This window comes from Parafrigoribacterium humi (assembly GCF_040227205.1).
In the GTDB taxonomy this organism is placed as follows: Bacteria; Actinomycetota; Actinomycetes; order Actinomycetales; family Microbacteriaceae; genus Parafrigoribacterium_A; species Parafrigoribacterium_A humi.
This window is the reverse complement of the sequence record NZ_JBELOA010000002.1, coordinates 394071-451741: the sequence shown is the minus strand read 5'-3', so window position 1 is coordinate 451741 and position 57671 is coordinate 394071. Positions and strand designations below refer to the sequence as shown.

At 65.8% G+C, this 57671-nt stretch carries 48 protein-coding genes and 1 tRNA gene (2 of these 49 cut by a window edge); 6 read left to right on the top strand and 43 right to left on the bottom strand.

All coding sequences use genetic code 11. The features are described from left to right. The 8 genes from uvrC to polA form a co-directional block, all read right to left on the bottom strand. Positions 1–1477 carry the 5' portion of an excinuclease ABC subunit UvrC gene (uvrC, locus tag ABUA28_RS06420; RefSeq protein ID WP_349903163.1) on the bottom strand. It extends 401 nt beyond the left edge of the window, so only the first 1477 of its 1878 coding nucleotides appear in the window; its start codon is at positions 1475–1477; the stop codon falls past the left edge of the window. A 2-nt stretch (positions 1478–1479) separates the two neighbouring features. Next, the gene (uvrA, locus tag ABUA28_RS06415; RefSeq protein ID WP_349903162.1) at positions 1480–4392 is read right to left on the bottom strand and encodes an excinuclease ABC subunit UvrA; all 2913 of its coding nucleotides are present in this window, start codon (positions 4390–4392) and stop codon (positions 1480–1482) included. Positions 4393–4451: 59 nt separating this feature from the next. Next, complete coding sequence (gene uvrB, locus ABUA28_RS06410) at positions 4452–6548, bottom strand: excinuclease ABC subunit UvrB (protein WP_349903160.1); 2097 nt, start codon at positions 6546–6548, stop codon at positions 4452–4454. Positions 6549–6568: 20 nt separating this feature from the next. Next, on the bottom strand, positions 6569–7168 hold the full coding sequence (coaE, locus tag ABUA28_RS06405) for a dephospho-CoA kinase (RefSeq protein ID WP_349903159.1): 600 nt from the start codon (positions 7166–7168) through the stop codon (positions 6569–6571). Between the two features lie 98 nt (positions 7169–7266). Then, positions 7267–8712 (bottom strand): 30S ribosomal protein S1, encoded by a 1446-nt coding sequence (gene rpsA, locus ABUA28_RS06400; protein WP_349903158.1) that lies wholly within the window; start codon positions 8710–8712, stop codon positions 7267–7269. Between the two features lie 159 nt (positions 8713–8871). Next, the gene (locus ABUA28_RS06395) at positions 8872–10545 is read right to left on the bottom strand and encodes a DUF885 domain-containing protein (protein ID WP_349903294.1); all 1674 of its coding nucleotides are present in this window, start codon (positions 10543–10545) and stop codon (positions 8872–8874) included. Between the two features lie 76 nt (positions 10546–10621). Further along, a complete protein-coding gene (locus ABUA28_RS06390; protein ID WP_349903156.1) occupies positions 10622–10891 on the bottom strand; it encodes an HPr family phosphocarrier protein in 270 nt (89 codons plus the stop codon). A 62-nt stretch (positions 10892–10953) separates the two neighbouring features. Beyond that, positions 10954–13635: a DNA polymerase I gene (gene polA / locus ABUA28_RS06385; RefSeq protein WP_349903154.1), complete on the bottom strand. Its 2682-nt coding sequence runs from the start codon at positions 13633–13635 to the stop codon at positions 10954–10956. Between the two features lie 57 nt (positions 13636–13692). Between polA and ABUA28_RS06380 the strand changes: the two genes are divergently transcribed. Further along, on the top strand, positions 13693–14118 hold the full coding sequence (locus ABUA28_RS06380; protein ID WP_349903153.1) for a PaaI family thioesterase: 426 nt from the start codon (positions 13693–13695) through the stop codon (positions 14116–14118). A 4-nt stretch (positions 14119–14122) separates the two neighbouring features. Here the strand turns inward: ABUA28_RS06380 and ABUA28_RS06375 are convergent, their stop codons facing one another. Together ABUA28_RS06375 and ABUA28_RS06370 are read right to left on the bottom strand one after the other, a co-directional pair. Then, complete coding sequence (locus tag ABUA28_RS06375) at positions 14123–15154, bottom strand: isopenicillin N synthase family dioxygenase (RefSeq protein ID WP_349903293.1); 1032 nt, start codon at positions 15152–15154, stop codon at positions 14123–14125. A 74-nt stretch (positions 15155–15228) separates the two neighbouring features. Beyond that, positions 15229–15834 carry an ANTAR domain-containing response regulator gene (locus tag ABUA28_RS06370; RefSeq protein WP_349903151.1) on the bottom strand — a complete coding sequence of 202 codons (606 nt, stop codon included), beginning with the start codon at positions 15832–15834 and terminating at the stop codon, positions 15229–15231. A 39-nt stretch (positions 15835–15873) separates the two neighbouring features. Here ABUA28_RS06370 and ABUA28_RS06365 point away from each other — a divergent pair. After that, positions 15874–15956: transfer RNA gene (locus tag ABUA28_RS06365), tRNA-Leu, on the top strand. A 13-nt stretch (positions 15957–15969) separates the two neighbouring features. On the opposite strand, the gene ABUA28_RS06360 is transcribed toward ABUA28_RS06365, so the two are convergent. The 5 genes from ABUA28_RS06360 to ABUA28_RS06340 are packed head-to-tail and all read right to left on the bottom strand — an operon-like array spanning position 15970 to position 20680. Further along, on the bottom strand, positions 15970–17199 hold the full coding sequence (locus ABUA28_RS06360) for an NAD(P)/FAD-dependent oxidoreductase (RefSeq protein WP_349903150.1): 1230 nt from the start codon (positions 17197–17199) through the stop codon (positions 15970–15972). A 9-nt stretch (positions 17200–17208) separates the two neighbouring features. After that, positions 17209–17400 carry a ferredoxin gene (locus ABUA28_RS06355; RefSeq protein ID WP_349903148.1) on the bottom strand — a complete coding sequence of 64 codons (192 nt, stop codon included), beginning with the start codon at positions 17398–17400 and terminating at the stop codon, positions 17209–17211. After that, a complete protein-coding gene (locus ABUA28_RS06350) occupies positions 17397–18290 on the bottom strand; it encodes a fumarylacetoacetate hydrolase family protein (RefSeq protein ID WP_349903147.1) in 894 nt (297 codons plus the stop codon). The genes ABUA28_RS06355 and ABUA28_RS06350 overlap by 4 nt, the downstream gene beginning before the upstream one ends. Next, complete coding sequence (locus ABUA28_RS06345) at positions 18283–19194, bottom strand: DODA-type extradiol aromatic ring-opening family dioxygenase (protein WP_349903146.1); 912 nt, start codon at positions 19192–19194, stop codon at positions 18283–18285. The genes ABUA28_RS06350 and ABUA28_RS06345 overlap by 8 nt, the downstream gene beginning before the upstream one ends. Next, positions 19187–20680, bottom strand: coding sequence for an aldehyde dehydrogenase (locus tag ABUA28_RS06340; protein WP_349903145.1), 1494 nt, complete (start codon positions 20678–20680; stop codon positions 19187–19189). The genes ABUA28_RS06345 and ABUA28_RS06340 overlap by 8 nt, the downstream gene beginning before the upstream one ends. Before the next feature lie 151 nt (positions 20681–20831). Between ABUA28_RS06340 and ABUA28_RS06335 the strand changes: the two genes are divergently transcribed. Then, a complete protein-coding gene (locus ABUA28_RS06335; protein WP_349903144.1) occupies positions 20832–21539 on the top strand; it encodes a gamma-glutamyl-gamma-aminobutyrate hydrolase family protein in 708 nt (235 codons plus the stop codon). Between the two features lie 12 nt (positions 21540–21551). On the opposite strand, the gene ABUA28_RS06330 is transcribed toward ABUA28_RS06335, so the two are convergent. Continuing rightward, positions 21552–22046: a MarR family winged helix-turn-helix transcriptional regulator gene (locus ABUA28_RS06330; protein WP_349903143.1), complete on the bottom strand. Its 495-nt coding sequence runs from the start codon at positions 22044–22046 to the stop codon at positions 21552–21554. A gap of 150 nt (positions 22047–22196) precedes the next feature. Between ABUA28_RS06330 and ABUA28_RS06325 the strand changes: the two genes are divergently transcribed. Next, positions 22197–23444: a cytochrome P450 gene (locus ABUA28_RS06325; RefSeq protein WP_349903141.1), complete on the top strand. Its 1248-nt coding sequence runs from the start codon at positions 22197–22199 to the stop codon at positions 23442–23444. Here ABUA28_RS06325 and ABUA28_RS06320 read toward each other — a convergent pair. Continuing rightward, positions 23438–24157 carry a type 1 glutamine amidotransferase gene (locus tag ABUA28_RS06320; RefSeq protein WP_349903139.1) on the bottom strand — a complete coding sequence of 240 codons (720 nt, stop codon included), beginning with the start codon at positions 24155–24157 and terminating at the stop codon, positions 23438–23440. The two genes, ABUA28_RS06325 and ABUA28_RS06320, sit on opposite strands and share 7 nt — an antisense overlap. 133 nt (positions 24158–24290) lie before the next feature. Here ABUA28_RS06320 and ABUA28_RS06315 point away from each other — a divergent pair, with 133 nt between their 5' ends. Further along, on the top strand, positions 24291–25640 hold the full coding sequence (locus ABUA28_RS06315) for a glutamine synthetase family protein (protein ID WP_349903138.1): 1350 nt from the start codon (positions 24291–24293) through the stop codon (positions 25638–25640). A 34-nt stretch (positions 25641–25674) separates the two neighbouring features. Here the strand turns inward: ABUA28_RS06315 and ABUA28_RS06310 are convergent, their stop codons facing one another. After that, positions 25675–26484: an acetoacetate decarboxylase family protein gene (locus tag ABUA28_RS06310; RefSeq protein ID WP_349903136.1), complete on the bottom strand. Its 810-nt coding sequence runs from the start codon at positions 26482–26484 to the stop codon at positions 25675–25677. Positions 26485–26645: 161 nt separating this feature from the next. Between ABUA28_RS06310 and ABUA28_RS06305 the strand changes: the two genes are divergently transcribed. Next, entirely contained in the window at positions 26646–28133 is a 1488-nt protein-coding gene (locus ABUA28_RS06305) for an APC family permease (RefSeq protein WP_349903135.1), read from the top strand. A 65-nt stretch (positions 28134–28198) separates the two neighbouring features. Here the strand turns inward: ABUA28_RS06305 and pyk are convergent, their stop codons facing one another. The 25 genes from pyk to carA all read right to left on the bottom strand — a co-directional run. Then, complete coding sequence (pyk, locus tag ABUA28_RS06300; protein WP_349903133.1) at positions 28199–29644, bottom strand: pyruvate kinase; 1446 nt, start codon at positions 29642–29644, stop codon at positions 28199–28201. Between the two features lie 56 nt (positions 29645–29700). Further along, a complete protein-coding gene (locus ABUA28_RS06295; protein WP_349903132.1) occupies positions 29701–31155 on the bottom strand; it encodes a glutamate synthase subunit beta in 1455 nt (484 codons plus the stop codon). Further along, positions 31148–35725 carry a glutamate synthase large subunit gene (gene gltB / locus ABUA28_RS06290; protein WP_349903130.1) on the bottom strand — a complete coding sequence of 1526 codons (4578 nt, stop codon included), beginning with the start codon at positions 35723–35725 and terminating at the stop codon, positions 31148–31150. The genes ABUA28_RS06295 and gltB overlap by 8 nt, the downstream gene beginning before the upstream one ends. Positions 35726–36007: 282 nt before the next feature. Further along, entirely contained in the window at positions 36008–36796 is a 789-nt protein-coding gene (gene trpA / locus ABUA28_RS06285) for a tryptophan synthase subunit alpha (protein ID WP_349903129.1), read from the bottom strand. After that, complete coding sequence (trpB, locus tag ABUA28_RS06280) at positions 36793–37995, bottom strand: tryptophan synthase subunit beta (protein WP_349903127.1); 1203 nt, start codon at positions 37993–37995, stop codon at positions 36793–36795. The genes trpA and trpB overlap by 4 nt, the downstream gene beginning before the upstream one ends. Next, positions 37995–38768 carry an indole-3-glycerol phosphate synthase TrpC gene (trpC, locus tag ABUA28_RS06275; RefSeq protein ID WP_349903126.1) on the bottom strand — a complete coding sequence of 258 codons (774 nt, stop codon included), beginning with the start codon at positions 38766–38768 and terminating at the stop codon, positions 37995–37997. The genes trpB and trpC overlap by 1 nt, the downstream gene beginning before the upstream one ends. A 4-nt stretch (positions 38769–38772) precedes the next feature. After that, on the bottom strand, positions 38773–39003 hold the full coding sequence (locus ABUA28_RS06270; RefSeq protein WP_349903124.1) for a DUF6704 family protein: 231 nt from the start codon (positions 39001–39003) through the stop codon (positions 38773–38775). Positions 39004–39035: 32 nt separating this feature from the next. Continuing rightward, complete coding sequence (locus ABUA28_RS06265) at positions 39036–39626, bottom strand: Trp biosynthesis-associated membrane protein (protein ID WP_349903123.1); 591 nt, start codon at positions 39624–39626, stop codon at positions 39036–39038. 2 nt (positions 39627–39628) lie between these two features. Then, a complete protein-coding gene (locus tag ABUA28_RS06260; RefSeq protein ID WP_349903122.1) occupies positions 39629–41146 on the bottom strand; it encodes an anthranilate synthase component I in 1518 nt (505 codons plus the stop codon). After that, on the bottom strand, positions 41139–41519 hold the full coding sequence (gene hisI / locus ABUA28_RS06255) for a phosphoribosyl-AMP cyclohydrolase (RefSeq protein ID WP_349903120.1): 381 nt from the start codon (positions 41517–41519) through the stop codon (positions 41139–41141). The genes ABUA28_RS06260 and hisI overlap by 8 nt, the downstream gene beginning before the upstream one ends. A 5-nt stretch (positions 41520–41524) precedes the next feature. Beyond that, positions 41525–42277 carry an imidazole glycerol phosphate synthase subunit HisF gene (gene hisF / locus ABUA28_RS06250; protein WP_349903118.1) on the bottom strand — a complete coding sequence of 251 codons (753 nt, stop codon included), beginning with the start codon at positions 42275–42277 and terminating at the stop codon, positions 41525–41527. Position 42278: 1 nt separating this feature from the next. Beyond that, a complete protein-coding gene (gene hisG / locus ABUA28_RS06245; RefSeq protein WP_349903117.1) occupies positions 42279–43118 on the bottom strand; it encodes an ATP phosphoribosyltransferase in 840 nt (279 codons plus the stop codon). 54 nt (positions 43119–43172) lie between these two features. Further along, entirely contained in the window at positions 43173–43436 is a 264-nt protein-coding gene (locus ABUA28_RS06240; protein ID WP_349903115.1) for a phosphoribosyl-ATP diphosphatase, read from the bottom strand. A 26-nt stretch (positions 43437–43462) separates the two neighbouring features. After that, positions 43463–43837, bottom strand: coding sequence for an FKBP-type peptidyl-prolyl cis-trans isomerase (locus ABUA28_RS06235; protein WP_349903113.1), 375 nt, complete (start codon positions 43835–43837; stop codon positions 43463–43465). Positions 43838–43841: 4 nt separating this feature from the next. Beyond that, complete coding sequence (rpe, locus tag ABUA28_RS06230; protein ID WP_349903111.1) at positions 43842–44513, bottom strand: ribulose-phosphate 3-epimerase; 672 nt, start codon at positions 44511–44513, stop codon at positions 43842–43844. Positions 44514–44517: 4 nt separating this feature from the next. Then, positions 44518–45957, bottom strand: a complete 1440-nt coding sequence (locus ABUA28_RS06225) for an RsmB/NOP family class I SAM-dependent RNA methyltransferase (RefSeq protein ID WP_349903110.1) — start codon at positions 45955–45957, stop codon at positions 44518–44520. After that, positions 45954–46883: a methionyl-tRNA formyltransferase gene (fmt, locus tag ABUA28_RS06220; protein WP_349903108.1), complete on the bottom strand. Its 930-nt coding sequence runs from the start codon at positions 46881–46883 to the stop codon at positions 45954–45956. Before fmt ends, ABUA28_RS06225 begins: the two co-directional genes overlap by 4 nt. A gap of 35 nt (positions 46884–46918) precedes the next feature. Then, entirely contained in the window at positions 46919–48904 is a 1986-nt protein-coding gene (locus tag ABUA28_RS06215; protein WP_349903106.1) for a primosomal protein N' family DNA-binding protein, read from the bottom strand. Between the two features lie 5 nt (positions 48905–48909). After that, a complete protein-coding gene (metK, locus tag ABUA28_RS06210; RefSeq protein ID WP_349903104.1) occupies positions 48910–50106 on the bottom strand; it encodes a methionine adenosyltransferase in 1197 nt (398 codons plus the stop codon). 34 nt (positions 50107–50140) lie between these two features. Further along, positions 50141–51349, bottom strand: a complete 1209-nt coding sequence (gene coaBC / locus ABUA28_RS06205) for a bifunctional phosphopantothenoylcysteine decarboxylase/phosphopantothenate--cysteine ligase CoaBC (protein WP_349903102.1) — start codon at positions 51347–51349, stop codon at positions 50141–50143. A gap of 41 nt (positions 51350–51390) precedes the next feature. Next, a complete protein-coding gene (gene rpoZ / locus ABUA28_RS06200) occupies positions 51391–51657 on the bottom strand; it encodes a DNA-directed RNA polymerase subunit omega (RefSeq protein WP_349903101.1) in 267 nt (88 codons plus the stop codon). Next, complete coding sequence (gmk, locus tag ABUA28_RS06195) at positions 51650–52663, bottom strand: guanylate kinase (RefSeq protein ID WP_349903099.1); 1014 nt, start codon at positions 52661–52663, stop codon at positions 51650–51652. Before gmk ends, rpoZ begins: the two co-directional genes overlap by 8 nt. Beyond that, a complete protein-coding gene (gene pyrF / locus ABUA28_RS06190) occupies positions 52651–53520 on the bottom strand; it encodes an orotidine-5'-phosphate decarboxylase (protein ID WP_349903097.1) in 870 nt (289 codons plus the stop codon). Before pyrF ends, gmk begins: the two co-directional genes overlap by 13 nt. Further along, a complete protein-coding gene (carB, locus tag ABUA28_RS06185; protein ID WP_349903096.1) occupies positions 53517–56822 on the bottom strand; it encodes a carbamoyl-phosphate synthase large subunit in 3306 nt (1101 codons plus the stop codon). The genes pyrF and carB overlap by 4 nt, the downstream gene beginning before the upstream one ends. Then, positions 56822–57671, bottom strand: the 3' portion of a protein-coding gene (carA, locus tag ABUA28_RS06180; RefSeq protein ID WP_349903094.1) for a glutamine-hydrolyzing carbamoyl-phosphate synthase small subunit. 329 nt of this gene lie beyond the right edge of the window; the window shows 850 of its 1179 coding nt (coding positions 330–1179); its start codon lies off the right edge, out of view; the stop codon is at positions 56822–56824. The genes carB and carA overlap by 1 nt, the downstream gene beginning before the upstream one ends.

Sequence of the window (57671 nt, the reverse complement as noted above, 5' to 3'; positions counted from 1 at the left end):
CGTCGACGATGAGGAGGTTCGGGCGGTACGCGAATCTCCTGGGCGCGGAGCCGTCGTTGTCATCAGGCCTCATCTCGTCGTCGAGGTGAGCGAGACGCCTGGAGATGGTCTGGTAGATCGATTCGGTGTCATCGGTGGAATCCGGGATGCTGAATCGACGGTACTGGTCCTTGCGCGGCAGGCCGTCCTCGAACACGACCATCGACGCGACGATGTTGGTGCCGCTCAGGTGGGAGGCGTCGTAGCACTCCATCCGCAGCGGCGCCTCGTCCATGCCGAGCGCCTCCTGGATGTCTGCAAGCGCCTGGGAGCGGGCCACGAAGTCGCCACTGCGCCTGGTCTTGTAGAGCACGAGGGCGTTATGGGCGTTGGTCGCGACGGTGTGCGCGAGCGCGGCGACATCCCCTCTTTTCGCGACACGCAGTGACACCTTGCTCGCGCGACCGCGCTTCTCCGAGCGCACCTCGCCGAGCCAGAGCTCGAGTTCTGCGGCATCCGCGGGAAGCTCTGGCACGATGATGCGACGTGGTGGAGCCGCCTCGTCGCCGTCGTAGGCGTTGTGCAGCACGGTCTCCACGAGCTCGGAGAGTTCGAGATCGAGCTCCTTGTCGACGACCCAGCCGCGTACACCGCGGATGCGGCCGCCTCGGACGATGAACTGCTGGACCGCCGCGGCGAGTTCGTCGTGGGCGATGCCGAAGATATCGGCGTCGACCTCGTCGCGGAGCACGACGGCGCTCTTGGAGAGCACGGTTTGCAGGGCGGACAGCTGGTCGCGGAGTTTTGCCGCTCGTTCGTACTCCTGCGCCTCCGAGGCGCGGCTCATCTCTCTGGACAGGGTGTCGACGTACTTCGAGTCGTTCCCCGCCATGAACGAGGCGAAGTCGAGAGCGATCGACCTGTGCTCTTCTTTGGTCACCCTGCCGACGCAGGGGGCCGCACACTTGCCGATGTCGCCGAGGAGGCACGGTCGCCCCGTCTGGACCGCGCGTTTGTAGGTCGCATCGGAACAGCTGCGCATCGGGAACGCCTTGAGCATGAGGTCGACGGTCTCTCTGATCGCCCACACCTTTGTGTACGGACCGAAGTACCGCGCGCCCTTCAGGTCGCGCTTTCGCGTGACGATCACCCGGGGCACCGGCTCGCCGAGCGTGATGGCGAGATAGGGGTAGGACTTGTCGTCCTTGAACTGCACGTTGAACGGCGGGTCGAATTCCTTGATCCAGGTGAACTCGAGCTGGAGCGCCTCGAACTCCGTGCCGACGACGGTCCACTCGACCGAGTTCGCGCTCAGCACCATTCGCCTGGTGCGCTCGTGCAGGCTCGCGAGAGGAGCGAAGTAGTTGCTCAGGCGGGCCCTGAGGTTCTTCGCCTTACCGACGTAGAGCACGCGACGGCTCGCATCCCTGAAGCGATAGACGCCCGGCTCCGTGGGAATCTCTCCCGCCTTGGGGCGGTAACTGACGGTGTCTGCCATGGCTAGCCCGTTGCGCGGAGTTCTGTGCTGCCGACCCCTGTGCCGGCGACTCCCGTGCCCAGGATCTCCGCGAGGAAGCGCCCGGTGTGGCTCTTCTTCACCCTCGAGAGTTGCTCCGGAGTGCCGGAGAAGAGCACCTCTCCCCCGCCTGCGCCGCCCTCTGGCCCCAGGTCGATCAGCCAGTCCGCAGACTTGATCACGTCGAGGTTGTGCTCGATCACGATGACGGTGTTGCCCTTGTCGACCAGCCCGTTCAGCACCATCAGCAGCTTGCGCACGTCTTCGAAGTGCAGTCCGGTCGTCGGTTCGTCGAGCACGTAGATGCTGCGACCCATCGAGCGCTTCTGCAGCTCCGTTGCGAGCTTCACGCGCTGCGCCTCTCCCCCGGAGAGGGTCGTCGCGCTCTGGCCGAGTCGCACATATCCGAGCCCGACATCGACGAGAGTCTTGAGATAGCGACTGATCGCGCTGATCGCCTCGAAGAACTCCGCCGCCTCGCTGATCGGCATGTCGAGTACCTCGGCGATGTTCTTGCCCTTGTAGCGCACGGCGAGGGTGTCCCGGTTGTACCGGGCGCCCCCGCACACCTCGCAGGCGACGTAGACATCCGGGAGGAAGTTCATCTCGATCTTGATGGTTCCGTCGCCCGCGCAGTTCTCGCAGCGACCGCCCTTGACGTTGAAGCTGAAGCGGCCGGGAAGATATCCACGAGCCTTGGCATCCGTCGTCTCGGCGAACAGTGAGCGGATCTTGTCGAAGACACCGGTATAGGTCGCCGGGTTGGATCGCGGGGTGCGACCGATCGGGTTCTGGTCGACGTGGATGACCTTGTCGAGGTTGTCGAGGCCCGTCACCCTCGTGTGCTTGCCCGGGATCTGGCGTGCGCCGTTGAGCTCGTTGGCGAGCACCCGGTAGAGGATGTCGTTGACGAGCGATGACTTGCCCGATCCGCTGACCCCGGTGACGCCGATGAAGGTGCCGAGAGGGAAGCCGACGGTGACGTTCTTGAGGTTGTTGGCGCGGGCGCCCTCGACCGTGACGGTGCGCTTCTTGTCCACCGGTCGCCTGGATGCCGGAGTCGGGATCGACCTGCGCCCCGCGAGGTAGTCCCCCGTGATCGACGCCGTGTTCTCGACCAAATCGTCATAGGAGCCGGAGTGCACGACCGTGCCTCCGTGCTCGCCCGCTCCGGGGCCGATGTCCACGACCCAGTCGGCCATGCGTATGGTGTCTTCGTCGTGTTCGACGACGATGAGGGTGTTGCCGAGGTTCTTGAGCTTGACGAGCGTGTCGATGAGACGCAGGTTGTCGCGCTGGTGGAGCCCGATGCTGGGCTCGTCGAGCACGTACAGCACGCCCGTGAGCCCCGAGCCGATCTGCGTCGCGAGACGGATGCGCTGCGCCTCTCCTCCGGAGAGCGATCCGGCAGAGCGCCCCAGATTGAGATAGTTGAGCCCGACCTCGATGAGGAACTCGAGCCGCGCGCGAATCTCGCGCAGCACCTGCGCGGCAATCTTCGCCTCCCGCTCAGACAGCTCCATCGTCTGCATGAACTCGTAGGCATCCGCGAGACTGAGCTCCGTGACCTCGGCGATGTTGCTGCCGTGCACGGTCACCGCGAGAACCTCCGGCTTGAGTCTTCGCCCGTCACAGACGGGGCAGTTGACCTCGCGGAGATAGCTCGCATAGCGCTGCCGCGCGGAGTCGGTCTCCGCCTCGAGGTACTTCCTCTCGATGTAGGGGATGACGCCCTCGAAGCCCGTCGAATACTTCATCTCCCGCCCGAAGCGGTTCTTCCACTTGACCGTGACCTTGAAGTTGTTGCCACGGAGCACGGCGTCGCGGATCTCCTCGGGCAACTCCGTCCACGGGGTCGACAGCGAGAAGTCGAGGTCGCTCGCGAGGCCCTCGAGCAGTCGCTGGAAGTAGTTGAACAGCCCCTTGCCCGACTGGGTCCAGGGCAGGATCACGCCGTCGGCCAGGCTCAGTGCGGGGTCGCCGAGGAGCAGTTCGGAGTCCACGGACATCCGTGTACCGAGTCCGGAGCACTCCGGGCAGGCTCCGAACGGCGCGTTGAAGGAGAAGGTGCGGGGCTCGATCTCGGTCAGCTGCACCGGGTGCCCGTTTGGACAGGAGAGCTTCTCGGAGAAGTTGCGCCAGGCCGCGTCGCCCTCGAGGTCGACGTAGTTGATGGCGACGACGCCATCCGTGAGCCTCAGCGCCGTCTCGAGCGAATCCGTGAGCCGGGTCAGGATGTCATCGCCCGCCACGAGCCGGTCGACCACGACCGAGATGTCGTGCTTGTACTGCTTCTTCAGGGTCGGCGGGTCGGTGAGCTGCACCTGTTTCCCGTCGACGATGGCGCGGGAGTACCCGCTCGCGGCGAGCTCGTGGAAGAGATCGACGAACTCCCCCTTCTTCTGGGAGACCACCGGACTCACGACCTGGTACCGTGTGCCTGCTTCGAGAGTCATGAGCTGGTCGGCGATCTGCTGCACGCTCTGGCGCGAGATCGGCTCGCCACACTCTGCGCAGTGCGGGATACCGATCCTGGCCCAGAGCAGGCGCATGTAGTCGTAGATCTCGGTGATCGTGCCCACCGTCGACCGGGGATTCCGGTTGGTGGACTTCTGGTCGATGGAGACGGCGGGACTCAGCCCGTCGATGAAATCGACGTCAGGCCGGTCGACCTGGCCGAGGAACTGGCGAGCGTAGGCCGAGAGTGATTCAACGTAGCGGCGCTGGCCTTCAGCGAAGATCGTGTCGAAGGCGAGCGACGACTTTCCGGAGCCAGACAGGCCCGTGAAGACCACGAGAGAATCACGCGGAATCTCGAGGTCGACGTTGCGGAGGTTGTGAACTCTCGCGCCGTGCACGCTGAGCTTTGACGAGGACTTCACGGGCGAGATAGACACTCTATAGATTCTATCCAAGCCACTGACATTGCTGCTGGTGGCGGAGCGCCGCGCGGCACTCAGGACAGGTGTCCCGCGGCCGCCATCTGTCTGAGTTCCTTCTTCAGATCGGACACTTCGTCGCGCAACCGGGCCGCGAGCTCGAATTTGAGCTCTCCGGCGGCCTGCAGCATCTGTTCGTTCAGGTCGCGGATGATCGACTCGAGGTCGTTCGCCCCGTTCGCCGCGAGTCCCTCGTGGCGGAGGTTCGGCGTCGGTGACAGCTTCTGGCTGGTCCTGCTCTTGCGGTCCCGGCTGTGACCGTCTCGGTCGGCGAGGAACTGGGCCGTGTCCGCGTCCTCCCGGGCGAGCGCGTCCGTGATATCGGCGATCTTCTTGCGCAGCGGCTGGGGGTCCACGCCGTGCGCGACGTTGTAGGCGACCTGCTTCTCACGCCTGCGGTTCGTCTCGTCGATGGCGATCCTCATCGAATCGGTGAGGACATCCGCGTACATGTGCACGGCGCCTGACACGTTCCTGGCCGCGCGACCGATGGTCTGGATGAGCGAGGTCGAGGAGCGCAGGAAACCCTCCTTGTCGGCGTCCAGAATCGCGACGAGGGAGACCTCGGGCAGGTCGAGGCCCTCCCGCAGCAGGTTGATGCCCACGAGCACGTCGTAGACGCCCTGCCGGAGCTCCGTCAGCAGCTCGACCCTGCGCAGAGTGTCGACGTCGGAGTGCAGGTACCGTACCCGCACGCCGGCCTCGCCAAGGAATTCGGTGAGCTCCTCCGCCATCTTCTTGGTGAGGGTGGTGACCAGCACGCGCTCGTTCTTCTCGGTGCGCGCGCGGATCTCCTCGAGCAGGTCGTCGATCTGTCCTTTGGTGGGCTTGACGACGATCTCCGGGTCGATCAGACCGGTCGGACGAATGATCTGCTCGACCACGCTGTCGGTGATGCCGAGCTCATACTTGCCCGGTGTCGCGGACAGGTAGACCTTCTGTCCAACGCGCTCGAGGAACTCGGAGAATTTGAGCGGCCGGTTGTCGAGGGCACTCGGGAGCCGGAAGCCGTGCTCGACGAGGGTGCGCTTGCGCGAGGCATCCCCCTCGTACATCGCTCCGATCTGCGGAACGGTGACGTGGGACTCGTCGATCACGACGAGGAAGTCCTCGGGGAAGTAGTCGATGAGGCAGTGCGGCGCCTCCCCCGGCTGGCGCTGGTCGATGTGCCTAGAGTAGTTCTCGATGCCGCTGCAGAAGCCGATCTGCTCCATCATCTCGAGGTCGAAGGTCGTGCGCATCCGCAGCCGCTGTGCCTCGAGCAGCTTCCCCTCGCGCTCCAGTTGTTCGAGCCGCTCCGCGAGTTCGATCTTGATGGTCTTGATCGCGGCCTGCATGCGCTCGGGCCCCGCGACGTAGTGGGAGCCGGGAAACACGGATACGGCGTCCAGCGTCTTCACCACGTCCCCCGTGAGCGGATGAAGGCTGTAGAGAGCCTCGATCTCGTCACCGAACATTTCGATCCGGATCGCGAGCTCCTCGTACATCGGGATGATCTCGATGGTGTCTCCGCGCACCCTGAAGTTGCCGCGGGAGAAGTCGATGTCGTTGCGCTGGTACTGCATGGAGACGAACTTGCGGATGAGCGCCTCGCGATCGATCTTCATGCCCACCTGGAGGGCGATCATCGCGTCGAGGTATTCCTCTGAACTGCCCAGACCGTAGATGCAGGAGACGGTCGAGACGACCACGACATCCCTGCGACTGAGTAGCGAGTTCGTGGTGGAGTGTCGAAGTCGCTCGACCTCGGCGTTGATCGACGAGTCCTTCTCGATGAAGGTATCGGTCTGCGGAACGTATGCTTCCGGCTGGTAGTAGTCGTAGTAGGAGACGAAGTATTCGACGGCGTTGTTGGGCATGAGTTCGCGGAACTCGTTGGCCAGCTGGGCCGCGAGGGTCTTGTTGTGCGCGAGCACGAGGGTGGGGCGCTGCACCTTTTCGATGAGCCAGGCCGTTGTCGCGGACTTGCCGGTGCCCGTCGCGCCGAGGAGCACGACATCCGTCTCGCCCGCGTTGATCCTTCCGGCGAGCTCGTCGATTGCCGCCGGTTGGTCGCCGCTGGGCGTGTAGTCGCTGATCACCTCGAATGGGCGAACAGAACGTGTGGGTTGCATCCTTCGAGTCTAGGTTCGACCTACGACACGCGCTCCCAGAGTGCATCCACCTGGGCGAGGGTGTCCTCCAGGGTGCCGTTGTTGTCGATCACGACGTCGGCGATCGCGAGCCGATCCGTATCGCTCGCCTGCGACTCGATACGACGGTGTGCCTCGTCGTGGTCCAGACCCCGCAGTTCCACGAGGCGGCGCAGCCGGGTCGCGGCGTCGGCGTGCACGACAGCGACGAGGTCGAAGCTCAGGTCGCGGTTCGTACCGGCCTCGACGAGCAGTGGAACGTCGTAGACGATGACGGCGTCGGGATTCTGCTGCTCCGCCTCGGCGATGAGCCCCCGAACACGGTGCCAGATCTTGGGGTGGGTTATCGAGTTGAGCCTTTCCCTGGCCTCCGGATCGCGGAAGATGACGGCACCGAGGGCGGCACGATCAAGTGAGCCGTCGGGGCGCAGCACATGGGTGCCGAACTCGGACGCGATCTCGGCGAGGGCGGGTGTGCCCGGTTCGACGACCTCCCTGGCCAGCACATCCGCGTCGATGACGACCGCGCCGAGGGCTGACAGTCGTTCGCTGACCGTGGACTTGCCCGAGGCGATCCCCCCGGTGAGCGCTATGAGATACACGGGAGTCCGTTGAGCTGCACGCCACCATGCTACCGGCGGTGGTGATGGCACACGAAAGCGGCCGGGTCCGCGAGGACCCGGCCGCTATCGACAGGTGATCAGGAGTTGCTGGAGAGCTTCTCGCGAAGCGCCGCAAGCGACTCGTCGTCGGCGAGGGTTCCCGCCGAGCCGGACTCGCTCGAGAACGAGGAGCCGGACGATGCGACGTCCGTGATGGTCTCGTTCGCGGCAGCCGCGACCTGCTTCTTGTGGGCCTCCCAGCGGGCCTGGGCTGCAGCGTAGTCCTGCTCCCACTTCTCGCGCTGGGTCTCGAAGCCCTCTTTCCACTCGTTGGTCTCGGGGTCGAAGCCGTCAGGGTACTTGTAGTTGCCCTGCTCGTCGTACTCCGTGAGCATTCCGTAGAGCGCCGGGTCGAACTCGGTGCCCTCGGGGTCGACACCCTCGTTGGCCTGCTTGAGGCTCAGCGAGATGCGGCGACGCTCGAGGTCGATGTCGATGACCTTGACGAAGACCTCTTCGCCGACCGACACGACCTGCTCGGCGAGCTCGACGTGCTTGCCCGAGAGCTCGGAGATGTGAACCAGGCCCTCGATGCCGTCTGCGACGCGAACGAACGCGCCGAACGGGACGAGCTTCGTGACCTTTCCGGGTGCAACCTGGCCGATGGCGTGAGTGCGCGCGAAGACCTGCCACGGGTCCTCCTGGGTGGCCTTGAGCGACAGCGACACGCGCTCGCGCTCGAGGTCGACCTCGAGGATCTCGACGGTGACCTCCTGGCCAACCTCGACGACCTCGGAAGCGTGCTCGATGTGCTTCCAGGACAGCTCGGAGACGTGAACCAGGCCGTCGACGCCGCCGAGGTCGACGAAGGCGCCGAAGTTGACGATCGAGGAGACGACGCCCTTGCGAACCTGGCCCTTGGCGAGGTTGTTGAGGAAGGTGGTGCGGCTCTCGGACTGCGTCTGCTCGAGCAGGGCGCGGCGAGAGAGCACGACGTTGTTGCGGTTCTTGTCGAGCTCGAGGATCTTGGCCTCGATCTCCTGGCCGAGGTACGGCGTGAGGTCGCGGACGCGCCGGAGCTCGATGAGAGAGGCGGGAAGGAATCCGCGAAGGCCGATGTCGACGATGAGGCCGCCCTTGACGACCTCGATGACGGTGCCGGTCACGACTCCGTCATCATCCTTGATCTTCTCGACGTCGCCCCACGCGCGCTCGTACTGCGCGCGCTTCTTCGACAGGATGAGGCGGCCTTCTTTGTCTTCCTTCTGCAGGACGAGCGCCTCGACGCTGTCGCCGACCTGGACGACCTCCGTCGGGTCGACATCGTGCTTGATGGAGAGTTCGCGGGAGGGGATGACGCCCTCCGTCTTGTAACCGACATCGAGGAGGACCTCGTCACGATCGATCTTGACGACGACACCCTCGATAAGGTCTCCGTCGTTGAAAAACTTCAGTGTCTTCTCGACCGCGGCCAGAAAATCTTCAGCAGATCCAATGTCGTTGATGGCGACCTGCTTGGGGCCGACGGTCGTTGCGGTTGTCATGTAGTAGTTGCTCCAGGATGGAAGATGCCCCTCGGGGCACAATCGGGCCACTGTCGAGATGGTTCGTTTGTGTTGTCGCCAGCGGCAGGCGGATAAATCATCGCAGACTGCGACTCTCTAGCTTATCGTGCCAGTGCGCCGGGGGCCAAGCCGGGAAGGTCAATCGGACAGGAGAGCCGCGCGGAGGGTGTCGAGTCCGACTCCCCCGAGTCCCAAGGCCTTCTTATGGAAGGCGCGGATGTCGAAGTCCGCTCCCTCGCGTCGCCGGTATTCGTCGCGGAGCTGTTCCCAGATCCGCTGCCCGACCTTGTACGACGGTGCCTGTCCGGGCCAGCCGAGATAGCGATTGACCTCGAAGCGCACGAACGGCTCGTTCATGTTGACGTTGTGGGAGAGGAACTCGAACGCGAAGTCGCCCGTCCACGGCCCGGTTCCGTCTGGCCGCGTCTTCTCGAGATGCACGCCGATGTCGAGGACGACGCGGGCCGCGCGCATCCGCTGTCCGTCGAGCATCCCGAGGCGGTCCGCAGGGTCGTCGAGGTATCCGAGCTCCTCCATGAGGCGTTCAGCGTAGAGCGCCCAGCCCTCGCCGTGCCCGGAGGTCCAGGACTGTCGGCGCCAGGAGTTCAGCGAGTCCTTGTTGTAGGTGGCCTGTCCGACCTGGAGATGATGGCCGGGAACACCCTCGTGATACACCGTCGTGAGCTCACGCCAGGTATCGAACTCGGTGACGCCCTCCGGCACGCTCCACCACATGCGCCCCGGGCGTGAAAAGTCGTCGGTCGGTCCGGTGTAGTAGATGCCGCCCTCCTGGGTCGGAGCGATCATGCATTCGAGACGCCGAAGTTCGGCAGGAATGTCGAACTGGGTTCCCGCGAGCTCGTCGATGGCGCGGTCGCTGGTCTCCTGCATCCAGGCCTTCAGGGCGTCGGTGCCGTGAAGTTTTCGCGTGGAGTCCTGGTCCAGGAACTCGATCGCCTCCTTCACGGATGCGCCCGGCTTGATCTCCCTCGCGATGGACTCCTGCTCCGCCACCATCCTCGCGAGTTCGGCGATACCCCACTCGTAGGTCTCGTCGAGGTCGACGGTCGCGCCGAGGAAGTCGCGGGAAGCGATCTCGTACAGCTCTCTCCCGACGGCGTCTTTTTCGGGCGCGTGCGGTGCGAGTTCCGTGTCGAGGAATTCGGCGAGTGCGCCATATGCCGCGGCAGCCTTCGCGGCCCCGGTTGCGAGATCGTTCTTCAGTGACTCCGGAAGCTCTCCGCTCTCCGGCGCAGCGCCGGCGGCGAACTCGAAGAAGAATCCGTTCGCGGGCACTTGTTTTCGTGCCTGGGCGATGATCTCCCGCACCTGTCGGATGGCCGGGACGTTGTGTGCGTCGATGCCTGAGCGCAGGGTCTCGATGTACCCGTTCATCGCGGCAGGGAGGTTGCGCATTCGCGTGGAGATGGCGTTCCAGTCCTCCTCCGTCGCGGTGGGGACGAGGTCGAAGATGTCACGCAGGCCCTGCGCGGGCGATGCGATGACGTTGAGGTCTCGCTGGTCGAAGCCCGCCTCATGCTTGTCGATCGCCAGTTGCAGTACTCGGCTGAGGTCCATCTTGGTGACGCGGTCGACATCGTCGGCGGCCTCGGCTTCGGTGATGCGCTTCAGCGTCTTCCTGGTCTCGGCGATGGCGCGTTCCGCACCCGCGGGCGAATAGTCGGCGTACTCACCCTCGCGGCCGGGCCTGCCGAGGTACACGTGGTACTCCGGAAACAACTCCAGCTCTGTGTCGACCCACTCCTCCGCGATCGCGTCGATGGCGGTGTGTTCTCGATTCCCCTGTGTCATCATTCGAGGTGTCATCATTCGAGCCTACGCGTGAGGCGTCGGACGATCGAGTCCGCAACCTCCCAGGGAACGATAGCTAGTCGGCGTCGAGATCGGTGGCGAGCAGTGAGGCGAGTGAGTCGAGGGCCTCTTCAGCGCCGTTCCCGTCCGCACTCAGCGTGACCTCGTCGCCGTGCGCGATACCGAGGGACAGCACCCCGAGGATGCTCGCAGCATTTACCGAGGTGCCGTCGCCACGCGTGAGCGTCACGGCCACACCCGTGGCGGCCGCAGCCTGGCTGAACAGCGCCGCGGGCCGAGCGTGCAGCCCGACGGCGGACTTCACCGTTGCTCTTCGTTCTGACATCGTGCTCTCCCCTGCTGTCGATCTGTCCGAATCGTTCGGTTGGTCCGGTGCGCACCGCGTGTCTAGTGCGCGGCCTCATCCCAATTCTTGCCCGTACCGACCTGCACATCGAGCGGAACCTTCAATTGCCTCGTGTCGGCCGCGTGTCCCATCCGCGCGGTGACGAGGCTCGTCATCGTCTCGAGCTCGCCCTCCGCCACCTCGAAGACCAGTTCGTCGTGCACCTGCAGGAGCATCCTCGACCCCAGCTTCTTCTCCTGGATGTCGTCCGCGATATCGAGCATGGCGATCTTGAGGATGTCGGCGGCCGAGCCCTGGATCGGCGCGTTGAGAGCCGCGCGTTCCGCGTTGTCGCGCAGCACACGGTTGGAGGAGTTGAGGTCGCCGAACGGGCGCCGCCGTCCGAAGATCGTCTCGGTGTAGCCGTCCTTTCGCGCCTGCTCGACGACGCCGCGCAGGTAGTCGCGCACCGCGCCGAAGCGCTCGAAGTAGTCGGCCATGAGCTGCTTTGCCTCTGAGGTGTCGATGCGCAGCTGCTTGGAGAGGCCGAATGCGCTCAGACCGTAGGCGAGTCCGTACGACATCGCCTTGACCTTGCTTCTCATCGTCGGCGTCACCTCGGACGGTTCGACCCCGAAGATGCGCGAGCCGACGAAGCGGTGCAGGTCTTCCCCGGAGTTGAACGCCTCGATGAGCCCGGCGTCACCGGAGAGGTGTGCCATGATCCGCATCTCGATCTGGGAGTAGTCGGCCGTGAGGAGGGTCGTGAACTTCGGGCCGCTCTCGAACGCCGAGCGGATCTCGCGCCCGACCTCGGTACGAACCGGGATGTTCTGCAGGTTCGGATCGACGGAAGAGATGCGGCCGGTGCTCGTGCCCGTCTGGTCGTAGGTGGTGTGCACGCGGTGATCGGGCCCCACGGCTTTGGCGAGGGTCTCGACGATCTGTCCCAGCTTGGTCGCGTCGCGATGCTGCAGCAGGAGATCGAGGAAGGGATGAGGGCTGCGATCCTGCAGGTCCGCGAGCGATGCCGCGTCAGTCGAGTACCCGGTCTTGTTCGCGCGCGTCTTCGGCATCCCCAGTTCGTCGAACAGCACCTGCTGCAACTGCTTGGGCGACCCGAGGTTCACCTCGTGCCCGAGCTCCGCGTACGCGCTGGCGGCAAGACCGGCCGCCTTCTCTCCCAGTTCGGATGACAGGCGCGAGAGTATCTGCGCGTTGACGGTGATGCCGGTGAGCTCCATGGTTGCGAGGATCGGCAGCAGCGGCAGTTCTATCTCATCAAGCACCGACCTGGAGCCCGGCTCGAGCCGCTCCGCCAGATACTCCGCGAGTTGGAGGACGTACCAGGCCTCGGTCGCAGAGCTCAGCGCCTCCGTATCCGGCACGAGCTGATTCGGATCGGGCTGCGGGATGCGTTCGCCGAGCAGGTCGTACACCTGCGTCGCGAGATCCCTGGAGTGCGCACCCGGTTTGATCAGCCAGGCCGCGAGAGTGACATCGAAGGCAATGCCCCTCAGCTCGATTCCTGCCCTGTGCAGCGCCTTGTACTGCGGTTTGGAGTCGAACAGGTATTTGGGCGCATCGCTCGCGAGCCAGGTCTCGAGCGCGCGATAGTCCGGGCGCCCGGGTGCCCAGGGAACGTAGGCGGAGTCCGTCGCAGAGGCGAGACCGAACCCCGCAATGCCCTCCGGGCCGACATCGAGCTGCAGGCCGAGCGGGAGTGTGCCGTCCTTCGTCGCCTGAGCGATCCAGAATCCCAGTTCCTCGTCGACGAGCGTTCTCACGGCCGGGACGACGGTCCCTGACTGCGCCGCACCTTCACCATCCGTGGCGGCTGCAGACGCTCCGTCGCCGCCAGCGATCTTGAGCAGCCTGGTGAGGAGGGTGCGGAACTGGAGCCTGTCGAAGACGTCGCGCACGGCGGTCTCGTCGATTGGGCGGCGTTCGAGATCCGCGGGGCCGACGGGGAGGTCAACGTCGGTGAGCAGGTGGTTGAGCTTGCGATTGCGGACCGCGTTGTCCTTCTGCTCGCGCAGCTTCTCCCCGACAACACCCTTGATCTCGTCAGCGTGAGCGAGGATCTGGTCCAGTCCTCCGTACTGGTTGATCCATTTGACCGCGGTCTTCTCGCCGACCTTGTCTATGCCGATGAGATTGTCGCTCGTCTCGCCGACGAGGGCGGCGACATCCGGGTACTGGTGCGGCTCGATGCCGTAGCGCTCGACCACGGCATCCCTGTCGTAGCGTTTGAGCTCTGAGACACCGCGGGCGTTGGGGTACAGCAGCGTGACGTCGTCGTTGATCATCTGGATCGCGTCGCGGTCACCAGAGACCACGAGCACGCGGTACCCCTCGGCCGCGCCGCGCGTCGCCAGGGTCGCGAGGATGTCGTCGGCCTCGTAGTCCTCCTTGGTCACGGTGACGATGTTCATGGCGTGCAGCGCTTCTTCGAGCAACGGGATCTGCCCGATGAACTCCGGCGGAGTCTCGCCGCGGGTGCCCTTGTACTCGGGATACTCGCGCGTGCGGAAGGAATATCTCGAGATGTCGAAGGCCACGGCGAGGTGCGTGGGCTTCTCGCTCTGCAGCAGGCTGATGAGCATCGCGATGAAGCCGTGGATCGCGTTGGTGTGTTGACCGTCGCGGGTCTGGAAACTGTCTACCGGGAGGGCGTAGAAGGCGCGGAACGCCAGCGAATGGCCATCGATAATCAGAAGGGTAGGCTTTTCGTTGTCCGTCACGCAGCCAGCCTAGCCGCGGCCGCCGACAGACCCTCCAGTGCCGTGTAAAGGACGCCGATGACGATTTTTCCCGAGAACCTCGATCCGACTCTTGTCGAGCGGCTGGTGTCTTCGGGCGGAGGCGAACTCACGCGCAGGCTCGGAATCGAATTCCGGGAGTTGTCGGCAGAGTATTCCGTCGGGACGATGCCGGTCGAGGGCAACAGACAGGTGATCGGCATCCTCCACGGTGGTGCTCACGTCGTGCTCGGTGAGTCCCTCGGCTCGATCTCGGCGGCGATCCACGCGGGGCCAGGGCGCATCGCCATGGGCATCGAGATCAATGCGAGTCACACGCGCTCGATCTCATCCGGGGTCGTCACGGGAACCTGCACGGCACTCAACCTCGGGCGCACCCTCACGACTCACGAGATCGTCATTCGCGACGAGGAGGGCCGCAGGCTGTCCACCGTGCGGATCACGAACATGCTCCGCGATCGCTGAGCTCTCAGCTCGCGGCAACGGTCTCGGCGTCGGCCAGATCGGAGTGGTGGATGGCCGCAACGTTCGGGTGTGCCCGCAGGCGATAGCGAAGCGCGTTGTCGCCATAGGTCTCGAGGATCGGACTGTTCGTCGGGTCGACGGTCAGGCCGCGAGCCTCTGCTTTCAGTTCCGCGCTCAACTCGAGGTGCGGCATCGAGGTGTCGAGTGCAGGGTTGAAGAAGAACGGGATCGAGACGCGGTCATCGCCCCGACGCGGTGACACCACGCGATGCAGCGTCGCCTTGAGGTAGCCCTGCGTCGCAAGCTCCAGCATTTCGCCGATGTTGACGACGAATGCGCCGTCGATCGCGGGCGCATCGATCCACTCGCCTTCGTGCTCGACCTGAAGTCCACCCTTGCCCGGCTCCACCAACAGCAGCGTGAGCACGCCTCCGTCCCGGTGTGCTCCGACGCCCTGCGCCGGCTCGATCCCGGTGGTTCCGGGGTAGCGGACAATCTTCAGGAGCGGGAACGGCCGCACAGCGAACGCCTCATCGAACACACCGATCGGGGCTCCGAGTGCCTGTGCCCACGCGCGCATGAGTCGCAGGGACAGGTCGCCGAGTTTGTCCATCCAGCGGGAGACGACATCCTGCAGCTCGGGAAGTGCGGTCGGCCAGAGGTTCGGTCCCTCCAGTCGCCAGTATGGCGCCACGCCTTCGCCCTCTACGACGAGGTCACGCTCGGCGCCGATGTCGATCTGTTCACGCCAGTCGATGTCGCCGTGCGTGCGCTCTCCGCCCACGCGGGTGTAGCCGCGAAACTGCGCACTGTGAATGTTCTCGATGGCGAGTTTGTCGCTCTCTGGCAATGCGAAGAACCTCCGCGACACCGCGAGGATCTCGTCGATCAGGTGCTGCTCGACACCGTGGCCGACGAGGTAGAAGAACCCGACGTCGTGCGTGATGGCTCGTAACTTTTCGAGGAATCTCTGGGCCGACTCGGCTCCACGGTCGAGTTCGGAAAGGTCAAGGAGGGGAAGCGAAGCAAGCACGATGCAAGCTTTCCACGTGCGGCGAGCGGCCCGTGCTTTGTTACAGCGACGGTCGACGGACCGAGGAGGCGGCGGGGCTACTTCTTGGCGGAGAGCTGTTCGATGATCGCCTGGGCGACATCGTGCATGGTGAGGCGGCGGTCCATGGATGCCTTCTGGATCCAGCGGAAGGCCTCGGGCTCGGTGAGGCCCATCTTCTCGTTCAGCAGCCCCTTGGCGCGGTCGACGAGCTTGCGGGTCTCGAACCGCTCGACGAGGTCGGTGACCTCCGCTTCGAGCGTGATGATCTGGGCGTAGCGAGCGAGTGCGATCTCGATCGCGGGCAGGAGATCGTTCGGGGTGAATGGCTTGACGACGTACGCCAGCGCTCCGGCCTCGGTTGCGCGCTCGACGAGTTCCTTCTGGCTGAAGGCGGTGAGCAGGACAACCGGCGCGATGTGGTTCTTGGTCAGACGTTCGGCAGCTGAGATCCCGTCAAGGAGAGGCATCTTGACGTCCATGATGACCAGATCCGGACGCAGTTCTGTCGCGAGTGCGACGGCCGCTTCTCCGTCTCCCGCCTCACCAACGACCTCGAAGCCGTTGTCGCGGAGTGTCTCGACTATGTCCAGGCGAATCAGTGACTCGTCTTCTGCCACAACGACGCGGCGGGGAACTTGTGTGGGGGTTTCCTGGTCAGTCACGAGCTAAAGCCTACGGTATTCTGACAATCGTTACTGTGCGCCGGTGTGGCGGAATGGCAGACGCGGAGCACTCAAAATGCTTTGCTCGCAAGGGCGTGTGGGTTCGAGTCCCACCACCGGCACAGCGGATTTACGCTATTCGAGGCCTCCTGCGGCGATCAATTGTCGGTACGGCATCAGCGCGGCCTGCATCCCCAGGCCGACGACCCCGATCATCCGCCCGCCCCGGTAGTACCCGAGAACGCAGGCTCCGGTCAGCTCGCCCTCGAGCAGTCGAGTCTCGTCGGCGAGTGATGGCAGGCCGTACGCGCGCAGGTCTATCTCGAACTGCACCGACCAGAAGGTGGGCATCGGTGTGAACGGCCGTGCCGCCGTCTCAGCGAAGGAGCCGTCGTCCGCGAGCTGCGCGGCGAGCACAGCGCCGACGCGCTTGCCCGTGTCCGTGGGGATGTTCCAGTGCTCGATCCTGCGCGGTTTCTCGTCGAACACGAGGTGCGGGAAGCGCGCGATGTCGCCGACGACATAGACGTCGTCGTGCACGGTGCCGTCCAGCGAGACGGCGCGCATGGCGGTATCCGCAAGAACCCCGTCCGTCGTGTCGAGGCCGGTGCCAGCCAGCCACTCGCTGTTGCACTCGGATCCGATGGCCTCGACCAGGACATCCGCGTCGAGTCGTTCGCCGTCGTCGAGCACGACTCCGGCGAACCGCGCGGCACCGAGCACGTCGACCACACTCCTCCCCAGGCGAAACCGCACGCCGTGCGCCTCGTGCCTGCGCTGAATCTCCGCGGCGAGCTCCAGGCCGAGCGGCCGGATGATCGGCAACTCGCGCGGCGAGACGATCGTCACCTCGCAACCGAGCTTGCGTGCCGTCGCGGCGACCTCGCAGCCGAGGAACCCCGATCCGAGCACGACGAGGCGGCGTCCCTCTCGCAATTCTTCACGCAGCGCGATCGCATCGTCGAGGGTGCGAATCGTGTACCGGCCCGGCATGGACGGATCCTTCTGGCCGGGAAGGGTGAGCCTCCTGGCGCGGAGCCCGGTCGCAATGACGAGGGCGCGCCAGGTGTGTTTCACGCCGTCATCCGTCGTGACAGTCTGGGCGTCGAGATCCGCTGCGGTCACGGACGTGCCGCGCAGCCACTCGACATCTTCCGTCGCCGCGCGCTGGGGAAAAGCGACGGCCTCGTGGGTCACGACAGTCGACAGCACCTCTTTTGACAGGGGCGGCCGGTTATATGGCGCGTGCAGTTCCTCGCCGATAATCGTGAGCGGACCGGAATACCCCGATTTGCGCAGTGCCTCGGCCGCGCGAAGCCCGCCCATCGCTCCGCCGACGATGATGACGGGGGCGGCATCGGGCACGGTGACCACCTACTCGACGATTCGGATGGCCTGCATAGGACAGACGTCGACAGCGGCTTCGACCTGGTCGCGTTCGTCGTCGTTGGCTTCCGCGAGATACTCGAGTTTGTCGTCACTGTTCAGGTGGAAAATCCTGGGAGCCTCGAACACACACTGCCCGTAGTGCTGGCAGAGGTTCATGTCCACTTCGACCTTGATCATTGCGCGTCCTTCGCTGCTTTCTCCTGCACCGTTGAGGGGTACAGGTCCTTCGACGGGGTACGGATGCCCCGAAACTCCCAGTCGCCACCGAGCGCCGTCGAGACGACCTCTTCGCTCGCGCTCGGTTGGGCACCGACATCCGTGCGGATGGCGGATGGACCGGTGACGATGTGATTGCGCAGAGTGCCGAGGCCCTCGACCTCGACCTCGACGACATCCCCGGGCTCGACCGGGCGAGAGAACGCGGGGGTTCCGGTGAACAGCAGGTCCCCTGGGCTCAGGGTGATCGTCCTGGCAATGTCGGCCACGAGATAGTTCATGTCCCACTTCATGTTCGCGGTGCTGTCGTCCTGGCGGACGACGCCGTTCACGAGGGTGCGGATGCGCTTGTCGTGGAAGTCCCAGCCCGTGACGAGCCCGGGGCCGACGGGGGCGAGCGTGTCGCTGCCCTTGACGCGGAGCATCGACCCGGCATCGGTGTCCCTGAAGTCATGCAGTCCGTAGTCGTTGCCGACGGTGTATCCGGCGATGTAGTCGCCGGCATCGGCGGGCGTGACATTGCGGCAGGTGCGCCCGATGACGATCACGATCTCGCCCTCGAAGTTCAGGAACCTGCAGCCCTCCGGTCGCACGACCGCTCCCTCGTGGCTGTTCAGCGCGGTCACGGGTTTGTGGAAATAGGTCGGCGCGGGCGGCAGCCTGGTCATGAACTCCTCTGTACGGCTCGCGTAGTTGAGGTGCACGGCGATGATCTTGCTCGGCACGGTCGGCGGCAGGTGGACGGCATCCTCGATCGCGATCTCGCGCCCGTCGCCCGCGACAAGGGCATCTCCGTGGCGAACGACCTCCGTGGCGAAACCGTCGAGAAGGATGCGACGATACTCAGTCACGATCCAGGACCAGATCCTTCGGTGCGGGGAATCCGCCGTCCGGACGGGGGAACCAGATGTGCACCTGCCCGGTTCCCACGGAGTTCTCATAGTCGCTGTACTGGATTCCCGGCGCGGTGCAGGCCTCCTCGCCGATGGCGCCCGCGGTGAGCAGCCAGTGGCCGAACATGGCCTCTGGACGCACCTTGTGGAACGCCGGCATGGTGTCGAGCACCTTCGCGTGGTCGCCCGCCTTGAACCAGTCGAGTCGCTCGTAATCGGCGGCGAGCGCCTCCTTCGAGAAGATGTGACTCGGATCGGCCATCTCGTGCTTGCGCAGTTCGCGCAGCTTGTAGAACGTGTGCGACAGTGCGCCTGAGGCCAGGATGATGACCCTACGATCGCTCGCCGCGATCGCCTCGCCGATGGCGCGACCCGCGCGGAGGAAGTCTTCGTCTGTCGCGGTCTGGCAGACGCTGACGCTGACCCACTTCTTGTCGGGGAGCCCTTCGCCCAGATACTTCCAGAGGTTGATGGTGGCGTACATCACCGGTAGGTCGGGGTCGTCGATCGGAGTGATCCAGGTGCCGTTCTTCTCCGCGCGATCTTCCATGAGGTTCGCGAGTTCCGGGTCGCCGCGGTAGTCGTAGGGCACCCCGTGCATTCCACGTGGCAGCTCCTCCGAGGTGAACAGGCCGTGGCGACGATCCTGCGAGGCCACCACGAACTCCACCGTGGTCGCCCAGTGGCTGTCCATGACGATGACGGTGTCGTAGTCCTCGGTCTCGAAGACGTCTTTCCTGAGTTTTTCGAGTGCGGAGACGAGGGTCGAGTCCTTGCCCTCGTTGAGCTCCATGCGCTCCTCTTTCGGAAGCATGATGGTGGGGACGTGGGCGATGAGACCCACTCCGACTACTTCACCCATGGCGAGCACTTCCTTTCATCGATGCAGGCTTCCATCCGTGTGGGGCCACGACCGTGTTCTTCACGTCCGCGTAGAAATCGAATGACCAGGTACCGCCCTCGCGACCGATCCCGGATTTCTTGGAGCCGCCGAATGGCGCCCTCAGATCGCGTACGAAGAAACAGTTGACCCAGATAGTGCCGGCGACGAGCCTCGTTGTGACCGATTCCGCGTGCGCGCGGTCCCCCGCGACGACGACGGCCGCGAGCCCGAATTCCGTTCCGTTGGCGAGCGAGACGACCTCGTCATCCGTCTGGAAGGTCTGCATCGTGAGCACGGGCCCGAAGACCTCCTGCGTGACGATCTCGCTGCCGGGGGTCGGATCGCCTATGAGGGTCGGACGAAAGTAGAGGCCGCCGAGTTCCGTGTTCGGTGTTCCGCCCCAGACGATGTCCGCTCCCTCGGCGGTTGCCCGATCGACGAAACCCTTCACCCGGTCGAAGTGGGTCTGGTGCACCTGGGGGCCGATATCCGTGTCCGGATCCCTGGGGTCGCCCTGCCTGAGCGCGACTGCTTTCGACCTGAACGCCTCCGCGAACGCGTCCGCGATGCTCTCGTGCACCAGGATTCGCGTGCCGGAGAGGCAGACCTGCCCCGCGTTGTCGTACTGGTCGATCGCGAGCGTGGCCGCGAGTTCGAGGTCAGCGTCGGCGAGCACGATGAACGGGCTCTTGCCGCCGAGCTCGAAGCTGCAGGGTGTCAGGTTCTCTGCAGCGGCCTTGGCGATCGTCTTCGCGGTCGGCACGGAACCGGTGAACGAGATGCGGCTGAGTCCCGGATGCGCGACGAGGGCGGCGCCGGCTTCCTTGCCGTATCCCTGCACGACGTTGAACGCGCCGTCGGGAAGCCCCGCCTCTTTCGTGATGTCGGCGAACAGGGACGCCGTCAGCGGCGTCCACTCCGCGGGCTTGAGCACCACGGTGTCTCCGGCAGCGAGAGCGGGTGCGATCTTCCAGGTCGCGAGCATGAGCGGGGCGTTCCATGGCGTGATCAGGGCTGCGACCCCGGACGGGTCCCAGGACACGTGATTGTCATGTCCTCTGGTTTCGAAGTCCGGATGTCCGAGGTGGTTCACCAGCCAGTCGGCGAAGAAGCGGAAGTTGTGGGCCACCCTGGGCATCACACCGAGCAGGTGGCTGCGCAGCAGCGCGCCGTTGTCGGTGGTCTCGACGATGGAGAGCTGCTCGATGTTCTCCTCGACCAGGTCGGCGATTCGATTCATGATCGCCGCGCGCTCCCGGGGGGCCGTGGTGCCCCAGATCGGGAAGGCCGCCTGTGCCGCGGCGACCGCGAGGTCGATCTCGCGCTGCCCCCCGCGAGCGATGTCGCCGAGAAAACTGCCGTCGATGGGCGAACTGTTGCGGAAGGTGTCGTCGGAGGCGACGCGTTCTCCGCCGATGAAGTGCCGCGTGTCGACACTCACGCCGACCACGTCGATACTTGTCATGTGCGCCGCTTCCCGTCTCCCCTGACTCTTCGTTAAGTCATTCGGATGCTAATGAGTTACCCTAACCGATAGGCGGTGGCTCTACAACTCTCCGGAGGAGATTCGCGCGAAGCGTGCGAGCAGTGACCAACGCTCGATCCACGGAGTACAGATGACCCATGTTTACCGCCCACGAATCGCCGTCATCGGTCGGTTCGCAGAAAGCACCTCGGCCTTGCGCTATCGAGCGGTGGTGAACGCGAGAGCGCTGCTCGAAGCGGTGTGGAACGCTGGTGGCGACCCGTTCACCCTTCTCCCCGTCGGAGACGTCATGTGGGGCGAAAGGCTCGGTGGCTTCGACGGCATCCTCCTCCCGGGGGGCGGAGACATCGACCCGGCCAGATACACGAAGGACGCGCGGGTCGAGAGCGTCTACGACGTCGATGCCACCCAGGACACCGCGGACCTGAAGTCCGCTGACTACGCGCTCGAGAGCGGCATGGCCGTCCTCGCGATCTGTCGGGGGCTCCACGTGGTGAACGTCGCCAGGGGCGGAACGCTCGTCCAGGACCTACCTGTGACGCACCACAACCTCCTGCACGATGTGACCGTCGAGCGCGGTGCGGAGCGCTTCGGCTTCACCGAGAACACGGTGCGGGCGTCCTGCTACCACCACCAGGGGCTCGATCGCCTCGGCCAGGGAATAGACGCGGTCGCTCGCGCGGCGGATGGCGTCGTCGAGGCCGTGACGATCGACGCAGCGGGCTGGGCTGTCGGCGTGCAGTGGCATCCTGAGGACACCGCGGCAGAGGACCCGCAGCAGGCGGCGCTGTTCGAGGAGTTTGTGCGCCAGTCGCGACTCGCACACCAGACCGCGTAGGCCAGACGCGCGCTACTTCTCGACGTTGCTCGTGATCAGGCGAAGCATCTCGGCGAAGTCCTGGCGCCTATCGGCGGGAACAGGGGCCGCGACGTGTTGTTCCTGTTTGTTGAACGCCGGGAAGAGCCCGGTCATCAGCGTGCGCCCGTCCGGCGTCATTCGCACCAGCACGAGCCGTCCATCCACCTGACTCTTCTCCCTCGACACCCACCCCCTGCCCTCGAGGGTCGAGAGCACGCCGGTCAGGGTCGCCTTGGAGAAACCGCCCTCGAGCGCGATCTGCCTCGTCTCGATTGGCTCCCAGATCCAGGTCACCCACAGGACGACGAACGCCGTCCAGGACAGGTCGTTCTCGGAGAGTACGGTGCGCTCGAGATGATTCCGCACCGCGTTGGCCGCACGGAACAGGTTCGATGCCACTGCCATTGACGCATAGTCGATCGGGAGCTTGCCCAGGCGCTTCTCTACCTCCCGCTCCGTCTCCGCGAGCGTGTGGGGTCCTGGCATCAGTTCTCCTTGGGTGCGATCTCGGTCGCCACTCTAGTTGACGGTACTTCAGCGGTGACAGACAGACCACCAGGATGTCGCAGGAATTCGGCCCGGGGTGTAGATTGTTCGCACCCAAACAATATCCCCCTGGAGGATGAGTTGAGTTCAATGACGAACGTCACCCTGGCAGACCTGGATCTCTTCGAACACGAGCAGCCCTGGGCGGTCTTCGACGAGCTACGCGCGAGTGCTCCGGTGCACTGGGACGAGGAAGAAGCACCCAACAAGGGGTTTTGGTCGCTCACCCGCTACCACGATATCGTCGGCGTGCTGCGTGACACGGAGACCTTCTCGAGCGAGCGCGGAGGCGTGAGCACGGAGGAGCTGGATGACGACCAGCTCGAAGCCCGCAAGTCCATGCTCGAGACCGACGGCGTTCGACACCGTGCGCTCCGTCGCCTGATGCAGGGCGAGTTCACCCCCAAGGCGGTCGCGGGCTACGAGACCTTCCTGCGCGGACTCACCGCGTCGACCCTCGACGCGGCCTTCGCAAAGAAGGAGTTCGACTTCGTCGCGGAGGTCGCAGCGGACTTCCCCATCCGGGTGCTCGCTCGCATGCTGGATGTCCCGGACGCGGACATCTACAAGCTCATCGACTGGGGTAACCGGATGATCGGCAACAGTGACCCGGAGACGGCCGATGTTCTGGCGAACTCCGCGGAGAGTGAAAAATATCGGCTGCTTCCGTTCCGCTCCCCCGCGGCCCAGGAGGTCTTCGACTACGGCCACGAACTGGAACGCGAACGCCTCGGCAAGGACGGCACGGATCTCGTCTCCAGGCTCATCAACCAGGAACCGGCGGACGGCATCGCGCTCTCGGAGCGCGACTTCAACAGCTACTTTCTGCTGCTGGTCGTCGCGGGGAACGAGACCACGCGCCACTCCATCACGCACTCGATGAACTACCTCATGCAGAATCCCGACCAGCTGGCGCTGCTCCAGGAGCGGCCGGAGCTCATCCCGTGGGCGGTCGAAGAGCTTCTGCGTCTGGCGAGCCCGGTCTATCACTTCCGCCGCACCGCGACGAAGGACACGGAGATCAATGGCCAGGCGATCAAGGAGGGCGACAAGGTCGTCACCTGGTTCGCCGCAGGCAACCGCGATCCGGAAGTCTTCGAGGACCCGTACCGGATGGATGTCACCCGTAATCCGAACGAACACATGGCGTTCGGTCGGGGCGGGCCGCACATGTGCATGGGAAACGCTCTCGCGAGGCTCGAGATTCGCATCATGTTCGAGACCTTGCTCCCCCGCATCACCGGCATGGAACGGCGCGGCCCTCTCGACCACCTGCGCTCCAATTTCGTGAACGGGATCAAGCGCTTCCCCGTGCGCGTCGAACTCGCCGGTCAGTGATTCGGCGGCGCTAACATCGCGATCCTCGAGAGAAAGGCGTCAAGGAGTGCCACGGTGCGCTGCTGCGCGGTGCTTTCTTCCGCGCGAGTGTGCGCGAGCAGCGCGTCGGGGTCCTGGCCATCGTCGATGACCTGTTGGCGGCCGCCCTCGAGCAGCCACCCCTCGAGCGTGCTCGCGGTGAGTTCTGGGTGGAACTGCACGGCGAGGCTGCGCCCGTATCTGAAGGCCTGCGATGCCACGGAGTCTCTGGCGATCTCCTGCGCGCCATCCGGTAGTTCCCAGCGGTCGTAATGGAACTGGAACCACGGCCCGGCGGGCATGAGAGAGGCGTCGTCGCTGTGGATCGCCGTCCAGCCGATTTCCGGCTTGGGCGCCCTCGCGACACGGCCGCCGAGGGCACGCGCGACGAGCTGTCCCCCGAAGCAGATACCGAGCACGGGGATGTCCCTCGCGAGCGCGTCCTGGACCCAGGCGATCTCGGGCAGGAGCCAGCGTCCGATACGGGCGTCGTCCCACGCTCCCCAGGGTGCGCCCATCGGGACGATGAGGTCATACTGGCCTGGATCGGGAAACTCGAACGCGACGTTGGGGGTTCGGAAATCGGCCTCGCTCACGACGAGGATCTCGTCGACGTCGAAACCGCGGCGACGCAGATGATCCGAGACGAACCCCGTGGGGCTCACGTGGTCGTGCATGACAAACAGAGCTCTCACGGTTTCGCCTCACTGTCGGTCGGGGCTTCACTGCCGGTCTGGCTTGGGGAACGTGCATTTGCGCGGACGTGGCTTAGTATCTCACTATTCGTTTATACCCAAACGATTTATCAGCAAAGGAGCTGAATAACAGATGGGCACCGATGCAGTTGCTCTTCAGTCGCGGTTGGAAGCGGATGGTATCGACGTCCTCCGCCTGATCTACGCCGACGTGCTGGGAATCACGAGGTCAAAGGATCTCTTGGTCAGCCAGTTCTCTCACTCCGTCGCCAAGGGGGCGACCTTCTGCCAGGGCGTGTGGATCACGACGACGCGGGGCGGAGTACTCGACGGGGACAAGATCATGTCGAGCGGTCTGCCAGACCTCATCGCGACCGTGGACCCGGAGACTCTCACGCTCATGCCGTGGGAGCCGGGCGTCGCGCTCATCGTTGCAGACGCGTTCAATCCGGATGGCACGGAGAGCCATATCGCACCGCGCTCCGTGCTCAAGAGCGTGATCGCCCGATACCAGGCGCTGGGGCTGACCCCGGTCGTCGGGCCGGAGCTCGAGTTCTACATCGCGGAGCGGGGAGAGAACGGATGGAAGCGCGCTCTCGAGCGGACGGGGCGCGTCTACACGACAGGAACCTGGGTGGATCCTGAAGGCATCTTCCTCAATCTGCTTCGCCAGCTGGATGCCATGGACATTGGCGTCTTCGCGGGGAACCACGAGTTCAGCCCGTCGCAGTACGAGATCAATCTCTGGCACGGTGAAGCACTCGATGCGGCGGATCGCACCTTCCTGTTCAAGACCGCCGTCAAAGACATCGTGGCGCGCTCGGGAAAGCTTGCGACCTTCCTCGGACGGCCGTGGACGGACGAGGGAGGCAGCGGCTTCCACCTGCATTTCTCCGTCATCGATGCGGCGGGCAGAAATCTCATGTCGACCGCCGAGGGCGAGCTCTCCGACACCGCGAACCACCTCATCGCGGGCATCCTCGAGAACGCTCCCGCACTCGTCGCGCTCACGAATCCGACCGTCAACGCATACAAGCGCCTCGGGCCGGATACCCTTGCGCCGTACCGCGCGAATTGGGGCCATGACAACCGCAGCACGATGCTCAGGGTGCCGCCGGAACGCGGGGACGGCACGAGGCTTGAAATCCGGGTAGGTGACGGCGCGGCGAATCCGTACCTGATCGTTGCCGCGGTTCTTGCGGCCGGGCTGGACGGCCTCAGCAGGTCGCTTACGGTGCCACCCAGCGCCGACGGCTGGGCCTACCAGAACGACGCCGCGGAGGTCCTTCCCGGTTCACTCGGGGTGGCATTGGACGCCCTCGACGCCAACTCCGTGCTCCGCGAGACGCTCGGCGAGGCGTTCATCGACGTGTTCACGGTGCTCAAGCGCGATGAACTCGCGCGTTACGAGGCAGAGGAAGAGGATCCCGCTACCCGCGACGTCACCCGGTGGGAGCTTGACGAGTACCTCGAGGACTATTGATCCGGTTCAGCCGACTCGGTTCAGACGATTCAGCTCAGACGGGTCGGGAGCGGTCGGCGACAAGCTCTCCTCCATCGAAGGTGGTTCCGATCTCGCGGTAATAGCCGCCGATGATCTCGTCGACCGGGAGAATCGAGTGCAGTTCGTCCCATGGTGAATCCGCGAGTGAGAGTTCTGCATCGCCCCGCCAGGCCTGCCCCAGGTCGAGATCGATTCCTCCCATCGAGACGAGCTGGTCGAGCGAGAGCCCCTGATCCTTGCCGATGGAGGGCATGATCCGGTTGTGCAGCATCCGATGGCCGTTGACGAAGCCGTTGGCCTCCGACGGTTCCCGCAGCGTGACAACGGCGGAGGCCAGCCGGTGGTCGTATGCGGCGAGGGATGCCCCGAGCTGGGCGCCAGGCGCGAGCCTCGGCGTCGCCTTCCCCCGATTGAACACGCGGGTGACGTGGATTGCTCCGAGCTTCTTCGGGTAGCCCTGGAACCAGCCACGGCCCAGTGCGAAGTCCTTGGTGACCCAGATGGCCACGCAGCGGCTGTAGACGGTGCCCTGGTATGCGCAGCGCACCACGACGAAGGCCTCGAGATACTGCGAACGCACGGGGTCGAGCAGCTCGAGCCCCCCGTCGCTGCAGGACTGCCAGTCTGCCCAGATGAGGGCGACGGCGCCCGGGTCCTCGGGTGCGAGCTCGATGTCCTCCGGCAGGATGGCGCGGATGTTGGCCGGGTCCGTGCGGTACTCGACGGTGAGCAGGGTGCCCGAGTAGTGCCACGGTGGGCTTGGGACGAGCGCACTCGTACCTTCCGGCGTCAGTGGCGGGAGGAAGCCGTTGAGAGGTGTCATAGCGCCAGAGTGTAGTCCACAATCCACGATGGTTCGTACCCAAATGAATCGCACGGATTGGCGTTTCCCTCTTGACGGGGCCCGCTCCGTTCGCCAAGGTGTAGTAACTCGTTCGGATACGGACGATCTGTGCACCCATGAACTCAACGAGGAGTATCTCAATGGCGCTTACCGAAAAAACCGCCGACGAGCCGCAGACCTCCCTGCACAAGGGACGCCTCGGCACGATCGGAATCGTCTTCTTCGTCGTGGCCGCTGCGGCGCCACTCGTCGGCATGACCGGTGCTGTACCGGTCGCCGTGGTACTCGGAAACGGGGCAGCCGCACCCGGAGCCTACCTGGTCGTCGGCATCACGCTCCTGCTGTTCAGTGTCGGCTATGCGGCGATGAGCCAGCGGGTCACCAACGCCGGCGCGTTCTTCGCTTACATCGGGCGAGGACTCGGACGGAACGCGGGCATCGCATCGGCCTTTGTCTCGATTCTCGCCTACCTTGCGGTGCAGCTTGCGATCTTCGGATTCTTCGGCGGAGTCATCTCCGGACAGTTGGGGATCATGCCGTGGTGGGCCTGGGCGCTCGTCGCCTGGGTCGTCGTCACGGTGCTGTCCCTTCTGCGTGTCGACGTCGGAGCCAAGGTGCTCGGCGTTCTCATGCTGTGTGAACTGGCCGCGCTCGTGGTCACCGCGATCGTGATTCTTGCAAACGGTGGACCGGATGGAGTCGACTTCTGGGCGTCCTTCAACCCCGCGGCAATCCTCGCGGGCGGGTTGGCCGGGTCGGCAGGAATCGCCTTCGCCTTCGCCTTCGCGTCCTTCATCGGTTTCGAGGCGACCGCGATCTACGGCGAAGAGTCCAAGAATCCGAAGAAGGTGGTCCCCCGCGCAACCTACCTCGCTGTGGGCGTGATCACGGTGCTCTTCGCTCTGACCGCCTTCGCGATGGTGACCGGAATGGGCGCGGGGCATGCCGTCGAGACCACCGACAAGCTCTCCAACGGGCTTGCTGACCCGGCGCAGGTGCTGTTCTCGCTCGCGACCCAGTACGTGGGGCCGTGGATGGCGACGATCATGAGCATCCTCGTCCTCTCGAGCCTGTTCGCCGGGCTCCTCGCGTTCCAGAACGCGGCGAGCCGCTACCTGTTCGCGATGGGACGTGGAGGCGTGCTCCCGGCCAGGCTCGGTACGGTCAACCGGCGCGGGGCACCGAGTACCGCATCCATGGTCACGTCCGTGATCAGCGGACTCGTCATCGTCATCTTCGCGATCTTCCAGCTCGACCCCGTGCTCAACCTGTTCTTCTGGTTCAGCGGACTGGCAGTCGTTGCGATCGTGCTGATCGAGATCCTGGTGTGTGTCGCGGTGATCGCGTACTTCCGGAAGAACCGGGGCGACGAGAACATCTTCCAGACGATGATCGCGCCCGTGCTCGCGGTCATTGGTCTCGTGCTCGGAGAGTACCTCCTCATGTCGCGCTTCGGCCTGCTTGCGGGAACTGTCGCCGAGGGTGTGGACCCGACGGCAGCGTGGGGACTCAGCCCGATCGGCTGGGTGCTGATCCTGCTGCCTTTCGCTCTGCTGCTCGTGGGCTTCATCATCTCGCGGGCGCGCAGGGCCGTGAACGCGGAGTTCCTGCGGGACGTGTTGTCCTGATAGAAAAATGAGCTGGGCGCCTCCCGTCACGGGAGGCGCCCAGCGCCATTTCTGCTGTGTGGTCTCTACTCCGTCTTCCAGACGGGAGCAACCGCGTTGGCCGCGTCGCCGACGCGGTGAACGCGCAGGTCGTTCGTGGACCCGGAGATCCCGGGAGGGGAACCGGAGATCACAACGACCTTGTCGCCGACCTCGGCCATGTTGTTGCCCAGCAGGATGTCATCCACCTGGTGGAACATCGCGTCCGTGTGGGTGACCCGGTCGACCAGGAACGACTCGACTCCCCAGGTCAGCGCCATGCGGCGACGGATGGCCTGGTCCGGTGTGAACGCCTTCATGGGGATCTTCACCCGCAGCCTCGACATGCGACGCGCGGAGTCACCGGACTCCGTGAAGACACACACGTACTTGGCGTCGACGAACTCTGCGACCTCCGCAGCGGCGAGCGTCAGCGCGCCACCCTGGGTGCGAGGCTTCGTTCCGAGCTCCGCGATGCGCTCGAGTCCGTGGTCCTCTGTCGATGCGATGATCTTCGCCATGGTCGCCACTGTGACGACCGGATACTCACCGACGCTGGTCTCGCCGCTCAGCATGACCGCATCCGCGCCATCCAGCACCGCGTTCGCGACGTCGGAGGTCTCGGCACGCGTGGGCACGGGGCTGGAGATCATCGACTCGAGCATCTGGGTCGCGACGATAACCGGCTTGGCCATGCGGCGCGCAAGCTCAACAGCGCGCTTCTGTACGATCGGGACCGCCTCGAGCGGAAGTTCGACGCCGAGGTCACCGCGCGCAACCATGATCGCGTCGAAGGCGTCGATGATCGCCTCGAGGTGATCGACGGCCTGCGGTTTCTCGATCTTGGCGACGACGGGAACCTTGCGACCCTCCTCGGCCATGATCTCGTGCACGCGGGTCACGTCATCGGCGTTGCGGACGAAGGACAGGGCGATGATGTCCGCACCGAGGCGCAGGCCCCACCGCAGGTCCGCCTCATCCTTTTCGGACAGCGCGGGAACGTTGACAGCGACGCCCGGGAGGTTGATGCCCTTGTTGTTGGACACGGGACCGCCGACGACGACCTTGGTCGTGACGACGGTGCCGTCGGTCTCGACGACCTGCACCTTGACCTTGCCATCATCGATGAGAAGGAAGTCGCCTGGCGAGACATCCTGCGGAAGGCCCTTGAAGGTGGTTCCGGAGAGTTCCTTGGTGCCGATGACCTCTTCCGTCGTGATCTTGAAGATGTCCCCAACGGCCAACTCGTAGGGTCCGTCTGCAAACTTGCCCAGGCGGATCTTTGGTCCCTGGAGGTCGACGAGGACGGCCACGGGCTTGCCCGCGTCATCCGCCGCCTTGCGCACGTTGGCGTAGACCTCCTCATGCACGTCATAGCTGCCGTGGCTGAGATTCATTCGTGCAACATCGACGCCCGCGTCAATGATTGCCTTGATGTTCTCGTAGCTCGACGTGGCTGGGCCAAGTGTCGCGACGATTTTGGCTCGTCTCATGTCTTCCTTCTGTGTGGGTACTTCAATGGTTGCACAAGCGCTTGCACGCTCAGGTTCTACAGCGCGATGGCCTTATCGGTCGGCTTCACGGGGAACGGCAGGAGGGTCTCGCCCTCAAGGTACCGATCAACCATAGACGCAGCGGCGCGGCCCTCCGCGATCGCCCACACGATGAGCGACTGCCCTCGGCCGGCGTCGCCCGCGACGAACACCCCGGATTCGCTGGTCTGGTAGTCGGCGCCGCGCTCGATGTTTCCCGAGACGAGTGGCACGTGCAGCTGGTCCTCGATCTCGACACTGTCCGTGCCGCTGAAGCCCAGCGCGAGCAGTACGAGGTCTGCGGGGATCTCGCGCTCTGTACCCGCCTTCGGGACCCTCAGGCCATCGACATACTCGGTCTCGGCGAGCCGGATGGCGCGCACCTCTCCGACCTCGTTCGCCAGGAACTCGACCGTCGACGCGAGGTAGACACGGTCTCCGCCCTCCTCGTGCGCGTGAGAGACCTCGAACAGGTTCGGGTACATCGGCCACGGCTGGTGCTCCGGGCGCTCCAGCGGAGGCTGGACACCGATCGCAAGGTTGGTGACGGATAGGGCGTGCTGCCTGTGGGCGGTTCCGATGCAGTCGGAGCCGGTGTCTCCGCCACCGAGGATGACGACATGCTTTCCCTCCGCCGTGATCTGGTCAGGGACGATGTCGCCGGCCCCTACCCGGTTCTGCTCGGTGAGGTACTCCATGGCGAAATGCACTCCGGGCAGGTCTCGCCCGGGGATCGGCAGGTCGCGTGGTCGCAGCGCGCCAGTGGCAACGACGACGGCATCGTAGCGAGCACGAAGGTCTGCCCAGCTGATGTCGACACCGATCGTGACGCCCGCGCGGAACCTGGTTCCTTCCGCCTGCATCTGCCTGAGCCGGTTCTCGATGACCTTCTTCTCGAGCTTGAAGTCCGGGATGCCGTAGCGCAGCAGGCCACCGATCCGGTCGTCGCGCTCGAACACGGCAACGGTGTGCCCTGCCCTGGTGAGCTGCTGAGCGGCAGCGAGCCCGGCGGGGCCGGAGCCGACCACGGCGACGGTCTTGCCTGTGAGGCGCTCCGGCGGATGCGGCTGCACCCAGTCGTTGGCCCAGGCCTCATCGACGATCGACTGCTCGATCAGCTTGATGGTCACCGGCTCCTGGTTGATACCCAGAACACAGGCGGTCTCGCAGGGGGCCGGGCAGAGTCTCCCGGTGAACTCGGGGAAGTTGTTGGTGGCGTGCAGGCGCTCGCTCGCCTCCCGCATCTCTCCTCGACGAACCAGATCGTTCCACTCCGGGATGAGGTTGCCGAGTGGGCAGCCCTGGTGACAGAACGGAACTCCGCAGTCCATGCAGCGGCTCGCCTGTCGCCGCAGTGTCGCGGCGTCGCCCTCTTCGTAGACCTCTTTCCAGTCCATGAGCCGGATGGCGACGGGCCTGCGAGGGGGAAGCTCCCGCTTGCGCGTCTTCAAGAAACCCTTGGGGTCAGCCACCTGTCACCTCCATGATTCTGCCCCAGACGACATCGCCGTCGGGGTCAAGTCCTTCTTGTTCCGCGGTGGCGCGCGTCTCGAGCACGGCCGCGTAGTCCCGCGGCAGGACCTTGACGAATTTCTCCAGGGTCGCGTCGATGTCATCGAGCATCCTGGCGGCCAGTGCGGAGTCCGTCTCGGCCAGGTGCCGCGCGAGCAGGTCGGTCAGGATCGCCCTGTCTGCGCTGCCCAGCGGAAGCAGTTCGAGCTCGCCCGCGGCAAGAGCCTCGCTGTTGACCCGCTCGGGGCGAAGGTCGTACACGTACGCCGTTCCGCCCGACATCCCCGCACCGAGATTCCGCCCGGTGCCTCCGAGGATGACCGCGAGTCCGCCGGTCATGTATTCGAGGGCGTGGTCGCCGACGCCCTCGACCACGGCCGTCGCACCGGAGTTGCGCACGAGGAAGCGCTCGCCCACGATTCCGCGGATGAACATGCTTCCCCGGCTCGCACCGTAGCCGATGACGTTGCCGGCGATGACGTTCCGTTCGGCAGGGAACAGGCTGCGGCGATCGGGCCGAAGCACGATCTCGCCACCGGAGAGTCCCTTGCCGACGTAGTCGTTGCTGTCGCCCTCGAGGCGCAGCGTGATACCCGCGGGAAGGAAGGCACCGAGCGACTGGCCGGCAGATCCGAGGAGATTGACCTCGATCGTGTCTGTCGGAAGCCCGTTCTCGCCGTAGCGAACGGTCACCTCGTGCCCGAGCATCGTTCCGACCGAGCGTTCCGTGTTCCGGATCGGCAGTGAGATCGAGACGTGCTCTCCACCCCGGAGTGCCGCGTCGCTCAGCCGGATGAGTTCGACATCGAAATGCTTCTCGAGCTCGTGGTTCTGCGGTCTGCGGTGTGCGCGAGGCGCATCCGCCGGGAACTTCGGACCACGAAGGATCGGAGTGAGGTCGAGCCCATCGGCCTTCCAGTGCTCGATCGCACCGTTCACGTCGAGCACGTCGGAGCGACCGATCGCCTCTTCGAGCGTGTGGAAGCCGAGCTCCGCAAGGTACTCCCGCACCTCCTGCGCGAGGAACTCGAAGAAGTTGACGACGAACTCCGGCTTACCGGTAAAGCGTCCGCGCAACTCGGGGTTCTGGGTCGCAACACCGACCGGGCAGGTGTCGAGGTGACACTTGCGCATCATGATGCACCCGGAGACGATCAGCGGGGCCGTCGCGAAGCCGAACTCCTCCGCGCCGAGCAGGGCAGCCACGATCACGTCGCGCCCCGTCTTCAGCTGGCCGTCCGTCTGCACGACAACGCGATCGCGCATGCCGTTGAGCATGAGGGTCTGCTGTGTCTCCGCGAGCCCCAGCTCCCACGGAGTACCCGCGTGCTTGAGCGAGTTGAGCGGGCTCGCACCGGTACCACCGTCGTGGCCGGAGACCAGAATGACGTCTGCGAGAGCCTTCGCGACTCCCGCGGCAACCGCACCGATCCCGGACTGGCTCACGAGCTTCACGTGGATGCGCGCGTCGGGGTTTGCCCTCTTGAGATCGTGGATGAGCTGCTTCAGGTCCTCGATCGAGTAGATGTCGTGGTGTGGAGGCGGACTGATGAGTCCGACCCCCGCGGTCGCGTGCCGCGTGCGCGCGATCCACGGGTACACCTTGGCCGGCGGCAGCTGGCCGCCCTCCCCCGGCTTGGCGCCCTGGGCCATCTTGATCTGGATGTCTGTGGCGTTCGTGAGATACATGCTCGTGACGCCGAAGCGCCCGGAGGCGACCTGCTTGATCGCGCTGCGACGCTCCGGGTCGACGAGGCGGTCGACATCCTCGCCGCCTTCACCGGTGTTGCTCTTGCCGCCGATGCTGTTCATCGCAATCGCGAGGGTCTGGTGTGCCTCTGCGCTGATCGATCCGTAGCTCATCGCTCCGGTGGAGAACCTCTTCACGATGGAGGACACGGGCTCGACGGAGTCGATCGGAACCGGCGGACGGACTCCGTGGCGCAGCGTGAACAGGCCGCGGAGGGTCATGAGGTTGGTCGCCTGCTCGTCGACGAGCTTCGTGTAGTCACGGAAGATGTCGTAGCGGCGGGTGCGGGTGGAGTGTTGCAGCCTGAACACCGTGTCCGGATTGAACAGGTGTGGCGGGCCCTCCCTGCGCCATTGGTACTCTCCGCCGGTCGCGAGGCGCTCGTGTGCCGTCGTGGACGCGTCGTCCGGATAGGCGCTCCTGTGCCTGGACAGGTTCTCCGACGCAACGACGTCGATGCCGACACCGCCGAGCTTGCTCGTCGTGCCGGTGAAGTAGCGCTCGATGAACTCCTTGTTCAGGCCGACGGCCTCGAAGGCCTGCGCTCCGGAGTACGAGGAGACGACCGAGATGCCCATCTTCGACATGATCTTGAGCACGCCCTTGCCGAGCGCCTTGATCAGGTTCGCGACGGCCTTCTCCTGGGTGATGCCGGTGACGGTGCCGTTGCGCACCAACTCCTCCGCGCTCTCCATCGCGAGGTAGGGGTTGATCGCGGATGCGCCGTACCCGATCAGGAGTGCGACATGGTGCACCTCGCGCACATCGCCCGCCTCGACGATGAGCCCGACCTTGAGTCGGTTCTCCTTGCGGATGAGGTGGTGATGGATGGCGGACACCATGAGAAGCGACGGGATCGGCGCGAGGTCCTTGTTGGAGTCGCGATCAGACAGCACGAGGTACTTCGCGCCGTTTTCGATTGCCTCATCGGCCTCGACGCACATGGCATCGATGCGGTTCTGCATCGCCTGCGGACCCTCGTCGAAACGGTACAGGCCGCGCAGGGTCGTGGTGGTGCGACTGCCCGGCGACGCGTCGATGTGCTGGATCTTGGCGAGCTCGTCGTTGTCGATCACCGGGAAGTCGAGGATGATCTGGTACGCGTGCTCCGGCGTCGCCGTCAGCAGGTTGCGCTCCGGCCCGAGCCCGAGCTTCATCGACGTGACGACAGCCTCACGGATGCTGTCGAGCGGCGGGTTGGTGACCTGGGCGAACTGCTGGGTGAAGTAGTCGAACAACAGGCGCGGGCGGTCCGCGAGCACCGCGATCGGGGTGTCTGAGCCCATCGCACCGATGGGCTCTGCTCCGTTCTGTGCCATTGGGGCGAGAAGAACCTGCAGCTCCTCCTCGGTGTAGCCAAAGGTGCGCTGGCGCCGCGTCACGGACGCCGGCGTGTGCATGATGTGTTCGCGGTCCGGGAGGTCCTTGAGGTTGATCCTGCCCGCGTCGAGCCACTCGCCCCACGGCTGGGACGCCGCGAGCTCGCCCTTGACCTCTTCATCCTCGATGAGTCGACCGGCCTCGGTGTCGACGAGGAACATCTTGCCGGGGCGCAGTCGGCCCTTGCGCACCACGAGGCTCGGGTCGACATCCAGGACGCCGATCTCGCTCGCGAGGATCACGAGGCCTTCGCTCGTGACGAGGTAGCGGCCGGGGCGGAGGCCGTTGCGGTCCAGGGTCGCACCGACGAGGGTTCCGTCGGTGAAGACGAGTGCTGCCGGACCGTCCCACGGCTCCATGAGCATGGAGTGGTACTCGTAGAACGCGCGGCGAGCTGGATCGATGTCCTGTTGGTTCTCGTACGCCTCGGGGATGGTCATCATCATCGCGTGCGGAAGCGAACGACCGCCGAGGGTCAGGAGCTCGACCGTCTCGTCAAGGGAGGCAGAGTCGCTTGCTCCCGGGGTGAGGATCGGGAAGATCGAGTCCATGTCCCCGAGCACCTCTGAGTGCAGCTGGGACTGCCTGGCACGCATCCAGTTGCGGTTGCCCTGGACCGTGTTGATCTCGCCGTTGTGCGCGAGCATGCGGAAGGGCTGGGCCAGGGGCCAGGACGGGAAGGTGTTGGTGGAGTAACGCGAGTGCACGAGGGCGAGGCGTGAGGCGAAGCGGGGGTCGGACAGGTCAGGGTAGAACGGTTCGAGCTGGAGCGTGGTCACCATGCCCTTGTAGACGAGCGTCCGGCAGCTCAGCGACGGGAAGTAGACCTCGAACTCGCGCTCCGCACGCTTGCGGAGGCGGAAGGCCTGACGGTCGAGCGCGAGGCCAGACACGGCCGAGCCGGTCTCGGTGCGACGCGTGCTTGCAAGGAAGAGCTGTTCGAAGTGCGGCATCGCCTCACGAGCGAGGTGTCCGAGGCCCTCCGGGCGCACCGGGACCTCACGCCAGCCTAGAACCTCGAGCTGCTCCTGCGCGGCAAGGGCTTCAATGCCGCGGCGTGCGACCTCACGCGTCTCCAGGTCGGTCGGGAGGAACGCCATGCCGACGACATACCGTCCCTGCTGGGGAAGGTCGAAGTCGACGACCGCACGAAGGAACGCGTCCGGGATCTGCGTGACGATGCCCGCACCGTCTCCGGTTCCTGCGTCCGAGCCGATCGCACCGCGGTGCTCGAGGTTGCGCAGGGCTCCGAGTGCCGCGTCGATGATGTCGTGGCCGGCGGTACCGCGAAGCGTCGCGACCATGGCGAGACCACAGGCGTCCCGTTCGTCGGCCGGGTCGTAGAGGCCGGTTGCTGCGGGGACCGAGCTGAAGCGTGAAAAGGGTGGCGTGACTGGCATGAAGTACCGTCCTCTGGAGATGACAGATGAATGCGGGACTTCAGCGGCCCAGAAGGAATTGAACGGGCGGGTCTGAGATTCGACCCTCGATGCCTCGAATGATTGGAGTCTTCGGGACGTGCCCATCGCCTCGCTTGTGACGAGCGCTGACATTGCCTGATCCGGACGCTGCTGGGGTATCGGTCGAGGCGTCATTGCCATCTGAATCCGAATAGGTGTTCTCAGAGTGTAGCGCAGCCGGAAGCACCCATCGTGCGCGGGCGCGAGACTGCGGCGAAGAAATTATTTGCTCGGCGTTGTGCCGCGGGCCAGGGCCGCCGCAGTCTTCGCGACCGCGGTGACTCCCCCGTCGGCGAGTGACTTCACCAGCGCGGACCCGACGATCGCGCCGTCCGCGTAGCCCAGGACCTCGCGCACCTGCTCCGCGGTGGAGATGCCGAGGCCGACACACGCGTGGGTTTCGCCCACCGTACGCAGCCGCGAGACGAGCGTGCGCGCGGCCGAGTCGACATCCGTACGAGCACCCGTGGTGCCCATCGTCGAGACGGCGTAGACGAAACCGCGACTGAGCGAACTGGCGCGCGCGAGCCGCTCGTCGGTCGAGGACGGCGCAGCGAGGAAGACGCGGTCGAGGCCGGTGCGCTCGGAGGCGGCGAGCCACTCCGCGGCCTCGTCCGGGATGAGGTCGGGCGTGATGAGGCCCGCTCCCCCCGCCGCGACCAGTTCGTCGGAGAAGCGCTCTGTTCCGAACTGGGTGATCGGATTCCAGTAGGTCATCAGCAGCACGGGAGCGCTCGTGCGTGCCCGGATGGCCGCAACGGCCTCAAAGGCGTGGTGCAGGCGGAAACCGTTGGCCAGCGCCGTCTGGGTCGCGCGCTGGATGACCGAGCCGTCCATGACGGGATCGGAGTATGGGAGTCCGAGTTCGAGGACATCGACTCCGTTCTCGACGAGGGCGAGCGCGGCATCGATGCTCGTGGGCAGGTCGGGGAATCCGACCGGAAGGTAGCCGATGAGGGCGCCGCCTCCCACGGCCGTGCGCGCGGTGATCGCGTCTTCGACCTGGCTCACCTGGCACCGTCCAGAAGGTTGAAGTATGCGCCTGCGGTCTCCATGTCCTTGTCCCCGCGGCCGCTGAGGTTCACGAGGATGACCGCGTCCGGCCCGAGTTCGCGGCCCAGCCTGAGTGCGCCCGCGAGTGCGTGTGCCGACTCGATGGCGGGAATGATCCCCTCGGTGCGGCTGAGCAGCCTGAGGGCCTCCATTGCCTCGCTGTCGGAGGCGGGAAGGTACTGTGCCCGGCCGATGTCGGCCAGCCACGCGTGCTCGGGCCCGACCCCCGGATAGTCCAGCCCGGCCGAGATGGAGTGTGACTCGATCGTCTGGCCGTCGTCGTCCTGGAGCAGGTAGGTGCGAGCGCCGTGGAGGATGCCGGGCCTGCCGCGCTCGATCGAGGCGGCATGGCGCTCCGTGTCGATGCCGTCGCCCGCGGCCTCGAATCCGTACAGGTGCACATCCGGGTCGTCGAGGAACGCGTGGAAGATGCCGATCGCGTTGGAGCCGCCGCCGACGCAGGCCGCGACGGCATCCGGCAGCCTGCCCACGAGGTCGAGAACCTGCTGCCTGGCCTCCTCTCCGATGATCTTCTGGAAATTGCGCACCATCTCGGGGAACGGATGCGGGCCGGCGGCCGTACCGAAGATGTAGTTGGTCGTCTCGACCGTGGTCACCCACTCGCGGTACGCCTCGTTGATCGCGTCCTTGAGAGTGCGTGCGCCCGTCGTCACCGGCACGACCTCCGCGCCGAGCAGGCGCATGCGGGCGACGTTGAGCGCCTGCCGCTCCGTGTCGACCTCTCCCATGAAGATCGTGCAGTCGAAGCCGAACAGCGCCGCGGCCGTGGCCGTTGCGACGCCGTGCTGGCCCGCACCGGTCTCCGCGATGACACGGGTCTTGCCGAGCTTCCTGGTCAGCAGCGCCTGGCCGAGCACGTTGTTGATCTTGTGCGAGCCCGTGTGGTTGAGGTCTTCCCGCTTGAGGATGATGCGCGCGCCACCGGCGTGCTCAGCGAACCGAGGCACCTCTGTGATGATCGACGGCCTGCCGGTGTAATTGCGGTGAAGCTCCGCGAGTTCGGCCTGGAACATCGGGTCTGTCTTGGAGGCCTCGTAGGCCGCGGTGATCTCGTCGATGGCCGCGACGAGCGGCTCCGGCATGTGCCTGCCGCCGTATTCGCCGAAGTATGGTCCGCGTTCGTCCCGGAGAGCCATCAGGAAGCCAGGAACTGTTGGAGGGTGGTCACGGGGTCTCCATCGGTGACAAGGGCTTCTCCGACGAGCACGACATCCGCGCCGGCCTGTCGGTAGTGAGCGACATCGGCGGGCGAGGTCACGGCGGACTCTGCGACCCGGATGACGCCGGAGGGGATGCGGTCGGCCAGGCTGCCGAAGAGGTCCTGGTCGAGTTCGAAGGTGTTGAGGTTGCGCGCGTTGACGCCCACGAGGGCAGCGCCGATGTCGAGCGCCCTCGACACCTCGTCCGCGTTGTGCGTCTCGACGAGCGCGGTCATGCCGAGTTCGGAGACGAGCGAGTGCAGCTCGCCGAGCCTGGCCTGGTCGAGTGCCGCGACGATGAGCAGGACGATATCCGCGCCGGATGCCCGCGCCTCGAGCACCTGGTACGGCTCGACGATGAAGTCCTTGCGCAGCACGGGAAGGCTGACGGCCTCACGGACCGCCTCGAGGTCCGCGAGGGACCCGCCGAAGCGCCTGCCCTCGGTGAGTACGCTGATCGCGCTTGCGCCACCGGTCTCGTAGGACACGGCGAGGGCCGCCGGGTCGGGGATGTCCGCGAGCGGGCCACGCGATGGGCTCGCCCTCTTGACCTCCGCGATGATCTTCACGCGATCGGACGGGGCCAGCGCCTCGAGTGCGTTGCGTGCCGTGTCGCGGGCCAGAGCATCCGCTTCCACCAGCGCAAGGCTGCGCTGTTCACGTCTGGCCGAAGCATCTTCGAGTGCCCCGGCCACCAGATCGGGAAGCACCCCTCTAGTGCTCTTTGGGGACGTACCGGGCGCCGCCCACTCCGTAGCCGACCCGAGCGAGGATCCAGCCGACGATCAGGCCCACGATTGCGAGCCCTGCGCAGGCCCAGACGACCACGGGAAGGTCGAGGAAGAAGGCAACCGTGCCGACGGCAAAAGCTACCAACATGATGATCACAGCGGTCCACGCGGCTGGCGAATTGCCGTGGCCGGGATCTGATGTGTCGTCGCTCACAATGCTCCTTCTTGGGGTGTTGAATCCAAAGTCTAGCGTGCGGTTGGGTCGCTCCCCCCGCTCAACTCATCCCAATCGGAAACAGAGCCGCCAGATTCTTTTCCGCGCCCGGTGCCGACGGCGTCGTAGCGGCGCGTCGGCCCGGGCCAGCGGCGCACCGTGAAGACAGTCACGATTCCGATGACGGCGGTGATGACTCCGAGGATCACCGCGACCACCGGCCAGGCGGAGGTATCGACCGAGGACACGAGCGCGGCGATCGAGTCGGGGCCCGAGACGCCCGTGGCCTTGGTGACCGCCGCGGCAGAGGATGACACGGGGCCCTGGATCGCGATCGCGCTCGACGCGATGACCCCCGCCCCGAGTGCGACCTGGATCACGCCGAACGCGATACGCAGCGCGGGGCCGGAGATCGCGAGGGCCGCCACGAGGGCGAACCCGGCGAGGCTGAGAGCGGAGAGGTCCGGCGCGGCCGTGCTGCCCGGCACAGAGAGTGCCGTGATCGCGGTGTCCGTGCCTGTGACACCGAGGTGGAACCACTCCTGCGTCCAGGTGAGCAGGGTCAGGGCGCTCGCGAGGATGCCGGCGAGCAGTGTCAGAGTTTTGGTGCGCCGTGGCGTCATGGTCAGCTGAGCCTCCGAAGTGCGTTGGCGACCGCGACTGCCCGTAGCGGGGCCGCCGCCTTGTTCTGTGCCTCGCGGTGTTCCGTCTCGGGGTCCGAGTCCGCGACGAGGCCCGCGCCCGCCTGTACCCTCGCGACTCCCCCCGAGATAGTGGCAGTGCGGATCGCGATTGCGAGATCGAGATCTCCGGCGAACCCGAAGTAGCCGACCACGCCGCCGTAGAGTCCGCGCTGGGCGACCTCCAACTCGTCGATGATCTCGAGTGCGCGCGGCTTGGGAGCGCCCGAGAGTGTTCCCGCAGGGAAGGTGGCTGTGAAGACCTCGAGTGACCCCGCATCCCGTCTCAGGTCGCCCTCGACGGATGACACGAGGTGCATGATGTGGCTGAACCGTTCGACCTGCATGAACTCCGTCACTTCGACGGTGCCGGGCACACACACCTTGAGCAGATCGTTTCTCGCGAGGTCGACGAGCATGAGATGCTCCGCGCGCTCCTTCGGATCGGCGAGGAGCTCTTCTGCGAGGGCCAGGTCTTCTTCCGGACCCGCGCCTCGGGGCCTCGACCCCGCGATCGGGTGCATGTAGACCCGACCGGCATCAACCTTCACAAGGGCCTCCGGCGAGGAGCCGACGACCCAGTAGGGCTCGCCGGTGCCGTCGAGAAGCGTGAGCATGTACATGTACGGGCTCGGATTGAGCGTTCGAAGCACCCGATAGACGTCGATCGGATCCGCAGTGCTCTCGTGATCGAAGCGCTGGGAAATGACGACCTGGAAGACGTCTCCATCCCTGATGTGCTCCTTCGCGCGCTTGACCGCCTCCTGGTATTCGCCCACTGCGATGCGGGGCATGGGGTTCGGTGCGGTGGAGATGTCGACGTCTGCGAGCCAGGCCTCCGTGGGCCGCGCGAGCGCGCGCTGCATGGCATCGAGCCTGGACTGCGCCTCGCTCCAGAGCGACTCAGGGGTCTCCGCGCCGTCGTTCAGAGCGGAGGCGATCAGGAGCACACTTCCCGTGGCGTGATCGACGACCACGAGCTCGGAGACGAAACTGAAGGCCTGGCCGGGGATCGAGAAGTCGGCGGGCGGGACGTTCGGCAGTCGCTCGATCTGGCGAATCGCCTCCCAGCCGATGAATCCGACGAGACCGCCCGTGAGCGGGGGATGTCCGGCCACCCGCGGTGTCCGCCAGCGTTCGTGGAGGGTGTTCAGCGTGGCCAGAGGGGCACGCGGATGCTCAGCGCCGAGCGCCCGCTCCTCGGAGAGTCCGTAGTCGAGCCAGAGGGCGACATCCGCCTGCTGGGTCAGTACGCCGAAGGATGAGACACCTATGAAGGAGTAGCGCGACCAGATTCCGCCCTGCTCGGCGGACTCGAGCAGGAAGGTGCCCGGCGTGCCCTCCGCCAGCTTGCGGTAGATCCCCACGGGCGTCTCGCCGTCCGCAAAGATCTCTCGAATCACCGGGACGACCCGATGGTCGGTTACAAGAGCGTCGAACTGTTCGCGGGTCGTCTCATTCATCGGGCCGCTCCGTTGTGGCGGTGCCGATCACGGGGCTGAGCGGGTCGACATCGAAGCAGCGCCTGGCGCCCGTGTGGCAGGCCGCACCGATCTGCTCCACCGAGACCAGCAGGGTGTCGTCATCGCAGTCGAACGCGGCGCCCCGCACGTACTGCACGTTGCCCGAGGTGTCGCCCTTGCGCCAGTACTCCTGCCGCGAGCGACTCCAGAACGTCACGCGCCCCTCGGTGAGGGTGCGCCGAAGAGCCTCGGCATCCATCCACCCGAGCATGAGCACCTCGAGCGTGTCGTGCTGCTGGATGATGGCCGGAAGGAGACCGTCGCTGTTGAAGACGGCGCGAGAGACGACCGAGTCGAGAGTGGTGCTGTCCATGCGTTCTACCTCACGAGCAATCCTGCGGACCGGAGTCCGCGCTTCACATCACCAACGGTGAGATCACCGTCGTGAAAAACGGATGCCGCGAGCACGGCATCCGCACCGGCCGAGATCGCGGGTGCGAAGTCCCGGACCGCTCCCGCTCCCCCGCTCGCGATGACGGGGACGGAGCTGATCGAGCGCATCGCGGAGACGAGCTCGAGGTCGAAACCGTCACGGGTGCCGTCCGCGTCGATGGAGTTGACGAGCAGTTCGCCGACGCCCCGGCGGACGGCCTCCGCGGCCCAGTCGAGCGCGTCCATGTCTGTCTCGGTGCGACCGCCGTGCGTCGTCACCACGAAACCGCCGCAAGAGCGCTTCACGTCGAGCGAGAGAACGAGCACCTGCGAACCGAAGCGAGCCGCGATCTCATCGAGCAGTCGTGGCCTGGCGATCGCGGCGCTGTTCACGCCGATCTTGTCCGCGCCGCTCGCGAGCAGTCTCGCGACGTCATCGCTCGAACGCACCCCTCCACCGACCGTGAGGGGGATGAACACCTGTTCCGCCGTGGCGCGCACGACATCGTAGGTCGTCGATCGTTCGTCGACGGTGGCCGTCACGTCGAGAAAGGTCAGTTCGTCTGCGCCCTGTTCGTAGTAGCGCCTCGCCAGTTCGACCGGATCTCCTGCATCGCGGAGATTGGCGAAGTTGACGCCCTTCACCACCCTGCCGGCCGCGACGTCGAGGCAGGGAATGACCCGCACGGCGACGGGCATCTCAGATCCTTGCCGCGTGGATCGGGCTGACCAGGATCGCCCTGGCTCCCAGTTCGTACAGACCGTCCATGATGGCGTTCGTCTCCGCGCGCGGCACCATCACCCGCACGGCGACCCAGTCCCTATCGCGCAGCGGCGACACCGTCGGGGACTCGAGCCCGGGCGTGATCGCGGAGGCCTGCTCGAGGAGCTCTGCGGGCAGGTCATAGTCCATGAGCACGTACTGGCGCGCGACGAGGACACCGTGCAGCCTGCGCTGGAAGGTCGTGAGGCCCGCGAGGTCCTCCCGCGCGCTGATCAGCACGGCGGTCGATTCGAGGATGACCGGGCCGAAGATCTCGAGGCCCTGCTGTCTGAGGGTCGTTCCGGTCGAGACGACGTCGGCCACGGCATCCGCGACGCCCAGGCGCACCGCGGACTCGACCGCTCCGTCGAGGTGGACGAGGTTCGCCTTAACTCCGTTCGCGGTGAGGAAGGACCCGACGAGGCCTGGGTAGCTCGTGGCGATACGCACACCGCCCAGATCGTCGAGTGCCGAGAACTGCCCGGCTGGGCCGGCGAAACGGAAGGTTGAGCTGCCGAAGTCGAGGTGTTCGATCTCGATCGCGGTGCTACCGGAGTCCAGCAGCAGGTCGCGGCCGGTGATTCCGACATCGAGCGCGCCGGAGCCGACATAGGTCGCGATATCGCGAGGCCGCAGGTAGAAGAACTCGACCTCGTTACGAGGATCGGAGACGATGAGCTCTTTCGGGTCGCGACGGATCACATACCCGGCCTCGAACAGCATCTGGATCGCGGTCTCGGAAAGCGATCCCTTATTGGGAACTGCAATACGCAGCATGGTGACTTCTCTTTACTTCGTCGGGGCGAACGATGGACGCGGGTGGGCCGGCCATCACAGATGTCGGTAGACATCCTCCGTCGTCAGGCCCTTCGCGATCATGAGCACCTGAAGGTGGTACAGCAGCTGGGAGATCTCCATGGCCGTCTCGTCGTCACTCTGGAATTCTGCGGCCATCCAGACCTCTGCGGCCTCTTCGACGATCTTCTTGCCTATCGCGTGAATACCCGCGTCGAGCTCGGCCACGGTACCGGAGCCTTCCGGGCGAGTCGTGGCACGCTCGCCCAATTCCAGAAAAAGGTCGTCGAAGGTCTTCACAGCTTCAAGGGTACCGGTCTGGAGCCTCAGCTCACGCCGAGGAGGTCGATCACGAAGATGAGCGTGCGCCCGGAGAGCTGGTGTCCTCCGCCGGCCGGACCGTATGCGAGGTGCGGCGGCACGATGAGCTGGCGCCGTCCCCCGACCTTCATACCGGGGATGCCCTCCTGCCATCCCGCGATGAGGCTCCTGAGCGGGAAGTTCACGGACTGGCCGCGGCTCCAGGACGAATCGAACTCCTCTCCGGTCTCGAGATCCACGCCGAGGTAGTGCACGTCCACGGTTGCGCCCGGGGTCGCCTCCGCGCCCGTTCCGATCTCGATGTCGATGGAGACGAGCTCCTCTGGTGCGCCACCCTCGTAGAACTCGATCTCCGGCTTGGTCTTGTTGAAGTCAGTCATGGCACTATCCAAGCAGATGCGCGTGCGCCGTTGCTTCTGCCCGCAGTACCTCGATCTGTGCCGCCGGGTCCGCGGCATTGAACACGCTGGATCCAGCGACGAAGGTGTCCGCTCCCGCCTCCGCGGCGATCGCGATCGTCGTCTCGGTGACGCCGCCATCGACCTGGAGCCAGACATCCAGTCCGGACCTGTTCACGGCCTCGCGCAGGGCCCCAAGCTTGGGCATCGTCGACTCGATGAAGGACTGGCCGCCGAATCCGGGTTCGACGGTCATGACGAGCACCTGGTCGAACTCGGCCACGAGCTCGAGGTAGGGCTCGACGGGGGTGTTCGGCTTGAGGGCGATGCCCGCGCGTGCCCCGATCTCGCGGATGCGCCTGGCCAGCGCCACGGCGTCCGCGGCGGCCTCGGCGTGGAAGGTCACGGAGTACGCGCCGAGTTCGGCGTAGCCGGGGGCCCAGCGATCCGGGTCGTCGATCATGAGGTGGATGTCGAGGGGCCTCGGCGTGACCGCCTGCAGGCTTTCGACCATCCTCGGGCCGAAGGTCAGGTTAGGGACGAAGTGGTTGTCCATGACGTCGACGTGGATGAGATCGGAGTTCGCGATCCTCTGCAGTTCGCTTTCGAGGTTCGCGAAGTCCGCGGTGAGGATGCTCGGATTGATGCGAATCGACATGCGATCACCCTATTCGTGCTGCGGGTCGGCCGTGCTGCGGACCCGGTTGCCCGCCACGCTTCTCGAGCAGGCAGATGAACATGGCGTCCGTTCCGTGGCGGTGCGGCCAGAGCTGCACGTGACCGTCGGTGTCGCCGAGGTCGAGCGGATGCGTCGTCACACGGGCGAGGATCGCAGCGGTGTCGAGCCGAACCAGATCGCTTCCCGCCTGGGCGAGCGCCCCCGAGACGATCGCCCTGGTCTCCCCGAGGTGCGGAGAACACGTGACGTAGGCGAGGATGCCGCCCGGCTTCAGCGCCCTGGTCGCGGAGGCGATGAGCGCGGCCTGCAGTGAGGCGAGTTCCGCGACGTCTGCGGGATGCTTGCGCCACCTGGCCTCCGGGCGGCGACGCAGTGCCCCGAGCCCGGTGCATGGCGCGTCGAGGAGGATGCGATCGAATTGCTCCGACAGCCCGGTGCCGATCTCGGTGCCATCCTGCACGAGCACCTGGGGCGGGTCGGGGAAGACCGCGAGAGCGCGGCGAACGAGTTCGGCGCGCGCCGGTGCAACCTCGTTCGCGACGAGGGTTGCCCCGGCCGCAGCGGCCTCGGCGGCGAGCAGCGCGGCCTTGCCTCCTGGGCCCGCGCACATGTCGAGCCAGCGCTCCCCCGCGACCGTCGGACGTGCGCGCGACAGGGCGAGAGCGGCGAGCTGTGAGCCCTCGTCCTGTACTCGCGCGCGTCCCTCGCGCACCGCGGGGAACTGCGCGGGGTCACCACCGTCGCTGACGGCACCGACCGGCGAGTATCCCGCACGGTGGGTGTCGTGCAGTTCTTGCGGAGTGGCAAGGCCGGGCAGGGCCGTGAGACCCACGCGCGGTGCGGCGTTGTCTGCCCGCAGGAGCTCGACCAGCTCGTCTTCTCGCCCTTCCGCGGCAAGAGCCTGCCGGAACGCGCGAACGATCCAGACGGGGTGAGAGTGTTCGCGAGAGAGGCGTTCGTCGTCGCTCTGGGCCGAACTGACGACGCGATCGTGCCACTCATCGACCGTGCTGCGAGTGATGGTGCGCAACACGGCGTTGACGAAGCCCGCGGCGGAGCGAGAGCCGACCTCGTGAGCGAGGGTGACGGATTCGTCGACGGCAGCGTGCGAGGCAACCCGCATGGACAGCAACTGGTGTGCTCCGAGCCTGAGCACGTCGAGGATGGGCGCGTCGATGTCGTTCACCGATCGCCCCGCCGCGATCTCGATGACCGTGTCGTAATATCCGAGACCACGCAGGGTGCCGTAGCTCAGCTCGGTGGCGAACGCCGCGTCCTGGCTGCCCAGCTTCGAGCGCTCGAGCTTCACCGGCAGGAGGAGGTTGGCATACGCCTCGGTCTCGCGAACGGCGGTGATGACCTCGAAGGCGATTCGCCTGGCGGGCTGTACCGACCTGATGGTGCGGGTCTTTGGTGCGCTCATTCCGCGAACTCCCCGGCGTTCGCCGTTCTGCCGCGCCACCACTCGGCCGCCGCCATCGGTTTCTTGCCAGCGGGTTGCACGGTGATGAGTTCCAGTGGGGTGGTGCCCGTTCCGACGAGGATGCGTTCTCCGCCCGAGGCAAGCCTTCCCGGGGCGAGGGCAGCGGTGGCTTCCGCGGGCCGCGCGCGGTGAATCTTGAACCTGAGGGCGTCGATCGTCGTGAATGCACCGGGTTCCGGCGTGACGCCGCGGATGAGCCTGTCGACGGTGCCGACGTCGGCCGACCAGTCGATGCGGCCATCCGCCGGTTCGAGCTTGGGCGCCGGGGTGACGTCACCGTCCTGCGGCACGGCGCGTGCCGTGCCTTCCGCGAGAGCGTCGACGACGCGCAGCAGGAGCTCCGCGCCCGCATCCGCCAGAGAGGTGAGCAGGTCGCCCGCGGTCTGCCCGGGGGCAACAGCCTGGGTGAATTGGCCAAAGACCGGCCCTGCATCGAGGGCTTCGACCAACTGGAACACGGAGGCGCCCGTGATCTCGTCGCCCGCGATGATCGCGCGCTGCACGGGCGCTGCACCTCTCCAGCGTGGGAGAAGCGAGAAATGCAGGTTGATCCAACCCAGTCGTGGAACGCTCAGCAGCGGTTCGCGCAGGAGGCCGCCGTAGGCGACGATGACGCCGAGATCAGGGCCGAGTGCGGTGATCCGCTCCGTCGCCTCCCCCGCGAGCCGGTTCGCCTTGATGACGGGGAATCCGAGGTCTTCTGCGGCATGCGCGACAGCGGTGGGGGTGAGTGTCCGTCGCCGCCCCTGCTCGGAATCCTCTCGCGTGAGCACAGATGTCACTCTGTGCCGGCTGGAGTGCAGCGCAGCCAGGCTGGGCACGGCCGCTGCCGGGCTGCCCGCGAACACGAGAGAGAGAGTTGTCACGGGAACCAATCCGGCACGCCCTGCGGGGAACGCGCTCATTGAGCGAAGGGCTCCGTATCGTCGAAGCGCACTTTCAGTGTAGGCAACGGCTGGCTCCGATCGGACCCGGCCGCGCGTCTGCGTCGCGTCGTCGCGTTGCGAACAATCTCCGCCTTGAGCACGGCGGCAACTCGGGCGCCCGCCGCGTAGTCGAACCTCACGATTGCGCGCACGCCGACGTCCGCGACGTCGACGGGTCCGAGCACGTCGAGGGAGGCCGACTCCGTCTCGAGGGCCGACACCGCTGCGATGGCGGCGTCGACGGCATCCGTCGACCCGGAGACGGATGCCACCCGCACGGCTGGCGGGAAACGAAGCGTGCGGCGGTCCTCGAGTTCGGAGTGGAGGTAGTCGTCGAGGCGCCAGGTCGCCAGGGCGGACGCAAGAGCGCCACCGACCCCGACGAGCATGGTTGCTGCCCCGCGCGCGGCGAGGGCTGTGGCGTTTGCCCACCAGCGCAGGCAGTCCTCCGCGACCCGGAGGCTCTCGCGGGCGAGCATCCGGTCGCCGTCGAGAAGGAGTACGGCACGATACCCGCCGGATGCGATGGGCTCCGCACCGCGGGTCGCGATCACGAGGGAAGGTTCGGCGCCCACGGTGAGAATGGGGCGCTCGCCGTCTGCGACGATCACTCGCACGCCCGGGAACGCCCTGCCGAGCTCCTCCGCCGTGCGGGTCGCACCCTGCCCGACGGCGCGCAGTCTCGTGCCCTCGCAGTTCTGGCAGGCCCATTCGGCGGCGAGAGCACCGCACCACAGGCATGCCGGAGTCGACCTCGCCGAGGCAAGCCCCAGCGGGCCGGAGCACCGCTTGCAGCGGGCGAGCCTGTGGCAACTGGCGCAGCTCAGCCTGGGCAGGTATCCGGGACGTGCGACCTGGACCAGCACGGGTCCGTGCTCGAGTGCGGATCGCGCCTGCTTCCAGGCGGTCGACGGAATCCTAGCCTGGGCGGCGAGCCGGTCGTCAGAGGACTGGCTCTGCGTGGGGATGACCTTCGGCAGGTATCGACGCACGGGCGCGATGCTTCCGAGCCAGCCGAGTTCCACGAGCCTCTGCACCTCGGCGCTGCGGGCGTGCGAGTAGAACAGCAGGGAGCAGCCCTGAAGTTCCTGCCGGACGAGGGCGGCATCGCGCGAATGCACGTATGGACTGAGCGGTTCCGAGTGCAGCGGATCACCGTCGTCCCACAGCGCGATGAGACCGAGGTTGGCGGCCGGTGCGTAGATGACCGAGCGGTTTCCGACGACGACGAGCGGTGAGTCGTCGAGGCACGCGAGCAGTGAGCGGTACCGGTCCGGATTCGACTGCCTGGCATCCAGGCGCACGATCTGTTCCGGCGGAAGCACCGCTTCGAGAGCGGCGGACAGTTGTTCCTGGTCCCGATAGTCGGGAACACAGAGGATTGCCGTCTTTCCGGCGGCGAGGCATCGCGCCGCAGCATTGGCCATGGCCACGGCCCAGCGACCAACCCAGCGGCCATTCGGCAGATTCGAGACAAGAGGGGTGACCTCGACCGAGGCACGCCGAGCGTGGGCGATCGCGTCATCAAACGCGGACGGGGCGTACTCGCTCTCTCCCGATGCCGGTGCCGTCTTCACCCCCGAGACACGAGGCTCCGGGGCCGCCAGCCACGCCTTCTCGACCCGGACCTGGCGCTTCGGGATGGCCAGCCTCAGGATGTCGCTCGCGTTCCCCGCAGCGCGATCGGCCAGGCGTCTGGCGAGTGCCCACACCTCCGGGGTCAGGATCGGCACGGTCGAGACGACGGACTCGAGCTCACTGAGGGTTCCCGGGTAATCGACGGAGTCCGTGAGTTCGACGATGAAGCCATCGGCGATCCGGCCTGCCGAGCGCAGGGGTACCCGCACCCGCACACCCGGCCCGGCCTCCTGCGCGTACTGCTCAGGCACTCGATAGTCGAACAACCTGTCGAGTTGTGGCAGTGACGAGTCCAGAAGCACCCTGGCGATGGATGCGGCCATCGAGACTACAGTTTCGCTGCGCTACGCAGGGCATCCACGCGGTCGAGACGCTCCCAAGTGAAGTCGGGAAGTTCGCGTCCGAAGTGGCCGTAGCTCGCGGTCTGTGCGTAGATGGGCCGCAACAGGTCCAGGTCGCGGATGATGGCCCCGGGGCGAAGGTCGAACACCTCGCGGATGGAGTCGATGATCGTCTGGTCGTCGATGTGGCCGGTGCCAAAGGTCTCGACGTACAACCCCACGGGAGCGGCCTTGCCGATCGCATACGCGACCTGCACCTCGATCCTGTCAGCGAGTCCGGCCGCGACGGCATTCTTGGCGACCCAGCGCAGCGCGTACGCGGCCGAGCGGTCGACCTTCGACGGGTCCTTGCCGCTGAACGCGCCACCGCCGTGCCTGGCCGCGCCTCCGTAGGTGTCGACGATGATCTTGCGCCCGGTGAGGCCGGCATCTCCCTGGGGGCCTCCGATGTGGAAGACGCCGGTCGGGTTGATGAGAATGCGAGTGTCTCGTGAGTCGAGGTCGACCGTCGCCAGCACGGGGCGGATGACGAGTTCCTCGAGCCTGGCACGGAGGTCCTCGGTTGAGATCGAGGGTGAGTGCTGCGCGGACAGGACTACGGTCTCCACCGTGCGAGGGATCGCGCCGTCATAGCCGATCGTCACCTGGGTCTTGCCATCGGGGCGAAGGAAGTCGACGATGTCGTCCTTGCGCACGGAGGCAAGGCGCTCGGACAGTCGATGCGCGAGCCAGATCGGCAGAGGCATGAGCTCAGGGGTCTCTGTCGTCGCGTACCCGAACATGATGCCCTGGTCGCCCGCACCCTGGAGATCTCCGGCGTCCGTGCTGGACTCTTCGCGGTTCTCGATGGCGTGGTCGACACCCTGGGCGATGTCGGGAGACTGGCCGCCGATGGAGATGGAGACGCCACAGGAGCGACCGTCGAACCACACGTCGGATGAGTTGTAGCCGATCTCCGAGATCCTGGTCCTGACGATGGCCGGGATGTCCACGTAACCGCTCGTGGTCACCTCGCCGGCGACGTGCACAAGGCCGGTCGTCACGAGCGTCTCCACTGCCACTCGAGAGTGTGCGTCGACGGCGAGCAGGGCATCCAGAATGCTGTCAGAGATCTGGTCACAGATCTTGTCAGGATGCCCCTCCGTCACACTCTCTGAGGTGAAAAGGCGCAGTGCAGTACTCATGGATGATGCCTCGCAAGACGGGTAGACGGATGGTTTACGGCAGCAAGTCGAGAATACGCTCGGCCACTGTCAGCTTGTTCCCGGCGGCCTCGCCCACTATATCTCCGGCCCTGTCGATGACCACGACGGTATTGTCCTCAGACGCGAAGCCCTCCGTCCAACCGACGGTGTTGAGGACGAGAAGGTCGGCGCCCTTCCGGAGGATCTTCGCCCTGCCCAGTTCGAGCAGGGCATTGCGGTCCTGTTCGGTTTCGGCTGCGAAACCGATGATCACCTGTCCCGATTTTTTCGCGCCGGAGAGCTCCTTCAGGATGTCGGGGTTCCTGACCAGACGGAGATCGAGGGTGTCGCCCTGGTCCTCCTTCTTGATCTTGCTCGGCTGCACCTCGGCAGGGCGGTAGTCCGCAACCGCGGCCGCCATGATGATGACATCCGCGGTCTCGGCGCCTTCGTGCATCGCCCGTGCCAGCTCGTCGGCCGTGGAGACAGCCTGGAAATCGAGGTTCGCAGGAACCGGGATCTCAAGGTTTGCGCCGACAACCGTCACCTGGGCTCCGCGTGCGGCGGCGGCGGCGGCGAGGGCGAGCCCCTGCCTTCCGCTCGAGCGATTTCCGATGAAGCGAACCGGATCGAGTGGCTCGCGTGTCCCTCCGGCAGAGACGAGGATTCGCTTGCCCGTGAGATCGCGTGTGGCCGTAGAGTTCCCCCGGCCCGAGACCGACATGGCGACGGCGACGATCTCGTCAGGCTCGGCCATCCTTCCCGGTCCGGAATCTGCCCCGGTCAGTTGCCCTGCGGCCGGGCCGACGAGCGTGACGCCCCGTGACCTCAGGAGAGCGACGTTCGCCACCGTCGCGGGGCTGCGCCACATCTCCGTGTGCATCGCCGGGGCGATCACGAGCGGAGCGGTGCTGGCGAGGATGGTGTTGGTCAGCAGGTCGTCGGCGAGGCCAGCCGCGAGCCTCGCGATCGTATTGGCGGTCGCCGGCGCGACGACGATGAGGTCTGCGGCCTGTCCGATCGCGACGTGCCTCACCTGCGCGACGCCCTCGTAGAGGTCGCTGTGCACGATGTTGCGGCTGATCGCCTCGAGCGTCGGGCGACCGACGAAGCGCAGCGCGGCTTCCGTTGCCACGACATGGACATCGTGCCCGGCGAGCACGAGAAGCCGGATGACGCCGACCGCCTTGTAGGCAGCAATGCCACCGGTGATGCCGACGACGACGTTCAACCGAGAACTCATCGAGCGCTCCTTATCGGGGCCGGGGTGCGCACGGCGAAGTGCTAGGCGGCAGCCTCTGCGAGAGGCTTGACCACGAGCTTGTCCTCGTTGATCTCGCGCATGGCCACGGAGAGCGGCTTGTCATCGATGGTCGAGTCGACGAGCGGACCGACGTTGTCGAAGAGGCTTCCCTCGTGCAGGTCGGCGTAGTAGTCATTGATCTGGCGCGCACGCTTGGATGCGAAGATCACCAGCGCGTACTTCGACTCGACCTTTGAGAGGAGTTCGTCGATCGGCGGGTCAATGATGCCTTTTGCTCGTTCAACCATGGCGGTGCTCCTTGATATCGGTTGTGTTGACGTCCGTTGTGCGGGCCGCTCGCGCCACGATCTCACGGTCTGTGTCGATAGTCGGCGCACGCGTACTCAAGTATTTTTGTGGGATTGCCATCAAGTCTACGACTTCCTGCGCCGCCTGGCTGACTTCCCTGTTGACGACCTTGTAATCGAACTCGTTCTGGGCGGCTAGTTCGACCTTCGCAGTCTCCAGCCTGCGTCGCTGTTCGGCGGAGTCTTCCGTGTTCCGGCCGATCAGTCTGCGCACGAGTTCGTCCCAGCTCGGAGGCAGCAGGAAGATCAGCACGGCCTCGGGCATGATGGCCTTCACCGACCTCGCCCCCTGCAGGTCGATCTCCAGGAGCACGCTCTTTCCGGCGGCAAGTGCGGCGTCGATCGGGGCCCTGGGCGTGCCGTAGCGGTAGGCGTTGTGCACGGTGGCTGTCTCGAGCATCTGCCCTGTCTCGATGAGACGATCGAACTCCTCATCGCTCACAAAGTAGTAGTTCACGCCCTCGACTTCACCCGGCCGTGGGGCGCGAGTGGTTGCGGAGACGGACAGGTGAACCTCGGGGTGGTGTTGACGGATATGGTTCGCAACGGTTCCCTTGCCCACGGCGGTCGGACCCGCGAGCACGACGAGTCTGCAGCGGGCGGCGCCGCGAGCGTGCTGTTCTCGCTCGACCACCCAGTCGCGAAACCGGGTGCGCTGGCGGGAGCCGAGTCCGGCGAGTCGTTTGGAGTCCGCTATCCCGAGTTCACGCATCGTCTTTTCGGCGCGCGTCGGTCCGAGCCCGGGCATGCTGGTGAGCAGATCGCGCACCCTGAGGCTGCCCTCCGCGGCGGATGACTCCTCCGACCACGCCGCGTCGATGACGGAGACGGCACTGCGTTCCCCGTGTCGGACCGCCGCCTTCACTGCGGCACGAGCCCGGCGTGCCGCGACCGCGGCCCGCGAGGCCGCGACCCTGTCCACGGCGGGAGGAGTCACCCTCGCCACTGCGCGACCTCCTTCGCCTGCGAGCTGATCGCATCGGCGATGCCGACCGACCCGGCGGAGAGAACGCTGCGAGAGGCGGAGACGATGACCTGTCCTCGTGCGGCGCCGTAGAGATCGCCGAGCTCGCTGTACCGGGCCCCCTGATGGCCGAACCCCGGTGCGAGGATCGGAGTTGCGACGCCTTCCGTCATGCGTGCGAGGTCTATTCCGTAGTCGCCGAGATCGACGGTGGCTCCGAGCACGACGCCGATTGATCCGAGTCTGTCCGAATCTGTCCCCGCCGACGCAGTGATCCCGGCCACGGCGTCGACGATACTCGCGGCCACTGTCCTGCCCGCAGCCGGGCCGCCAGCCAGCGTCGAATGCTGCAGTTCGAGGGCTTCCGGATTAGAGGTGGCGGCGAGCACGAATATGCCCTTGCCCGTTGAGTGCGCGAGCGCGACGGGCGCATCGAGAGAGGCAACCCCCAGGTACGCGTTCATCGTCAATGCATCCACTTCCAGCGCATGTCCCGGTGTGAGCCAGGCCTGTGCATACGCCTCGACAGTGCTGCCCACATCGCCGCGCTTGGCATCCGCAATGACGAGCAGCCCCGCTGCGCGAGCGGCGGCGAGCACCTCCTCGAGGGCGCGATAACCGGCCGAACCATGGCGTTCGAAGAATGCCACCTGCGGCTTGACCAGGCCGACCCGTCCCGCGGCGGCCTCGACGACACGCAGTCCGAATTCGCGCAGCCCGGATGCATCGTCCGGCAGGTTCCACGACTGCAGCAGGAAGCCGTGCGGATCTATGCCGACACAGAGCTGGCCGTAGGCGTCGAACGCCCCTGCCAGCCGCTGTCCGAATCCTTCGGTCACGCGTGAGCATCCATTCGTTCTGCGCGCTCGATCGCGTAGTCCTGGAGGGACTTGACGGCGAAGCCCTTGCGCATGGACTCGATGGACGCGACGGCGGCGCCGACCTGCGCGATGGTCGTGTACAACGGGAGATCGGCGGCGACGGCAGCGGCACGGATCTCGTAGCCGTCTGCTCGGGCGCTCCGCCCGCTTGGCGTATTGATGACCATGTCGACCGCCTCGCTGTTGATGAGGTCGACGATCGACGGCGCCGACTCCCCGGATGTCTCGCCCTGATCGTACTTGCGCACGACCTCGGCGGTGATGCCGTTGCGGCTGAGCACCTCGGCGGTGCCGAGCGTGGCGAGGATGCGGAAGCCCAACTGCTGCAGGCGCACGACCGGCAGCACGATGGCCCGCTTGTCGCGGTCGGCGACCGAGACGAACACGCTGCCCTGCGGTGGAAGGCGTACCGCCGCGGCTTGCTGGCTCTTGGCAAATGCGAGGGGGAAGTTGGAGTCGATGCCCATGACCTCGCCGGTCGAGCGCATCTCCGGGCCGAGGACGGAATCCACGATCTTGCCCTCCCTGGTGCGGAAGCGCTTGAACGGCAGCACGGCCTCCTTGACGGCGACCGGCGAATTCATCGGGACTATCGCGCCATCGTGCTTCGGCAGCATCCCGTCGTCGATGAGCGACTGGATGCTCAGGCCGGACATGACCAGTGCAGCTGCCTTGGCAACGGGGGTGCCCGTCGCCTTGGCGACGAAGGGCACGGTGCGCGACGCACGAGGATTCGCCTCGAGAACGTAGAGAACGCCGGCGCCGATGGCGAACTGCACATTGAGCAGGCCGCGCACGCCCACACCGTGCGCGATCGCCTCGGTCGCGGCACGGACCCGCAGGAGCTGTTCCCGGCCGAGCGTGACCGGCGGAAGCGTGCAACTGGAGTCACCGGAGTGGATCCCGGCCTCCTCGATGTGCTCCATGATTCCGCCGATATAGAGCTGTTCACCGTCGTAGAGTGCGTCGACATCGATCTCGATGGCGTCGTCGAGGAAACGATCGACGAGCAGCGGGTGGCTCGGGCCGATGATGCCCTGTCCGGCCATGCGCCGGAAGTAGTCCTCGAGCGACGGGTTGTCGTAGACGATCTCCATGCCTCGGCCGCCGAGCACATAGGACGGCCGCACGAGCACCGGATACCCGATCTCCTCCGCGACCGCTGCGGCGCCCGCGTAGTCACTGGCCGTGCCGTTGCGTGGCGCGGTGAGCCCTGCGATGTCGAGGATGCCCTGGAACAGTCCACGTTCCTCCGCGAGATCGATGGCCTCCGGACTCGTTCCGAGGATCGTGATGCCCGCGGCCTTGAGACCCTTGGCGAGCCCGAGTGCGGTCTGGCCTCCGAGCTGCACGATGACCCCGACGAGCTCACCGCTCTGGCTCTCGGCGTGGATGACCTCGAGGACGTCTTCGAGCGTGAGCGGCTCGAAATAGAGCCGATCGGAGGTGTCGTAGTCGGTCGAGACCGTCTCCGGGTTGCAGTTGATCATGATCGTCTCGTACCCCGCGCCGGAGAGGGCGAAGGAGGCGTGGACACAGGAGTAGTCGAACTCGATCCCCTGGCCGATCCGGTTCGGGCCAGAGCCGAGGATGACGATCTTGCGACGGTCGCTCGGCGCGACCTCCGTCTCCCGGTCGTAGCTCGAGTAGTGGTACGGGGTCAGCGCGGGGAACTCGCCCGCGCAGGTGTCAACCGTCTTGTAGACCGGGCGCACGCCGAAAGCCTGGCGGATGGAGCGGACATCCAGTTCGTCCATCCCGCGGATGCCCGCGATCTGCTGGTCGCTGAAGCCGTGATCCTTGGCGAGGCGCAGAAGATCTTCGTCCAGTGCGGCGGATGAACCGATCTGCTCCGCGATCTCGTTGATGAGCACGACCTGGTCGATGAACCACGGGTCTATGGCGGTCGCGTCGAACACCTCCGCGATCGTCGCTCCGGCGCGCAGCGCCTGCTGCACGGTGACCATACGGCCGTCCGTTGGGACCTTCGCGAGAGCGAGGAGTTCCTCTTTGTCTCCGGGCTCGCCGTCCCAGTGGAAGCTCGATCCGCGCTTCTCGAGAGAGCGCAGGGCCTTCTGCAGTGCGGAGGCATAGTTGCGACCGATGGCCATCGCCTCGCCCACCGACTTCATGGTGGTCGTGAGCCGGGCATCCGCGGCGGGGAACTTCTCGAACGCGAAGCGGGGAACCTTGACGACGACGTAGTCCAGGGTCGGCTCGAAACTCGCCGGGGTGACCTTCGTGATGTCGTTCGGGATCTCGTCGAGCCGGTAGCCGATCGCGAGCTTCGCGGCGATCTTCGCGATCGGAAAGCCGGTTGCCTTCGATGCCAGAGCGCTCGAGCGGGAGACGCGGGGGTTCATCTCGATGACGATGACCCTGCCGTTGGCCGGATCGATCGCGAACTGGATGTTGCAGCCGCCGGTGTCCACGCCGACGGCGCGGATGATGTCGATGCCGATGTCGCGAAGCTTCTGGTACTCGCGGTCGGTGAGGGTGAGCGCAGGGGCGACCGTGATGGAGTCCCCCGTGTGCACGCCGACGGGGTCCACGTTCTCGATCGAGCACACGACGACCGTGTTGTCCGCGGAGTCGCGCATGAGCTCGAGTTCGTATTCCTTCCAGCCCAGGATCGACTCCTCGAGCAACACCTCCGTGGTCGGGCTCTGGTGCAGGCCGTCCCCGACCATGCGGATGAGCTCTTCAGGCGTGTAGGCGAAGCCGGAACCCAGCCCACCCATCGTGAACGAGGGCCGGATGACCAGCGGGTAGCCGAGATCGTCCGCGAAGCCGAGCGCCTCATCCACCGTGTGCGCGATGTGGGAGCGCGCGACCTCTGCACCGCACTCGATGACGAGCTCCTTGAACACCTGGCGGTCTTCACCGCGGTGGATGGCGTCGAAGTCCGCTCCGATGAGCTCGACGTTGTACTTCTCGAGGATGCCGTGCTCGTGAAGCTCGATGGCGGCGTTGAGCGCCGTCTGCCCGCCGAGCGTCGGAAGGATGGCATCCGGCTTCTCCTTCTGGATGATCGACTCGATCACCTGCCAGGTGATCGGCTCGACATAGGTCGCGTCGGCGAACCCGGGGTCCGTCATGATCGTCGCGGGGTTCGAGTTGATCAGGATGACGCGCACGCCCTCCTCGCGCAGAACCCGGCAGGCCTGCGTGCCGGAGTAGTCGAACTCGCACGCCTGGCCGATGACGATCGGGCCTGAGCCGATGACCAGTACTGAGGTGATGTCTTCGCGCTTCGGCATTACTTGTTGTCGCTTTCGGTGCTGGAGTTCTCTGTGTTGGGATTCTCGGGGCGGTGGGCGAGCACCAGATCGCGGAATCTGTCGAAGAGGTAGTTTGCGTCGTGCGGGCCAGCGGCCGCCTCCGGGTGATACTGCACGGAGAATGCCGGGATGTCGAGCGCGTTGAGGCCCTCGACGACGTCGTCATTGAGATTCACGTGGCTGACCTCCACCCGACCGAATCCGGCCGGCGACTGCGAGATGCCGTCGAGGGGCGCGTCCACGGCGAAGCCGTGATTGTGGGCAGTGATCTCCACGCGGCCCGTTGCCCTGTCGACAACGGGTTGGTTGATGCCGCGATGCCCGAAGGGCAGCTTGTAGGTGCCGTAGCCGAGCGCCCGGCCGAGCAGCTGGTTTCCAAAACAGATGCCGAAGAACGGCAGGCCCTGGCGCAGTACTGAGGTGAGCAGTTCGACGTGAGCGTCTGAGGCCCCCGGATCACCCGGGCCGTTGGAATAGAACACCGCGTCGGGCTTCGTGGCGAGCAGTTCGTCGAAGGTGGTCTGCTGGGGCAGCACGTGCACGTCGAAACCGCGCGCCGAGAGGTAGTTGAGAGTCGATGCCTTGACGCCGAGGTCGAGCACGGCGACCGAGCCGATGGGCTCCCCCTCCGCGGGGATCGTGAACGCTTTCGCCGTGGACACCACCGCAGAGAGGTTCAGGCCGGTCATCTCGCTCGAACCGCGCACGAGGGCGAGCTGGTCTTCCTCCGTGAGCTCGGCATCTGGTCCGGAGAATATCCCCGCTCGCATGGCCCCGCTGTCCCTGAGGCGTCGGGTCACCGCGCGGGTGTCGACCCCGCTGATTCCG

Coding starts and splice junctions, on each gene's coding strand:
- uvrB (WP_349903160.1), bottom strand. CDS start 6,548: ATGCAACCCACACGTTCTGTTCGCCCATTCGAGGTGATCAGCGACTAC.
- rpsA (WP_349903158.1), bottom strand. CDS start 8,712: ATGACAACCGCAACGACCGTCGGCCCCAAGCAGGTCGCCATCAACGAC.
- ABUA28_RS06395 (WP_349903294.1), bottom strand. CDS start 10,545: ATGACACAGGGGAATCGAGAACACACCGCCATCGACGCGATCGCGGAG.
- ABUA28_RS06390 (WP_349903156.1), bottom strand. CDS start 10,891: ATGTCAGAACGAAGAGCAACGGTGAAGTCCGCCGTCGGGCTGCACGCT.
- ABUA28_RS06380 (WP_349903153.1), top strand. CDS start 13,693: ATGACGATTTTTCCCGAGAACCTCGATCCGACTCTTGTCGAGCGGCTG.
- ABUA28_RS06355 (WP_349903148.1), bottom strand. CDS start 17,400: ATGATCAAGGTCGAAGTGGACATGAACCTCTGCCAGCACTACGGGCAG.
- ABUA28_RS06345 (WP_349903146.1), bottom strand. CDS start 19,194: ATGGGTGAAGTAGTCGGAGTGGGTCTCATCGCCCACGTCCCCACCATC.
- ABUA28_RS06340 (WP_349903145.1), bottom strand. CDS start 20,680: ATGACAAGTATCGACGTGGTCGGCGTGAGTGTCGACACGCGGCACTTC.
- ABUA28_RS06335 (WP_349903144.1), top strand. CDS start 20,832: ATGACCCATGTTTACCGCCCACGAATCGCCGTCATCGGTCGGTTCGCA.
- ABUA28_RS06330 (WP_349903143.1), bottom strand. CDS start 22,046: ATGCCAGGACCCCACACGCTCGCGGAGACGGAGCGGGAGGTAGAGAAG.
- ABUA28_RS06325 (WP_349903141.1), top strand. CDS start 22,197: ATGACGAACGTCACCCTGGCAGACCTGGATCTCTTCGAACACGAGCAG.
- ABUA28_RS06315 (WP_349903138.1), top strand. CDS start 24,291: ATGGGCACCGATGCAGTTGCTCTTCAGTCGCGGTTGGAAGCGGATGGT.
- ABUA28_RS06310 (WP_349903136.1), bottom strand. CDS start 26,484: ATGACACCTCTCAACGGCTTCCTCCCGCCACTGACGCCGGAAGGTACG.
- ABUA28_RS06305 (WP_349903135.1), top strand. CDS start 26,646: ATGGCGCTTACCGAAAAAACCGCCGACGAGCCGCAGACCTCCCTGCAC.
- pyk (WP_349903133.1), bottom strand. CDS start 29,644: ATGAGACGAGCCAAAATCGTCGCGACACTTGGCCCAGCCACGTCGAGC.
- gltB (WP_349903130.1), bottom strand. CDS start 35,725: ATGCCAGTCACGCCACCCTTTTCACGCTTCAGCTCGGTCCCCGCAGCA.
- trpB (WP_349903127.1), bottom strand. CDS start 37,995: ATGGCTCTCCGGGACGAACGCGGACCATACTTCGGCGAATACGGCGGC.
- ABUA28_RS06265 (WP_349903123.1), bottom strand. CDS start 39,626: ATGACGCCACGGCGCACCAAAACTCTGACACTGCTCGCCGGCATCCTC.
- ABUA28_RS06260 (WP_349903122.1), bottom strand. CDS start 41,146: ATGAATGAGACGACCCGCGAACAGTTCGACGCTCTTGTAACCGACCAT.
- hisI (WP_349903120.1), bottom strand. CDS start 41,519: ATGGACAGCACCACTCTCGACTCGGTCGTCTCTCGCGCCGTCTTCAAC.
- hisF (WP_349903118.1), bottom strand. CDS start 42,277: ATGCCCGTCGCCGTGCGGGTCATTCCCTGCCTCGACGTCGCGGCCGGC.
- hisG (WP_349903117.1), bottom strand. CDS start 43,118: ATGCTGCGTATTGCAGTTCCCAATAAGGGATCGCTTTCCGAGACCGCG.
- ABUA28_RS06235 (WP_349903113.1), bottom strand. CDS start 43,837: ATGACTGACTTCAACAAGACCAAGCCGGAGATCGAGTTCTACGAGGGT.
- rpe (WP_349903111.1), bottom strand. CDS start 44,513: ATGTCGATTCGCATCAATCCGAGCATCCTCACCGCGGACTTCGCGAAC.
- ABUA28_RS06225 (WP_349903110.1), bottom strand. CDS start 45,957: ATGAGCGCACCAAAGACCCGCACCATCAGGTCGGTACAGCCCGCCAGG.
- ABUA28_RS06215 (WP_349903106.1), bottom strand. CDS start 48,904: ATGGCCGCATCCATCGCCAGGGTGCTTCTGGACTCGTCACTGCCACAA.
- metK (WP_349903104.1), bottom strand. CDS start 50,106: ATGAGTACTGCACTGCGCCTTTTCACCTCAGAGAGTGTGACGGAGGGG.
- coaBC (WP_349903102.1), bottom strand. CDS start 51,349: ATGAGTTCTCGGTTGAACGTCGTCGTCGGCATCACCGGTGGCATTGCT.
- rpoZ (WP_349903101.1), bottom strand. CDS start 51,657: ATGGTTGAACGAGCAAAAGGCATCATTGACCCGCCGATCGACGAACTC.
- carB (WP_349903096.1), bottom strand. CDS start 56,822: ATGCCGAAGCGCGAAGACATCACCTCAGTACTGGTCATCGGCTCAGGC.